Annotated in this window: 57 protein-coding genes (2 of these 57 cut by a window edge); 12 read left to right on the forward strand and 45 right to left on the reverse strand. The window is 73.2% G+C overall.

Annotated elements, in window-relative coordinates; all coding sequences use genetic code 11:
- The 12 genes from IE331_RS14285 to IE331_RS14340 form a co-directional block, all read right to left on the reverse strand.
- Positions 1–130, reverse strand: the beginning of a protein-coding gene (locus IE331_RS14285; protein WP_192144138.1) for an NADH-quinone oxidoreductase subunit J. 686 nt of this gene lie to the left of the window's left edge; only the first 130 of its 816 coding nucleotides appear in the window; its start codon is at positions 128–130; its stop codon lies off the left edge, out of view.
- On the reverse strand, positions 127–693 hold the full coding sequence (nuoI, locus tag IE331_RS14290; protein ID WP_192144139.1) for an NADH-quinone oxidoreductase subunit NuoI: 567 nt from the start codon (positions 691–693) through the stop codon (positions 127–129). Before nuoI ends, IE331_RS14285 begins: the two co-directional genes overlap by 4 nt.
- Positions 693–1,991, reverse strand: coding sequence for an NADH-quinone oxidoreductase subunit NuoH (nuoH, locus tag IE331_RS14295; RefSeq protein WP_192144140.1), 1,299 nt, complete (start codon positions 1,989–1,991; stop codon positions 693–695). Before nuoH ends, nuoI begins: the two co-directional genes overlap by 1 nt.
- A complete protein-coding gene (locus tag IE331_RS14300; protein ID WP_192144141.1) occupies positions 1,988–4,426 on the reverse strand; it encodes an NADH-quinone oxidoreductase subunit G in 2,439 nt (812 codons plus the stop codon). The genes nuoH and IE331_RS14300 overlap by 4 nt, the downstream gene beginning before the upstream one ends.
- A complete protein-coding gene (gene nuoF / locus IE331_RS14305) occupies positions 4,423–5,745 on the reverse strand; it encodes an NADH-quinone oxidoreductase subunit NuoF (RefSeq protein WP_192144142.1) in 1,323 nt (440 codons plus the stop codon). The genes IE331_RS14300 and nuoF overlap by 4 nt, the downstream gene beginning before the upstream one ends.
- Positions 5,742–6,566: an NADH-quinone oxidoreductase subunit NuoE gene (gene nuoE, locus IE331_RS14310; protein WP_192144305.1), complete on the reverse strand. Its 825-nt coding sequence runs from the start codon at positions 6,564–6,566 to the stop codon at positions 5,742–5,744. The genes nuoF and nuoE overlap by 4 nt, the downstream gene beginning before the upstream one ends.
- Positions 6,567–6,646: 80 nt before the next feature.
- Entirely contained in the window at positions 6,647–8,005 is a 1,359-nt protein-coding gene (locus IE331_RS14315) for an NADH-quinone oxidoreductase subunit D (protein ID WP_192144143.1), read from the reverse strand.
- Positions 8,005–8,712 (reverse strand): NADH-quinone oxidoreductase subunit C, encoded by a 708-nt coding sequence (locus IE331_RS14320; RefSeq protein WP_192144144.1) that lies wholly within the window; start codon positions 8,710–8,712, stop codon positions 8,005–8,007. The genes IE331_RS14315 and IE331_RS14320 overlap by 1 nt, the downstream gene beginning before the upstream one ends.
- On the reverse strand, positions 8,709–9,263 hold the full coding sequence (locus IE331_RS14325) for a NuoB/complex I 20 kDa subunit family protein (protein ID WP_192144145.1): 555 nt from the start codon (positions 9,261–9,263) through the stop codon (positions 8,709–8,711). The genes IE331_RS14320 and IE331_RS14325 overlap by 4 nt, the downstream gene beginning before the upstream one ends.
- A 37-nt stretch (positions 9,264–9,300) precedes the next feature.
- Entirely contained in the window at positions 9,301–9,660 is a 360-nt protein-coding gene (locus tag IE331_RS14330) for an NADH-quinone oxidoreductase subunit A (protein ID WP_192144146.1), read from the reverse strand.
- A 42-nt stretch (positions 9,661–9,702) separates the two neighbouring features.
- Positions 9,703–11,094, reverse strand: coding sequence for a geranylgeranyl reductase family protein (locus tag IE331_RS14335; RefSeq protein ID WP_192144147.1), 1,392 nt, complete (start codon positions 11,092–11,094; stop codon positions 9,703–9,705).
- Between the two features lie 146 nt (positions 11,095–11,240).
- On the reverse strand, positions 11,241–11,930 hold the full coding sequence (locus IE331_RS14340) for a demethylmenaquinone methyltransferase (RefSeq protein WP_192144148.1): 690 nt from the start codon (positions 11,928–11,930) through the stop codon (positions 11,241–11,243).
- Between the two features lie 94 nt (positions 11,931–12,024).
- On the opposite strand from IE331_RS14340, the gene IE331_RS14345 reads away from it, so the two are divergent.
- Positions 12,025–13,143 carry a L,D-transpeptidase family protein gene (locus IE331_RS14345; protein ID WP_201931807.1) on the forward strand — a complete coding sequence of 373 codons (1,119 nt, stop codon included), beginning with the start codon at positions 12,025–12,027 and terminating at the stop codon, positions 13,141–13,143.
- Between the two features lie 600 nt (positions 13,144–13,743).
- On the opposite strand, the gene IE331_RS14350 is transcribed toward IE331_RS14345, so the two are convergent.
- The gene (locus tag IE331_RS14350) at positions 13,744–15,012 is read right to left on the reverse strand and encodes an HNH endonuclease signature motif containing protein (protein WP_192144149.1); all 1,269 of its coding nucleotides are present in this window, start codon (positions 15,010–15,012) and stop codon (positions 13,744–13,746) included.
- Between the two features lie 127 nt (positions 15,013–15,139).
- On the opposite strand from IE331_RS14350, the gene IE331_RS14355 reads away from it, so the two are divergent.
- The gene (locus tag IE331_RS14355) at positions 15,140–16,384 is read left to right on the forward strand and encodes an isochorismate synthase (RefSeq protein ID WP_201931808.1); all 1,245 of its coding nucleotides are present in this window, start codon (positions 15,140–15,142) and stop codon (positions 16,382–16,384) included.
- A 107-nt stretch (positions 16,385–16,491) separates the two neighbouring features.
- Here IE331_RS14355 and IE331_RS14360 read toward each other — a convergent pair whose 3' ends face one another.
- Positions 16,492–17,133, reverse strand: a complete 642-nt coding sequence (locus IE331_RS14360) for an MBL fold metallo-hydrolase (RefSeq protein WP_192144150.1) — start codon at positions 17,131–17,133, stop codon at positions 16,492–16,494.
- A gap of 70 nt (positions 17,134–17,203) precedes the next feature.
- Here IE331_RS14360 and IE331_RS14365 point away from each other — a divergent pair, with 70 nt between their 5' ends.
- Both IE331_RS14365 and IE331_RS14370 read left to right on the forward strand, forming a co-directional pair.
- Complete coding sequence (locus IE331_RS14365; protein WP_192144151.1) at positions 17,204–17,737, forward strand: GNAT family N-acetyltransferase; 534 nt, start codon at positions 17,204–17,206, stop codon at positions 17,735–17,737.
- A gap of 33 nt (positions 17,738–17,770) precedes the next feature.
- A complete protein-coding gene (locus tag IE331_RS14370; RefSeq protein ID WP_192144152.1) occupies positions 17,771–18,970 on the forward strand; it encodes a cytochrome P450 in 1,200 nt (399 codons plus the stop codon).
- Positions 18,971–19,033: 63 nt separating this feature from the next.
- Here IE331_RS14370 and menD read toward each other — a convergent pair whose 3' ends face one another.
- Genes menD through IE331_RS14385 form a run of 3 tightly spaced genes read right to left on the reverse strand, consistent with a single transcriptional unit; the run spans position 19,034 to position 22,775 of the window.
- Positions 19,034–20,806, reverse strand: coding sequence for a 2-succinyl-5-enolpyruvyl-6-hydroxy-3-cyclohexene-1-carboxylic-acid synthase (menD, locus tag IE331_RS14375; RefSeq protein ID WP_192144153.1), 1,773 nt, complete (start codon positions 20,804–20,806; stop codon positions 19,034–19,036).
- Entirely contained in the window at positions 20,803–21,774 is a 972-nt protein-coding gene (locus IE331_RS14380; protein ID WP_192144154.1) for an o-succinylbenzoate synthase, read from the reverse strand. The genes menD and IE331_RS14380 overlap by 4 nt, the downstream gene beginning before the upstream one ends.
- Positions 21,771–22,775, reverse strand: a complete 1,005-nt coding sequence (locus IE331_RS14385; protein ID WP_201931809.1) for an AMP-binding protein — start codon at positions 22,773–22,775, stop codon at positions 21,771–21,773. Before IE331_RS14385 ends, IE331_RS14380 begins: the two co-directional genes overlap by 4 nt.
- Positions 22,776–22,812: 37 nt before the next feature.
- Here IE331_RS14385 and IE331_RS14390 point away from each other — a divergent pair, with 37 nt between their 5' ends.
- The 3 genes from IE331_RS14390 (at position 22,813) to IE331_RS16820 (ending at position 24,462) form a co-directional block, all read left to right on the forward strand.
- A complete protein-coding gene (locus tag IE331_RS14390; protein WP_192144155.1) occupies positions 22,813–23,310 on the forward strand; it encodes a GNAT family N-acetyltransferase in 498 nt (165 codons plus the stop codon).
- Positions 23,311–23,320: 10 nt separating this feature from the next.
- Positions 23,321–24,205 (forward strand): 1,4-dihydroxy-2-naphthoate polyprenyltransferase, encoded by an 885-nt coding sequence (locus IE331_RS14395; RefSeq protein ID WP_192144156.1) that lies wholly within the window; start codon positions 23,321–23,323, stop codon positions 24,203–24,205.
- 134 nt (positions 24,206–24,339) lie between these two features.
- Positions 24,340–24,462, forward strand: coding sequence for a hypothetical protein (locus tag IE331_RS16820; protein ID WP_263863384.1), 123 nt, complete (start codon positions 24,340–24,342; stop codon positions 24,460–24,462).
- An 80-nt stretch (positions 24,463–24,542) separates the two neighbouring features.
- On the opposite strand, the gene IE331_RS14400 is transcribed toward IE331_RS16820, so the two are convergent.
- Both IE331_RS14400 and IE331_RS14405 read right to left on the reverse strand, forming a co-directional pair.
- The gene (locus IE331_RS14400; RefSeq protein ID WP_201931829.1) at positions 24,543–25,634 is read right to left on the reverse strand and encodes an L-cysteine desulfhydrase Cds1; all 1,092 of its coding nucleotides are present in this window, start codon (positions 25,632–25,634) and stop codon (positions 24,543–24,545) included.
- Positions 25,635–25,648: 14 nt separating this feature from the next.
- The gene (locus tag IE331_RS14405; RefSeq protein WP_192144157.1) at positions 25,649–25,918 is read right to left on the reverse strand and encodes a DUF4229 domain-containing protein; all 270 of its coding nucleotides are present in this window, start codon (positions 25,916–25,918) and stop codon (positions 25,649–25,651) included.
- 43 nt (positions 25,919–25,961) lie between these two features.
- Between IE331_RS14405 and IE331_RS14410 the strand changes: the two genes are divergently transcribed.
- Complete coding sequence (locus IE331_RS14410; protein ID WP_192144323.1) at positions 25,962–26,180, forward strand: hypothetical protein; 219 nt, start codon at positions 25,962–25,964, stop codon at positions 26,178–26,180.
- Positions 26,181–26,189: 9 nt separating this feature from the next.
- On the opposite strand, the gene ccsB is transcribed toward IE331_RS14410, so the two are convergent.
- The 6 genes from ccsB to hemL are packed head-to-tail and all read right to left on the reverse strand — an operon-like array spanning position 26,190 to position 32,345.
- Positions 26,190–27,296: a c-type cytochrome biogenesis protein CcsB gene (ccsB, locus tag IE331_RS14415; protein ID WP_192144158.1), complete on the reverse strand. Its 1,107-nt coding sequence runs from the start codon at positions 27,294–27,296 to the stop codon at positions 26,190–26,192.
- The gene (locus tag IE331_RS14420; protein WP_192144159.1) at positions 27,293–28,975 is read right to left on the reverse strand and encodes a cytochrome c biogenesis protein ResB; all 1,683 of its coding nucleotides are present in this window, start codon (positions 28,973–28,975) and stop codon (positions 27,293–27,295) included. The genes ccsB and IE331_RS14420 overlap by 4 nt, the downstream gene beginning before the upstream one ends.
- On the reverse strand, positions 28,975–29,739 hold the full coding sequence (locus tag IE331_RS14425) for a cytochrome c biogenesis CcdA family protein (RefSeq protein WP_192144160.1): 765 nt from the start codon (positions 29,737–29,739) through the stop codon (positions 28,975–28,977). Before IE331_RS14425 ends, IE331_RS14420 begins: the two co-directional genes overlap by 1 nt.
- Positions 29,732–30,319, reverse strand: coding sequence for a TlpA disulfide reductase family protein (locus IE331_RS16625; protein WP_318646833.1), 588 nt, complete (start codon positions 30,317–30,319; stop codon positions 29,732–29,734). The genes IE331_RS14425 and IE331_RS16625 overlap by 8 nt, the downstream gene beginning before the upstream one ends.
- Positions 30,316–31,005 carry a histidine phosphatase family protein gene (locus IE331_RS14430; RefSeq protein WP_192144161.1) on the reverse strand — a complete coding sequence of 230 codons (690 nt, stop codon included), beginning with the start codon at positions 31,003–31,005 and terminating at the stop codon, positions 30,316–30,318. Before IE331_RS14430 ends, IE331_RS16625 begins: the two co-directional genes overlap by 4 nt.
- Positions 31,002–32,345 (reverse strand): glutamate-1-semialdehyde 2,1-aminomutase, encoded by a 1,344-nt coding sequence (hemL, locus tag IE331_RS14435; RefSeq protein WP_192144162.1) that lies wholly within the window; start codon positions 32,343–32,345, stop codon positions 31,002–31,004. Before hemL ends, IE331_RS14430 begins: the two co-directional genes overlap by 4 nt.
- 258 nt (positions 32,346–32,603) lie before the next feature.
- Here hemL and IE331_RS14440 point away from each other — a divergent pair, with 258 nt between their 5' ends.
- Entirely contained in the window at positions 32,604–33,836 is a 1,233-nt protein-coding gene (locus IE331_RS14440) for a lytic transglycosylase domain-containing protein (RefSeq protein ID WP_192144163.1), read from the forward strand.
- 47 nt (positions 33,837–33,883) lie between these two features.
- Here the strand turns inward: IE331_RS14440 and hemB are convergent, their stop codons facing one another.
- From hemB to IE331_RS14475, 7 genes are all read right to left on the reverse strand, one after another.
- The gene (hemB, locus tag IE331_RS14445; RefSeq protein WP_192144164.1) at positions 33,884–34,861 is read right to left on the reverse strand and encodes a porphobilinogen synthase; all 978 of its coding nucleotides are present in this window, start codon (positions 34,859–34,861) and stop codon (positions 33,884–33,886) included.
- Between the two features lie 14 nt (positions 34,862–34,875).
- Positions 34,876–36,510, reverse strand: a complete 1,635-nt coding sequence (locus IE331_RS14450; RefSeq protein ID WP_404821752.1) for a bifunctional uroporphyrinogen-III C-methyltransferase/uroporphyrinogen-III synthase — start codon at positions 36,508–36,510, stop codon at positions 34,876–34,878.
- A 71-nt stretch (positions 36,511–36,581) separates the two neighbouring features.
- Entirely contained in the window at positions 36,582–37,526 is a 945-nt protein-coding gene (hemC, locus tag IE331_RS14455) for a hydroxymethylbilane synthase (protein ID WP_192144166.1), read from the reverse strand.
- The gene (locus IE331_RS14460) at positions 37,523–38,830 is read right to left on the reverse strand and encodes a glutamyl-tRNA reductase (protein ID WP_192144167.1); all 1,308 of its coding nucleotides are present in this window, start codon (positions 38,828–38,830) and stop codon (positions 37,523–37,525) included. Before IE331_RS14460 ends, hemC begins: the two co-directional genes overlap by 4 nt.
- Entirely contained in the window at positions 38,827–39,522 is a 696-nt protein-coding gene (locus tag IE331_RS14465; protein WP_192144310.1) for a redox-sensing transcriptional repressor Rex, read from the reverse strand. The genes IE331_RS14460 and IE331_RS14465 overlap by 4 nt, the downstream gene beginning before the upstream one ends.
- Positions 39,523–39,741: 219 nt before the next feature.
- A complete protein-coding gene (locus tag IE331_RS14470) occupies positions 39,742–40,020 on the reverse strand; it encodes a glutaredoxin family protein (RefSeq protein WP_192144168.1) in 279 nt (92 codons plus the stop codon).
- The gene (locus tag IE331_RS14475) at positions 40,017–41,612 is read right to left on the reverse strand and encodes a class I adenylate-forming enzyme family protein (RefSeq protein WP_192144169.1); all 1,596 of its coding nucleotides are present in this window, start codon (positions 41,610–41,612) and stop codon (positions 40,017–40,019) included. The genes IE331_RS14470 and IE331_RS14475 overlap by 4 nt, the downstream gene beginning before the upstream one ends.
- Positions 41,613–41,646: 34 nt before the next feature.
- Here IE331_RS14475 and IE331_RS14480 point away from each other — a divergent pair, with 34 nt between their 5' ends.
- From IE331_RS14480 to IE331_RS14490, 3 genes are all read left to right on the forward strand, one after another.
- Complete coding sequence (locus IE331_RS14480) at positions 41,647–42,579, forward strand: HAD family hydrolase (protein ID WP_192144170.1); 933 nt, start codon at positions 41,647–41,649, stop codon at positions 42,577–42,579.
- 157 nt (positions 42,580–42,736) lie between these two features.
- On the forward strand, positions 42,737–43,525 hold the full coding sequence (locus IE331_RS14485) for a sigma-70 family RNA polymerase sigma factor (RefSeq protein WP_192144171.1): 789 nt from the start codon (positions 42,737–42,739) through the stop codon (positions 43,523–43,525).
- Positions 43,526–43,649: 124 nt separating this feature from the next.
- On the forward strand, positions 43,650–44,816 hold the full coding sequence (locus IE331_RS14490) for a DUF5667 domain-containing protein (protein WP_192144172.1): 1,167 nt from the start codon (positions 43,650–43,652) through the stop codon (positions 44,814–44,816).
- A gap of 18 nt (positions 44,817–44,834) precedes the next feature.
- Here the strand turns inward: IE331_RS14490 and IE331_RS14495 are convergent, their stop codons facing one another.
- From IE331_RS14495 to IE331_RS14555, 13 genes are all read right to left on the reverse strand, one after another.
- A complete protein-coding gene (locus IE331_RS14495; protein WP_192144173.1) occupies positions 44,835–46,010 on the reverse strand; it encodes a 1-acyl-sn-glycerol-3-phosphate acyltransferase in 1,176 nt (391 codons plus the stop codon).
- Positions 46,003–47,082 carry an NAD-dependent epimerase/dehydratase family protein gene (locus IE331_RS14500; protein ID WP_192144174.1) on the reverse strand — a complete coding sequence of 360 codons (1,080 nt, stop codon included), beginning with the start codon at positions 47,080–47,082 and terminating at the stop codon, positions 46,003–46,005. The genes IE331_RS14495 and IE331_RS14500 overlap by 8 nt, the downstream gene beginning before the upstream one ends.
- A gap of 45 nt (positions 47,083–47,127) precedes the next feature.
- The gene (locus IE331_RS14505) at positions 47,128–47,229 is read right to left on the reverse strand and encodes a 30S ribosomal protein bS22 (RefSeq protein WP_008356322.1); all 102 of its coding nucleotides are present in this window, start codon (positions 47,227–47,229) and stop codon (positions 47,128–47,130) included.
- A gap of 254 nt (positions 47,230–47,483) precedes the next feature.
- Positions 47,484–47,684, reverse strand: coding sequence for a helix-turn-helix domain-containing protein (locus IE331_RS14510; protein ID WP_192144175.1), 201 nt, complete (start codon positions 47,682–47,684; stop codon positions 47,484–47,486).
- Positions 47,685–47,898: 214 nt separating this feature from the next.
- Positions 47,899–49,098, reverse strand: coding sequence for an acetoin utilization protein AcuC (locus IE331_RS14515; RefSeq protein WP_192144176.1), 1,200 nt, complete (start codon positions 49,096–49,098; stop codon positions 47,899–47,901).
- Between the two features lie 81 nt (positions 49,099–49,179).
- Positions 49,180–50,088 (reverse strand): haloalkane dehalogenase, encoded by a 909-nt coding sequence (locus tag IE331_RS14520; protein WP_192144177.1) that lies wholly within the window; start codon positions 50,086–50,088, stop codon positions 49,180–49,182.
- A gap of 50 nt (positions 50,089–50,138) precedes the next feature.
- Positions 50,139–50,954 (reverse strand): pyrroline-5-carboxylate reductase, encoded by an 816-nt coding sequence (gene proC / locus IE331_RS14525; RefSeq protein ID WP_192144178.1) that lies wholly within the window; start codon positions 50,952–50,954, stop codon positions 50,139–50,141.
- 34 nt (positions 50,955–50,988) lie between these two features.
- Entirely contained in the window at positions 50,989–51,924 is a 936-nt protein-coding gene (locus tag IE331_RS14530) for a proline dehydrogenase family protein (RefSeq protein WP_201931810.1), read from the reverse strand.
- A gap of 77 nt (positions 51,925–52,001) precedes the next feature.
- Positions 52,002–52,739: an ABC transporter permease gene (locus IE331_RS14535; RefSeq protein WP_192144179.1), complete on the reverse strand. Its 738-nt coding sequence runs from the start codon at positions 52,737–52,739 to the stop codon at positions 52,002–52,004.
- Positions 52,736–53,485, reverse strand: a complete 750-nt coding sequence (locus tag IE331_RS14540; RefSeq protein ID WP_201931811.1) for an ABC transporter ATP-binding protein — start codon at positions 53,483–53,485, stop codon at positions 52,736–52,738. The genes IE331_RS14535 and IE331_RS14540 overlap by 4 nt, the downstream gene beginning before the upstream one ends.
- A gap of 133 nt (positions 53,486–53,618) precedes the next feature.
- Entirely contained in the window at positions 53,619–54,254 is a 636-nt protein-coding gene (locus IE331_RS14545) for a TetR/AcrR family transcriptional regulator (protein ID WP_192144181.1), read from the reverse strand.
- Complete coding sequence (locus IE331_RS14550; protein WP_192144182.1) at positions 54,251–55,045, reverse strand: sugar phosphate isomerase/epimerase family protein; 795 nt, start codon at positions 55,043–55,045, stop codon at positions 54,251–54,253. The genes IE331_RS14545 and IE331_RS14550 overlap by 4 nt, the downstream gene beginning before the upstream one ends.
- Positions 55,042–55,843, reverse strand: partial view of a Ppx/GppA phosphatase family protein gene (locus IE331_RS14555; protein ID WP_192144183.1) — the 3' portion only. 188 nt of this gene lie beyond the right edge of the window; the window shows 802 of its 990 coding nt (coding positions 189–990); its start codon lies off the right edge, out of view — the gene reads right to left on this strand; the stop codon is at positions 55,042–55,044. Before IE331_RS14555 ends, IE331_RS14550 begins: the two co-directional genes overlap by 4 nt.

Raw genomic sequence — 55,843 nt, forward strand, 5'->3', positions numbered from 1 at the left:
CGGCGTACAGCACCGCGAGGGAGATCATCACCACCGCGAGCAGCAGGGCGGCGTGGACGGCCTTGCGGACGAACAGGATGCCGAGCGCGGCGGCCACCATCAGGGGCGCGAGGACCCAGAACGCGATCACTTGCCCTCCCCCTCGCTGCCGGCCGGCCGCAGGTTGCCGCGGTAGTAGTCGCCCTCGTCCTCGCCGAGCAGCATCGGGTGCGGCGGCTGCTCCATGCCGGGCAGCAGGGGCGCGAGCAGGTCGCTCTTCTCGTAGATCAGGTCGGCGCGGTTGTCGTCGGCCAGCTCGTACTCGTTGGTCATCGTGAGCGCCCGGGTCGGGCAGGCCTCGATGCACAGGCCGCACAGGATGCAGCGCAGGTAGTTGATCTGGTAGACGCGGCCGTAGCGCTCACCCGGGGAGAACCGTCCCGACTCCTCGCCCTCGCCGTCCACGTTGGAGGCGCCCTCGACGTAGATCGCGTCCGCTGGGCAGGCCCACGCGCACAGCTCGCAGCCGATGCACTTCTCCAGCCCGTCCGGCCACCGGTTCAGCTGGTGCCGGCCGTGGAACCGGGGGGCGGTGGGCTGCTTGTCGAAGGGGTACTGCTCGGTGACGACCTTGCGGAACATCGTCCGGAAGGTCACCCCGAACCCCGCGACAGGGTCCCAGAGCTGTTCCTTGAGGCTCTTGGAGTCGGCCATCAGTTCTCCTCACGGAAGGTGAGCGGGGCGGCGGGTCCGCGGACGGCCCCGTCGACGGGCATCGGGGGCACCGGGTACGTCGGGGGCTCGGCCTCCGGCTGGTCCTCCTCGGCCTCCTTCTTCTCCGGCACCAGGAACAGCACCAGCAGGATCACGGCCAGGACGCCGATGCCGACCAGCAGCTGGCTGCGCTCGACGTTGCCGTTGACGCTGACCGCCCGGATCGTGGCCACCGAGACGATCCACACCAGCGAGCCGGGGATCAGCCACTTCCAGCCCAACGCCATGAACTGGTCGTAGCGCAGTCGCGGCAGCGACCCGCGCAGCCAGATGAACACGAAGATGAAGCCGAGCATCTTGCCGAAGAACCAGAGCAGCGGCCAGTAGCCCTCGTTGGAGCCCTCCCAGATCTGGGAGATCGGCCACGGGGCGCGCCAGCCGCCGAGGAACAGCGTGGTCGCCAGCGCCGAGACGGTCGCCATGTTGATGTACTCGGCGAGGAAGAAGAGCGCGAACTTCAGCGAGGAGTACTCGGTGTGGAAGCCGCCGACCAGCTCGCCTTCAGCCTCCGGGAGGTCGAACGGCGCCCGGTTGACCTCGCCGACCATCGCGACCATGTAGATCACGAAGGACGGCAGCAGCACGAAGCCGAACCAGACGTCCTCCTGCGCGGCGACGATCTCCGAGGTCGACATCGATCCGGCGTAGAGGAACACCGCGACCAGGGCCAGGCCCATCGCGACCTCGTAGGAGATCATCTGGGCACTGGAGCGGAGCCCGCCCAGCAGCGAGTACGTCGACCCCGACGACCAGCCGCCGAGGACGATCCCGTAGATGCCGATCGAGGCGATCGCCATCACGAACAGCACGGCGACCGGCATGTCGGTCAGCTGCAGCGGGGTGGTCAGGTCGGAGAACGGCACCGACACCTCGGGCCCGAACGGGATCACCGCGAACGTGATGAAGGCGGGGATCACCGCCATCACCGGCGCGAGCAGGAAGACCACCTTGTCGGCGGCCTTGGGGATCAGGTCCTCCTTCAGCGCCAGCTTGACGCCGTCGGCGAGCGACTGCAGCAGGCCGAAGGGGCCGTTCACGTTGGGGCCGATGCGGTTCTGCATGCGAGCCACGACGCGGCGCTCCCACCAGATGTTGAACAGCGTGAGCAGCACCAGGACCACGAAGATCAGGACGGCCTTCACGGCGATCAGCCACCACGGGTCCCGGCCGAAGGCCTCCAGGCCCTCGACGCCGACGGCCCACGTGGTGAGCCCACCGGCGGCAGTGGTCGCGATCATGCTCGTACCCCCTTGACGGTGACGGCGGAGCCGGGCGAGGCGAGATCCGCGAGCACTCCGTTGCCGTGGCTGTTGGCCGGCACCCAGACCGTGTCGTCGGGCAGGTCGGCCGGCTCGACCGGCAGGGTGACCGAGCCCCGGTCGCCGGTGAGCACCACCTCGGTGGCCCCGCCCAGCACCTCGTGGACCGACCACGGCACCCGGGCGATCGCCGGGCGGGCGGTGGCCCGGAGGGCCTCCTCGCCGTCCTGCATCGTCCCGAGGTCCAGCATCTGCTTCCAGGTGGCCAGCCAGAACTTGTTCTTCGCCAGGCGGCGCTCCTTGACCTTGGCGGGCTCCGCGGCCGGGGCCCGGTCGCCGTCCCAGGCACCGAACTGGTCCATCTGGCGGCGCGCCTCGGCGACCGTGCGGAAGCCGAGCGAGACCCCCGACTCCTCGGCGATGCCGGCCAGCACCCGCAGGTCCGGCAGCGAGGCCGGGTTGCTCAGCACCGCCTCGAAGGGCCGCGGGCGACCCTCCCAGGTGAGGTAGGTGCCGGCCTTGTCGCTGGCGGGGGCGACCGGGAGCACCACGTCGGCGGCCCTGGTCACCTCGGTCTCGCGCTGCTCGAGGCTGACCACGAAGCCCGCCGCCTCGATCGCGGCACGGGCCGCGTCCGGGTCGGCCAGGTCGGTGGTCGACACGCCCCCGACCAGGAGGCCGCCGAGCTCGCCGGCGGAGAGGGCCTCGAGGATCGCCGTACCGTCCCGGCCCGGTGCCTCGGGCAGGTGGTCGACGCCCCACGCGGCGGCGGCGTCGACCCGGGCGGCCGGGTCCGCGACCGGACGGCCACCGGGCAGCAGGTTGGGCAGGCAGCCGACCTCGACCGCGCCCCGGTCACCGGCACGGCGCGGCACCCAGGCCAGCCGGGCGCCGGTGGTGCGGGAGAGTCGGGCGGCGGCGGCCAGGGCCCCCGGCGCCGTGGCGAGCCGCTCGCCGACCAGGATCACGCCGGTGCTGTCGAGCCCGTGCTCGGAGTGCTCGGTCAGGCCGTCCAGGGCCGCGGCCTCGGTGCCGGGGGTGGTCGCGAGCAGGAGGCCGTCCATCTTGGCCAGCCCACGGGAGGCGTACGGCGCCAGCGCGAGCACCCGGGTCCCGGTGCGCGACGCCTTGCGCAGCCGCAGGAAGACCGCGCCGGCCTCGTCCTCGGGCTCCAGCCCGGCGAGCACGACGAGCGAGGCGGACTCCAGGTCGGTGTAGGTCACCGACTGCGGGTGGCCCAGGCCGCGACCGACGACCTCGGCGGCCAGGAAGTCGGCCTCCTCGGCCGAGTGCGGCCGGGCCCGGAAGTCGATGTCGTTGGTGCCGAGCACCATCCGCGCGAAGCTGCTGTAGGCGTAGGCGTCCTCGGCCGTGAGCCGGCCGCCGGTGAGCACGCCGACGCCACCGGCCGTGCGGGCCGCGGCCAGGCCGCGGGCGGCGACGGCGAAGGCCTCGGGCCAGGACGCGGCACGCAGCTCGCCGGTGCCGGCGTCGCGCACCAGCGGGTGCGGGATCCGGTCGCCCGCGCGGGCGTAGGTGAAGGCGAACCGGTCCTTGTCGGTGATCCACTCCTCGTTGACCTCGGGGTCGTTGCCGGAGAGGCGGCGCATGACCTTGCCGCGCCGGTGGTCGACCCGGATCGCCGAGCCGCAGGCGTCGTGCTCGGCCACGGACGGGGTCGAGACCAGGTCGAAGGGACGGGACCGGAACCGGTAGTCGGCACTGGTCAGCGCGCCGACCGGGCAGATCTGGATGGTGTTGCCGGAGAAGTAGCTCTCGAACGGCTCCTTCTCGTAGATGCCGACCTGCTGCAGGGCACCCCGCTCGACCAGGGCGATGAACGGGTCACCGGCGATCTGCTCGGAGAAGCGGGTGCAGCGGGCGCAGAGCACGCACCGCTCGCGGTCCAGCAGCACCTGCGCGGAGATGTTGATCGGCTTTGGGAAGGTGCGCTTGACGCCCCCCGTCGCCGAGAACCGGGACTCGGCGCGGCCGTTGGACATCGCCTGGTTCTGCAGCGGGCACTCGCCGCCCTTGTCGCAGACCGGGCAGTCCAGCGGGTGGTTGATCAGCAGGAACTCCATCACGCCCTGCTGGGCCTTGTCGGCCACCGGCGAGGTGGCCTGGGTGTTGACGACCATGCCCTCGGCGACCTGCAGCGTGCAGGAGGCCTGCGGCTTGGGGATCGGGCGTCCGTTGCCGGCGTCGGGGACCTCGACCAGGCACTGCCGGCAGGCGCCCACGGGGGCCAGCAGCGGGTGGTCGCAGAACCGCGGGATCTGCACCCCGACCTGCTCGGCGGCCCGGATCACCAGGGTGTCCTTGGGCACGCTGACGGAGACACCGTCGATGGTCAGCGTGACAGCGTCGCTCTTCTCGACCTCTCCGGCCGAGCTGGTGGAGACCTGGGTCATGCGTGCGCTCCCTGGGCGGCGAAGACCGTCGAGGCGGCCGGGTCGAACGGGCAGCCACCGTGGCTGAGGTGGGCGAGGAACTCCTCGCGGAAGTACTCGATGGAGGAGGTGATCGGGCTGGTCGCGCCGTCACCGAGGGCGCAGAAGGAGCGCCCGAGGATGTTCTCGCACTGGTCGAGGAGCACGTCGAGGTCCTCCTCGGTGCCCTGCCCCGCCTCGAGCCGGGCAAGCGTCTGCACCAGCCACCAGGTGCCCTCGCGGCACGGCGTGCACTTCCCGCAGGACTCGTGCTTGTAGAACTCGGTCCAGCGCAGCACCGCTCGCACCACGCAGGTGGTGTCGTCGAAGATCTGCAGCGCCCGGGTGCCGAGCATCGACCCGGCCTCCCCCACGGCCTCGTAGTCGAGGGGCATGTCGAGGTGCTCGGCGGTCAGCAGCGGTGTGCTCGAGCCGCCGGGGGTCCAGAACTTCAGCTCGTGGCCCTCGCGCATGCCGCCGGCCAGGTCGATCAGCTCGCGGAGCGTGATGCCCAGCGGCGCCTCGAACTGGCCGGGGCGCTTCACGTGGCCGGAGAGGGAGTAGAGCACGAAGCCCTTGGACTTCTCGGTGCCCATCGAGGAGAACCACTCGGCACCGTTGGCGACGATGGCCGGCACGGAGGCGATCGACTCGACGTTGTTGATCACCGTCGGGCTGGCGTAGAGGCCGGCCACGGCGGGGAACGGCGGCCGCAGCCGGGGCTGGCCGCGACGCCCCTCGAGCGAGTCGAGGAGCGCGGTCTCCTCGCCGCAGATGTAGGCGCCTGCGCCGGCGTGCACGACCAGGTCGAGGTCGTAGCCGGAGCCGTGGATGTCCTTGCCCAGGTGACCGGCGGCGTAGGCCTCCGCGACCGCCTGCTGCAGGCGACGTACGACGTGGAGCACCTCGCCGCGGACGTAGATGAAGGCGTGGTTGGCCCGGATCGCGTAGGAGCTGATGATCACGCCCTCCACGAGGGTGTGCGGGCTGGCCATCATCAGCGGGACGTCCTTGCAGGTGCCCGGCTCGGACTCGTCGGCGTTGACGACGAGGTACTTCGGCTTCGGGTTGTCCTGCGGGATGAAGGACCACTTCATCCCGGTCGGGAAGCCGGCGCCGCCCCGGCCGCGCAGGCCGGAGTCCTTGACCGCCTCGACGATGTCGGCCTGGGCCATGCCCAGCGCCTTGTGCAGGGCGGCGTACCCGCCGAGCGACTCGTAGGACTCCAGGGTCCAGGCCCGCTCGGCGTCCCAGTTGTCGCTGAGGACGGGGGTCAGGACAGGACTCGGCGTGGCACTCACTGGGCGTCCTCCGGCTTGCTCGGGTCATCCTCGTGCTTGGTGTCGGCCGGCGAGGCGTCGATCGTCGCCTCGGCGTCGGTGTGCTCACCCTCGTGCGAGCCCTGAGTGCCCCGTTGGGCCGACTCCCGGGCCGAGTCTGGCGCCGACGCCTGCGGCGAGCGCGCCGCGCCCACGGCGGCCGGGCCCTGCTCCGACTCCGGCGCGGTCCAGCCGTTCTCCCGGGCGATGCCCAGCCCGAGCAGGGACGGCCCGCCGGCCGCCGGGCCCTCGTCGGCGAGGCCGTCCGGGAAGCCGGCCAGCACCCGCTCGGCCTGGCGCCAGCTGCAGATCGAGGGGCCGCGCGTGGAGCGGACCTCGGCGCCGGCCCGCAGGTCGTCGACGAGACGCCGGGCCGACTCGGGGGTCTGGTTGTCCATGAACTCCCAGTTGACCGTCATCACCGGCGCGTAGTCGCAGGCGGCGTTGCACTCGACGTGCTCCAGCGTGATCGTCCGGCCGGACCCGTCGTCGGGGGTGGTCTCGTCGTTGCCGACCTCGAGGTGCTCCTTGAGCGCCTCGAAGATCTCGTCGCCGCCCATGACCGCGCACAGCGTGTTCGTGCACACGCCCACGTGGTAGTCGCCGACCGGGCGCCGCTTGTACATCGTGTAGAAGGTGGCGACGCCGGACACCTCCGCCGCGGAGATGCCGAGGATGTCGGCGCAGGCCTCGATCCCCTCGGGGGTGACCCGGCCCTCGACGCTCTGCACCAGGTGCAGCATCGGCAGCAGCCCGGACCGTGCCTCGGGGTAGCGGGCCGCGATCTCGCGCAGCTCGGCCATCGTGGTGGCGTCCAGCCCGCTGGTCGCACCGGACGGTCCGCCGGACCCGTTGCGCGCGCCCTGCCCTGAGTTCGTGACGCTCACCTGTCCACGCCTCCCATCACCGGGTCGATCGAGGCGATCGCCACGATCACGTCGGCGACCATGCCGCCCTCGCTCATCACGCTGGTCGCTTGCAGGTTCGTGAACGACGGGTCGCGGAAGTGGGCCCGGAACGGCCGGGTCCCGCCGTCGGAGACCACGTGCGCGCCGAGCTCGCCGCGTGGCGACTCCACCGGCACGTAGGCCTGGCCGGGCGGCACCCGGAAGCCCTCGGTCACCAGCTTGAAGTGGTGGATCAGCGCCTCCATCGACTCGCCCATGATGTGGCGGATGTGGTCCAGGCTGTTGCCCATGCCGTCGGAGCCGATGGCCAGCTGGCTGGGCCAGGCGATCTTCTTGTCCGCGACCATGACCGGCGCGCCCTCGAGGCCGGCCAGCCGGTCGGCGCACTGCTCGACGATCTTGAGCGACTCGTGCATCTCCGCGAGCCGGATCCGGAACCGGCCGTAGGAGTCCGCGGTGTCCCAGGTCATGACGTCGAAGTCGTAGTCCTCGTAGCCGCTGTAGGGCTGCGCCTTGCGCAGGTCCCACGCGTAGCCGGTGGCCCGCAGCGGCGGACCGGTGAGGCCGAGCGCCAGGCAGCCCGAGAGGTCGAGGTGGCCGACGCCCTCGAGACGGGCCCTGAAGATCGGGTTGGCGTTGCACAGGGCGGCGTACTCGGGGAGCCGCTTCTTCATCAGCGCCACGAAGTCGCGGATCTCGTCCAGGGCGCCCGGAGGCAGGTCCTGGGCGACGCCGCCGGGGCGGATGAACGCGTGGTTCATGCGCAGGCCGGTGATCAGCTCGAAGAGGTCGAGCACGAGCTCGCGCTCCCGGAAGCCGATCGTCATCACGGTCAGCGCGCCGATCTCCATGCCGCCGGTGGCGATGGCGACCAGGTGCGAGGACAGCCGGTTCAGCTCCATGAGGAGCACCCGCATGACCTCGGCCTTCTCGGGGATGTCGTCCTCGATGTCGAGGAGCCGCTCCACCCCGAGGGTGTAGGTCATCTCGTTGTAGAAGGGGGAGAGGTAGTCCATCCGGGTGCAGAACGTGACGCCCTGCACCCAGGTGCGGAACTCCATGTTCTTCTCGATGCCGGTGTGCAGGTAGCCGATCCCGCAGCGGGCCTCGGTGACCGTCTCGCCCTCGAGCTCCAGGATCAGGCGGAGCACGCCGTGGGTGGAGGGGTGCTGCGGGCCCATGTTGACCACGACCCGCTCGGCGCCGTCGTCGGCCGCCTCGGAGACACCCTGCACGACGGAGTCCCAGTCCTGCCCGGTGACGGTGAAGACCCGGCCGTCGCTGGTGTCGCTGCCCTGGGCGTAGAGGTCCTCGCCCTGATTCGTCTGGGTCATCAGTTGTACGACCTCCGCTGGTCCGGCGGCGGGATGCTGCCGCCCTTGTACTCCACGGGAATGCCGCCCAAGGGGTAGTCCTTGCGCTGCGGGTGGCCCGGCCAGTCGTCGGGCATCTGGATCCGGGTGAGCCCGGGGTGGCCGTCGAAGATGATCCCGAAGAAGTCCCACGCCTCGCGCTCGTGCCAGTCGTTGGTCGGGTAGACGCTCACGATCGACGGGATGTGCGGGTCCGCGTCCGGGCAGCTGACCTCGACCCGGATCCGGCGGTTCCAGGTCATCGAGGTCAGGTGGTAGACCGCGTGCAGCTCCCGGCCGGTGTCCTCGGGGTAGTGCACGCCGCTGACGCCGGAGCAGAACTCGAAGCGCAGCGTCTCGTCGTCGCGCAGCTTCTGCGCCACCTCGAGCAGGTGGTCGCGGTGCACGTGGAAGGTGATCTCGCCGCGGTGGATCACGACCCGCTCGATGAGGGCGTCCAGGGAGTCGGCGACGGTGTCGAACCAGCCGCCGTACGGCCGCTGGGCGGCACCCGGGAAGACCGTCGGCTTGACCAGCCCTCCGTAGCCCGAGGTGTCGCCGGTGCCGGCGACGCCGAACATGCCGGTGCGGACGCCGACCGCGCGCTCGCTGGTCGTGCCCTCGGGGACCGGCACGTTCTCCGGCGACTGCTCGGTGGCCCGCTGGTCGGGTCCCTTCTCCTCACTCACCTGAGCTGACCCTTCATCTCCGAGGTCGGCAGCGCGTTGAGCGCCTCGGTCTCCAGCTCGGTGATCTGCGCGGCGCGGTTGGCACCGAGCTTGGTCGTCTGGACCTGGTCGTGCAGCTTGAGGATCGCGTCGATGAGCATCTCCGGCCGCGGCGGGCAGCCGGGGAGGTACATGTCCACCGGCACCACGTGGTCCACTCCCTGCACGATCGCGTAGTTGTTGAACATGCCGCCGCTGCTGGCGCACACGCCCATGGCGAGCACCCACTTGGGCTCGGCCATCTGGTCGTAGATCTGGCGGAGCACGGGCGCCATCTTCTGGCTCACCCGGCCGGCCACGATCATCAGGTCGGCCTGGCGCGGGCTGGCCCGGAAGACCTCCATGCCGAAGCGCGCCATGTCGTACTTCGGGCCGCCCGAGGTCATCATCTCGATGGCGCAGCAGGCCAGGCCGAAGGTGGCCGGCCAGAACGACGCCTTGCGCATGTAGCCCGCGACGCCCTCGACCGTCGTGAGCAGCACGCCGCTCGGCAGCTTCTCCTCGATGCCCATCAGGCGATCCCTCCGTCGTTCGGCCGTCTCGAAACCCTCAGTCCCACTCCAGGCCTCCCCGCTTCCAGACGTAGGCGTAGGCGATGAACACCGTCGCGATGAACACCACCATCTCGATCAGGCCGAAGATCGCCATGGAGTCGAAGTACACCGCCCACGGGTACAGGAAGATGATCTCGATGTCGAAGATGATGAACATCATCGCGGTGATGTAGTACTTCACCGGGAACCGGCCGCCGCCCACGGGCTGCGGCGTCGGCTCGATGCCGCACTCGTAGGAGTCGAGCTTGGCGCGGTTGTAGCGCTTCGGTCCGGTCAGGGTGCTGACCGCCACCGAGAAGACCGCGAATCCTGCGCCGAGCAGGCCCAGCACCAGCACCGGGGTGTAGAGCTCCATCAGTTCCTCCTGCTCCGCGGGTCGATCGTGTCGTTCGGTCGGCTAGGCATCCGGAGCCACCCGGGCCAGCGCGTTGATGATCCGGTCGTGCCCGTCCCCGTCATGGGGGTCGGTCAGGTTGGCCATCAGCTTGAGTGTGAACCGCATCAGACCACGCCGAGGGAGACCGTACTTGGTGGCCTGCTTCATGAACGTCGGGTTGCCGATCATCTTCGCGAAGACCCGGCCGAGGGTGAAGTAGCCGCCGTAGGCCGCGTCGAGGGCCGCGGGGTACTCGGCGAGCACCCGCTCCCGGCCGGCCCCGGACGGCCGGCCCAGCGCCTGGACCACGATCTCGGCCGCCATCGCCCCGGCCTCGAGGGCGTAGTCGATGCCCTCGCCGTTGAACGGGTTGACCATGCCTCCGGAGTCGCCGACGAGCAGCACCCCTCGGGAGTAGTGGGGCTTGCGGTTGAAGCCCATCGGCAGAGCCGCCGAGCGGATCGGGGCGACCAGGTTCTCGTCGCGGAAGCCGAGCTCCTCGGGGGTGTTGGCCAGCCAGCGCCGCATCGAGTCCTTGTAGTCGATGTTGCGGAAGGCCGCCGAGGAGTTGAGGATGCCGAGGCCGACGTTGGCGGTGCCGTCGCCGAGCGGGAAGATCCAGCCGTAGCCGGGCAGCTGGTTGCTGGCGCCGACCGGGCCGTCCCACAGCTCCAGCCAGGACTCCATCCACGGGTCGTCGTGCATGGGCGTGCGGTAGTAGGCGCGACAGGCCACGGCCATCGGGCGGTCCTCGCGGCGCTCGATGCCCAGTGCCATCCCGAACCGGGCGCTGACCCCGTCGGCGGCGATCACGATCGGGGCCGAGAACTCCAGGTCGGCGCCGTCGCGGCGACCGCGGTCGTCCACCGGTCGAGCGGTCACGCCGACCACCCGGCCGGTGCGCTCGTCGAGCACCGGTCCCGTGACCGAGATCCGCTCCATCAGTCGCGCGCCGGCCTTCTGCGCGTGCCGGGCGAGCACCTCGTCGAGGTCCATCCGGGCCCGGGCCATGCCGTACGGCGGGTAGCTGGCGAGGTCCGGCCAGGGCAGCTCGATCTGGTGGCCGGCACCGCGGATCCGCAGCCCCTTGTTCTTCTGCCAGCCGGGCTGGTCGAGGTCGACGCCCATGGCGAGGAGCTGCTTGACGGCCCGTGGGGTCAGGCCGTCGCCGCAGATCTTGTCCCGCGGGAACGACTGCTTGTCCAGCAGCAGCACGTCGACCCCGGCGGTGGCCAGGTGGTAGGCGGTGGCCGCGCCGGCCGGGCCGGCGCCCACGACGATCACCTGCGCCTGCCGGTCGCCGGGGACGCGGTGCCCAGCGACCTGACCGGAGACCTGACCGGCGACCCCATCGGGCCACTCCGCAGCCGGGACCGGACGCTCCACCTCGGGCGTCGGCGCTGCGGCGGTCATGGGGAGATCCTTCATGAGCGGGGGCGGTCGGGCCTCATGTGAGTTTGTGAACGACTTCACATGGTGGCGTGGCCCACAGTCTAGGACTCACGCCCCCATGCTGAACAGCCGGGTGACGCGGGCGCCGGGCTCCGCGGTGCGACCGGTCAGGCGGTCGCACGGTGCAGCGCGACGATGCCGCCGCTCAGGTTCCGGAACTCGCCGTCGCGCCACCCGGCGTCCGCCAGCACCCGGGCCAGACCGTGCTGGTCGGGCCAGGCGCGGATCGACTCGGCGAGGTACACGTAGGCGTCGGGGCTCGAGGAGACGGTCCGGGCGATCGCGGGGAGCGCCTTCATGAGGTACTCCAGGTAGACGGTGCGGAACGCGGCGTTCGTGGGGTGGCTGAACTCGCAGACCACCAGCCGGCCCCCGGGCCTGGTCACCCGGCGCATCTCGCGCAGCCCCGCGGCCGGGTCGACGATGTTGCGCAGCCCGAACGAGATCGTCACCGCGTCGAAGCTGTCGTCGGCGAACGGCAGCCGGGTGCCGTCGCCGGCCGTGAACGGGAGCGCCGGGCGGGCCTGCTTGCCCACCCGGAGCATGCCCAGGGAGAAGTCGCAGGGGACGACCAGCGCGCCGCGCTCGGCGAACGGCTCGCTGGAGGTGCCGGTGCCCGCGGCCAGGTCCAGGACCCGCTCCCCGGGCGCCGGGTCGACGGCCTCGATCACGTCCCGTCGCCAGCGTCGGTCCTGTCCGAGCGAGAGGACGTCGTTGGTGACGTCGTAGCGGCGGGCGACCGCGTCGAACATCCGGCGTACGTCGTGGGGGTCCTTGTCCAGCTCCGCTCGGGTCACGACGCCACCCTAGTTGGCGCGCGAGGCAACCAAATCCCCGGGAGCGGCGTCCTCTCTGTGACACTGATCGTCCCTGGCTCGGGAGGTACACGCGATGCGCGCACTGCGCTTCATCCTGATGACGCTGCTGGTCGGCAGCCTGCTCACCGCGACGGCGTACGGCGCCGGCTCGGCGGTGCGCCGGCTCGAGGCGGGAGGCGAGCGCCCCTCCTCCGCAGCGCCCTCGCCGGCCCCGACCCCCGGTGCCGCGGACCCGTCCAGCCGCCCCACGCCAACCCCCGAGCCCTCCCCGGAGTCGCCGCGCGAGAAGCCCGAGAAGCCGGCCGAGCCCGAGCCGGTCCTCGAGCCCGGCGACCGCGGCGTGCAGGTGCGCGAGCTGCAGCACCGGCTGTTCCAGATCGCCTGGTTCGGTGAGACCACCACCGGCCGCTACGACCCGGCGACCAAGGACGCGGTGTCCGGCTTCCAAGCCAAGCGCGGGTTCCGGGCCACCGGGGTCGTCGACCGGCGCACCTGGCGGCGGCTGGCGTCCATGACCCGGCCGCCCACCCGGGACGAGAAGTTCAACGTGCTGCGCCCGGGCCCGGCGCTGTTCCAGCGCGGTGCCTCCGGCGAGGGGATCCGGGCGGTGCAGGCCCGGCTGAAGCAGATCGCGTGGTACTTCGGCGACGTCACCGGCACCTACGACGCGGCGACCGTCGAGTCCGTCCGCGGCTTCCAGGCCAAGCGCCGGATCCCGGTCACCGGCGACATCGACCAGCGCACGATGGATCGGTTGCTGGCGATGACCAGCGAGCCCAGCCGTCAGGAGATGTACAACGTCGTGCCGAAGCCGGGGGCGCTCGACCCGCGCTGCGCCACCGGCCGGGCCATGTGCGTCGACAAGTCCACGAACACGCTGCGCTGGGTGGTCGACGGGAAGGTGCTGAGCAGCTTCGAGGTCCGGTTCGGCTCCGACGAGCTGCCGACCCGGGAGGGCGCGTTCTCGGTCCAGCGCAAGTCCCGCGACCACGTCTCCTCGCTCTACGACACCTCCATGCCGTTCGCGATGTTCTTCTCCGGGGGGCAGGCGGTGCACTACTCCCCCGACTTCGCGGCGAACGGCTACAACGGCGCCTCCCACGGGTGCGTGAACGTCCGCGACTACAACGGCATCGCCGCACTCTTCGACCAGGTCTCCCTCGGCGACACGGTGATCGTCTACCGCAGCTGACCCCGGCCGCGAGCGCCCCGTCGGTCGAGCCGCGAGCGCCCTCGTCGGTCGAGCCGCGAGCGCAGCGGGCACCCCCGTCGGTCGAGCCGCGAGCGCAGCGAGCGCGTCGAGACCACCCCGCACCCGTGGTTTCGAGACGCTCGCTGGCGCTCGCTCCTCAACCACCGGAATCCCCGGAACCACAGCGTGCAGCGAGCACGCCCGTCGGTCGAGCCGCGAGCGCTGCGAGCGAGTCGAGACCACCCCGCGCACCCGTGGTTTCGAGACGCTCGCTGGCGCTCGCTCCTCAACCACCGAAACCCCGGAACCACAGCGCGCAGCGAGCACCCCCGTCGGTCGAGCCGCGAGCGCAGCGAGCGCGTCGAGACCACCCCCGCGCACGCGTGGTTTCGAGACGATCGCTGGCGCTCGCTCCGGTTCCTGAGGAGGCGCGCCAGCGCCGTCTCGAAGGGCAACCACCGACGACGCGACGCTCGCTCCGGTTCCTGAGGAGGCGCGCCAGCGCCGTCTCGAAGGGCAACCACCGATGGCGCGACCCTCGCTCCGGTTCCTGAGGAGGCGCGCCAGCGCCGTCTCGAAGGGCAACCACCGCGGGCGGGTCTATGTCCGGCGGTGGAACCGGACGTCGCCTTGGGCGAGCCGCTCGCCGCGGTACCGCTCGTCGTGCATCAGGTGGTGGTGCCACGAGCAGAGCAGGACGCCGTCGGCCAGGTCGGTCCGCCCGCCCCGCGACCACGGCCGCATGTGGTGCGCCTCGCACCAGGCGGAGGGAACCGTGCAGCCCTCGGTCCGGCAGTGCGGGTGCCGCAGCCCGAGCGCCAGCCGTTGGGCCGGGCTGAACAGCCGCTGGGACCGACCAAGGTCGAGGACCTCGGACCGTCCACCCAGGACGGCGGGCAGGATCCCGGCCGTGCAGGCCAGCCGACGCGCCTCGCCGGCGGTGATCCGGCTGCCGTCGCCGAGGGTGGCGACGCCGGTGCCGGCGATCAGGTCGGCCAGGTCCATGGTCACCACGACCCGGGTCGGTGCACCGGCCTGGTCCGGCAGGCCGGTGGGGTCGGTGCGCTCGAGGAAGGCGCAGAACGCCTCACCCAGGATCCGGTCCGCGGGCAGCCTCCGCCCGGTGGCCGGGTCCCGGTGGGCGTTGCCGGCCATCGCGCCGTGGCGGGGTGCGGTCAGGGTCCGCAGGTAGGTCTCCAGGCGAGAGGCGTGGAGCTCCGGGATCCGCGCGTGCACATCGGCGGATCCGTCCCCGCGCCGCCGGATCGACATCCGGGTCGCCGCGGCGGCCCGCTGCTCGGCGGCCAGGAGGCGGCGACGCTCCTCGTCGTCGCACGCCTCGGGACAGACCACCTCCAGCACCCGGTCGCCCAACCGTCGCAGCTCGGCGGGCCCGAAGAACGCCGCCTGCTCGACGAGGTGTGCCTCGGCCCGGCCGAGTGTCCCTGGGTCCACCTCCCCGCCCTCGGCGAGCCGGTCGAGCGCGCGGACGATGACCTCGACCTGCCCGCGGTTGACGTCACCGGCGGCCAGCGCGGCGCCGACGCGGGTCCAGTCCCGGTCGAGGGACCGGGCCAGTGCCTCCTCGCGGTGGTTGGCCCGGTGGTCGGTCCGGGTCCGGGCCGCCAGCCACGAGGCGACGTTGGGGGCCGCGTCGCGCTCGGCGACGTCACCGGCGCCGGCCAGCACCCGCATCAAGAGGGCCTCCACGCGCGCGGTGACCGCGCCAAGCTCCACCAGGGCCCCGGCCTTCTCCGCCACCGTCATGCCACCCGGCTCGCACTGCGCGACTCGGTCCAGCGCCGCACCGAGCTCCGCGACGCACCGGGTCACCGGGTGCGGCCCAACGATCGTCGAGGACTGGTCCATGACTCCATGATGGACCGCACCACCGACAACGGCGCGACGCTATTCGAAACTGTGGACGAAGCATCACCCAGCCGATCCTGTGCACAGGATCCGGGCCGCACCGGGCGCGCAGGTAGTCTCGGGCCTCGTGACCCCCAGCCCACACCACGACGAGCCGTTCGTCGTCCGCACCACCGAGCTGGAGGTCCCGGCCGGCGAGCTCCTGCACCTGCTGCCCCCGGACGCTCCGGTCACCTGGCTGCGGCGCGGCGAGGGCCTGGTCGGCTGGGGCGTGGCGGCGATGATCCGGACCTCCGGGTCCACCCGCTTCTCCGACGCCAGCAAGTGGTGGTCCGAGCTGGTCGCCCGCTGCGAGGTCCACGACACCGTGCAGGAGCCGGGCTCCGGGCCGGTCTGCTTCGGCAGCTTCGCGTTCGCTGCCGAGCCGGGCGACTCGGTGCTCCTGCTCCCCCGCTACGTCATCGGCGTCCGCGGGGACCGCGCCTGGCTGACCACGGTCTCCGCCCCGACGCCCGACCTGGCGCCGACCACGCCGCCGCCGGCCCCGCTGGTGAGCTTCGCGGACGGCGCGTTGAACGGCGAGGAGTGGATGTCGGCGGTCGCCGACGCCGTGCGCCGCATCAACGACGGCGACCTGGAGAAGGTGGTCCTGGCCCGCGACCTGATCGCCACCTCCGACGTCGACGTGGACGTGCGCTGGCCGCTGCAGCGGTTGGTCGCGAGCTACCCGATGTGCTGGACCTTCCACGTCGACGGGCTCTTCGGCGCCACCCCCGAGATGCTGCTGCGCCGCGAGCGCGGACTGGTCACCTCCCGTGTGCTGGCGGGCACCATCCGGCGCACCGGCGAGGACGAGCGGGACCTGGCGCTGGCCGCGGCCCTCGCCCGGTCCTCCAAGGACCTCGAGGAGCACGAGTACGCCGTGCGCTCGGTCGCCGAGGCCCTCGAGCCGCACTGCTCGGGGATGAACGTCCCCGAGGCGCCGTTCGTCCTGCACCTGCCCAACGTCATGCACCTGGCCACCGACGTCGCCGGTGTGGTCAACGACGCCGACCAGGTCTCCTCGCTGGAGCTGGCCGAGGCCCTGCATCCCTCCGCCGCGGTCGGCGGGACCCCGACCGCCGAGGCCGCCGCCCTCATCGCCGAGATCGAGGGGATGGACCGGGGTCGTTACGCCGGCCCGGTCGGCTGGATGGACGCCTCCGGCGACGGCGAGTGGGGGATCGCGCTGCGCTCGGCCTCCGTCGACGGCGACACCGTGCGGCTCTTCGCCGGCTGCGGGATCGTGGGCGACTCCGACCCCGAGGCCGAGCTGGCCGAGGCCCAGGCGAAGTTCGTGCCGGTGCGCGACGCCCTCGGCCCGGCCACGTGACCACGGAGCCTCGCGGCACGCGGCTCGCCCTCACCGGCTCCACCGGCGCGCTCGGCGGCCCGGTCGCCCGTGCCCTCACCGCCCTCCGCCCGCGCTGACCGCCGGACTCAGGGCAGGTCGGCGCCGTCGGGGAGCCGGAGGTACTCCTGGCCCGCGTCCGGCAGGAAGGCGTTCATGTGCTGCTCGAGGATCCCGTGCGCGGCCTCGGTGTAGATCCGGTCGTGGATGGCGAGGTTCCGCGGGGCCCGCACCGCCCGGGCGAAGTCGACCGCCTCCGAGGCCTTGAGCCACGGCGCGCTGCTGGGCACGCAGAGCACGTCGACCTCCTCCTCGGGCAGCGTGAGCGCGTCACCCGGGTGGAAGACCCGCTCCCCGCCGGCCGTGAGCAGGAAGCCGCTGTTGTCGAAGCGTGGGAGCTCGGGGTGGATGACCGCGTGCCGCTCGCCCACGGTCCGCACCGCCAGGGCGCCCACGTCGAACCGCTCGCCCGGCGAGACCACCGTCACCCGCTCGGCGAGGTCCGGGGCGTCCTCGCCGATCCTGGCCGCGACCGCCCCGATCGTGAACACCGCCGCGTCCGTGGCCCGGAGCCTGGTGTCGTCGTAGTGGTCGGGGTGCTCGTGGGTGATCAGCACGGCATCGGCTCCGTCCACCGCCTCGGGGTCGGTGAAGACACCGGGGTCCAGCACGACCACCGAGCCGTCGTACTCGATCCGGACGCAGGCGTGACCGAACTTGGTGATCCGCATGGCCTCAGCCTAGGCAGCGCGCCCGGATCCGGCGAGGGTCGAGCCCGCCCGCCTCTGGGAGCATGGGCGGGTGCCGGACCTGAGCGGAGTGACGCTGCGACCGGCCACGGTCGACGACGCCGAGGCCGGCGCCGCCCTGCAGCGCGATTGCTGGCGTGAGGCCTACGGCCCGCTGGTACCGGCCGCGACGCTCGAGCCGCTCCTGGCGGACGCGGAGCTCTGGGTCGCCGTCTGGCGCCGTCCCGTCGGGGCCGACCCACCCCGGACGGTCGCGGTCGCGGGCGGCGAGCTCGTCGGCTTCGGGGTCGCTGGCCGGGCGCGGGACGAGGACGCCCCGAGCGCCGAGGAGCTGCGGGCGCTCTACGTGCGGCGCCGGTGGTGGGGCTCCGGCCTCGGGGCGCTGCTGCTCGCCGCCGTCGTCGCCGACCGGCCCTGCTCCCTGTGGGTGCTCGAGTCGAACCTGCGGGCGCGGCGGTTCTACGCCAGCCACGGCTTCGTCGCGGACGGGTCCCGTCAGGTCTGCGAACCGCTTGCGGCACCCGAGGTGCGGATGGTCCGGGGAGGAATCTCGGATCCGAGACGGCCGCCGGCCGGAACGGGCTGACGAGGGCGCCTCCACCGCTGGCAGCATGCGGACATGGCGCACACCCCGCACTTCGACCTCTCGGACCCGGCCTTCGACGTCACCTCGGACGTCGTGCACGCGGCGCGGGATCAGCAGTGGTACGTCGAGACCAACTGGGGCTGGGCGGTGCTCCGCTACGCCGAGGCCAACGCGATCCTCAAGGACCGTCGGTTCCGGCAGGGCAACGCCCGGTGGCCCGAGCAGAACGGCATCCACTCTGGGATGTTCTCCGACTGGTGGGCCGAGGTGCTGCTCAGCATCGAGGGCGACGACCACGCCCGGATCCGGCGGCTGCTCATGCCGGCCTTCCGGAACAAGGCGATCGCCGCGATGCGGCCCCGCTTCCAGGCGCTGGCCGACGAGCTGATCGACGGGTTCGTGGAGCGTGGCGAGGTGGAGTTCGTCTCCGAGTTCGCCGAGCCGTACGCCTCGCGGATCATCTGCGTGCTGCTCGGGCTGCCCGAGGAGGACTGGCCGCAGGTGGCGCACTGGGCCGACGACCTCGGCAGGTCCTTCGGCATCAGCGTGGCCGCCGACCTGCCCCGCATCGAGGCCGCGCTCGACGGCCTGCACCGGCACCTCGACGCCGTCGTCACCGACCGGCAGGCCACCCCGCGCGACGACCTGGTCACCACGCTCCTGCAGGCCCAGGAGACCGACGGCACGCTGACCCGACACGAGCTCGGGGTGGCGCTGGTCTTCCTCGCGTTCGCCGGCATGGAGACCACCCGCAACCAGCTCGGGCTGGCCCTCCAGACACTGCTCTCCCACCCGGACCAGTGGCGGCTGCTCGGCGAGCGACCCGACCTCGGCGGGCAGGCGGTGGAGGAGATCATGCGGGTCAACCCGACCGTCACCTGGATCACCCGCGAGGCCGTCGAGGACGTCGACCTGCACGGGCTGCACATCCCCGCCGGCGGGATCGTGCAGGTGCTCTCGCACGCCGCCGGCACCGACCCCGCGGCGATGCCCGACCCGGGGTTCGACATCACCGCGGTCCGGCCGCCGCACCTCGGCTTCGGCTCGGGCGTGCACCACTGCCTCGGGCACTTCGTTGCGCGCACCGACATGGCGGTGGCGCTGCCCCTGCTGGCCCGCCGGATGCCGGACGCCCGGGCCGACGGACCCGGCGAGTGGCTGCCGGTCTCGGGCAACACCGGCCCGGTGCGCTACCCGATCCGGTTCACCCCGGGGCCGCGGTCGGGCGGCTGACCCCGCGGCGTACCCCGGGTCGGGGCCAGGTGGCGGCCCGGCCGCCCCCCGCGCCCGAGCGCCTCAGAGCGCCCGGATCCGCTCGTCCAGCTCCCGCCGGTTGTCCCGCCGGCAGCGCACCTCGACCACCTCGACGCCGCCGTTCGGCTGGTCCAGCGCCTGCCGCAGCTCCGGCAGCGACTCGACCCGCCAGTGCGGCGTCCGGGTGGCGGCGCAGAGGGCGGCCAGGTCGACGCCGTGCGGCGTGCCGAAGAGCGCGTCGTAGCCCTCGGCGAACCGCGGGTCGCCCTGCTCCAGCATCGCGAAGATCGATCCCCCGTCGTCGTTGACCACGACGATCGTCAGGTCCGGCTCGGGCTGGTCGGGGCCGAGCACCAGGCCCCCGGCGTCGTGCAGGAACGTCACGTCGCCCATGAGCGCGAAGCTCCGGCTCCCGTGCGGGCGCCCGAGCGCCGCGCCGATCGCGCTCGAGACGGTGCCGTCGATGCCGGCCAGGCCGCGGTTGGCCACCACTCGGCGCCGGTCGCCGACCCGGTACGGCGCGACCATCAGGTCGAGGTCGCGGATCGGGCTCGACGCCCCGACGTACAACAGCCCACCGGGGGGTACGGCGGCGCTGACGGCACCGGCGACCTCGTACGGCGTGATGCCGGGCTCGGCGGCCAGCAGCGCGTCGAGGCTCCGAGCGAGCCGGGCGTCGGCCTCGCGCCAGGCGGCGGCCCAGCCGGGGTCGTCGGCGGACTCGACCCGCACCGACCCGGCCTCGACGTCCACCGGGAACGGACGCTGCGACCACCGGCCCCGCGGCCGGACCGAGACCACCTCGACGTCCTCGCGCTCGAGCAGGCGGGTCACCGGCCGGGACAGGGTGGGGTGACCCATCACGACCACCCGCTCGATCCGCTCACCCAGGCCCTCCGCGCCGCCGGGCGCCCGACCGGCCGCGCCGCCGGCCACCCCGCCGGCCGCCCCGCCCAGCAGGAGCCGGTAGCACCGCAGCGCGTGGCTGCCGGTGCGGGCGCCGCTGGTCGGCTCGGCCAGCAGCGGCCAGTCCGCGGCCTCGGCGAGCACCCGGGCCGGTGGGCCGGCGTCGTCGCCGGCGACGACCACGGTGCGGGGTCCCCTCGGCAGCGTCACCTCGGGCCCGACCGGCGCCTCGGTCACGTCGCGGGCCCGATCGTGAGCCCTCGGGGTCGGCTCGGCCGTGCGAATCGGCCCGGCCATCACAGGCGGCCCGTCCGGGACCAGGGGCGGCACCAGCTGGACGTTGAGGTGCAGCGGGCCGTCGGCGACACCGAGCGCCTCGGCCGCGAGCGCCACCGGTCCCGCCACGTCCTGGTCCGGGTAGCCCGACCGGTCGCCCTGCGGGTCGCCCGGCTGGTCGCCCTGCCAGTCGCCCTGCCTCCCGGGCGGTCCGACCGCGAGGTCGAGGAACCTCGCGGCGTCGCCGAAGATGCCGACTTGGTCCGTGGTCTGCGACGCGCCGGTGCCGCGCAGCGAGGCCGGGCGGTCCGCGGTGACCAGCACCAGCGGGAGCCCGGAGTGGGCGGCCTCGAGCACCGCCGGGTGCAGGTTGGCGACCGCGGTCCCGGAGGTGCACACCACCGCGGCGCGGGCCCCGACCCGGGTCATCCCCAGCGCCAGGAACCCGCCGGTGCGCTCGTCGACGCGGGTGTGCAGCCGCAGCCGGCCGGCACGGGCGGCCTCCCAGGCCGCGAACGCCAGCGGCGCGTTGCGGGAGCCCGGCGCCAGCACCAGCTCGGTGACGCCGCCCACGACCAGCGCGTCGACCAGGCCGCGGGCCAGCCGGGTGGAGGGGTTCTCGGAGACGGTCATCGGGGTCGATCCTGCCCGAGCGCGGCGCGGTACTCGGTCACCTCGGCGAGTCGTGCCTGCCAGTGGGCGATCCGCTCGGCGGGAGCGGCCACCCGGTCCAGGGCGGCCTCGGACAGCACCGGCCGGCGCACCGGCAGCACCCCGCCGACCGGCAGCAGCGGCTCGGCGGCCGGGTCGTCGGTGAGCAGCTGGACGGTGGCCAGCCCGCACGCGTACGGCAGCTCCGGCAGCGCCGCCGCCAGGGCCAGCCCGGCGGCGATCCCCACCGAGCTCTCGAGGGCGCTCGAGACGACCACGGGCAGCCCGATGTCCTCGGCGATCCGCAGGCAGGCCCGGACCCCGCCGAGCGGCTGCACCTTGAGCACGGCGACGTCGGCGGCCTCCAGCTCGCGCACCCGGTAGGGGTCCGCCGCCCGCCGGATCGACTCGTCCGCGGCGACCGGCACCTCGACCCGGCGGCGTACGGCGGCCAGGTCCTCGACGCTCGCGCACGGCTGCTCGACGTACTCCAGCCCCTCGGCGGCCCGGTCCAGCGCCTGGACCGCCGACACCGCCTCGTCCGGGGACCAGCCGCCGTTGGCGTCGACCCGGATCCGCCCGTCCGGGCCCAGCGCGTCGCGGACCGCCTCGACCCGGGCGAGGTCGTCGTCGAGGCGCTGGCCGGGCTCGGCCACCTTGACCTTCGCGGTCCGGCACCCACCCGCCCGGACGATCTCCCCGGCTCGGTCCGGCCCGACGGCGGGGACGGTCACGTTGACCGGGATCTCGCTGCGCACCGCGTCCGGCCAGCCCCCGGCGGCGGCCTCCTCGGCGCAGCGCAGCCACGGCTCGACCTCGGCGACGGGGTACTCGATGAACGGGCTCCACTCGCCCCAGCCGGCCGCACCGGGGATCAGCATCCCCTCCCGCTCGGTGATGCCGCGGAACCGGGTCCGCAGCGGGACCGACCACACCACGGGGGCGCTCATGCCAGGGCCCGCAGCGCGACGCGGTCGACCTTGCCGTTGGCCAGCAGGGGCAGCTCGGGCAGCTCGACCACCTCGCGCGGCGCCCACGAGCGCGGGTGCTCGGCGGCGACCCAGTCGCGGGCAGCGTCCCGGTCGAGCCGGCCGACGACGAACGCCACCACCCGCTGCCCCCAGACCTCGTCGGGGACCCCCAGCACCTCGACCGCGTCGACGCACAGGTGCTCGCGGAGCCGCCGCGCCACCGCCGGGGTCGGCACGTTGATCCCGCCGCTGATCACCACGTCGTCCAGCCGGCCCAGCACCACCAGCCGACCGTCCACGACCCGGCCGAGGTCGCTGGTGCGGAACCAGCCGCCGTCGAGGACCTCCGACGTCGCCGCGGGGTCGTCGTCGTACCCGTCGAAGAGCACCGGGCCGGCGATCCGGACCCGGCCGTCGTCCTCGGTCTCGACCCGCACCTGCGCGAGCGGGACCCCGTCGTACACGCAGCCGCCACTGGTCTCGCTCGAGCCGTAGGTGGCCACGACGGTGATCCCCGCGTCGACCGCCCGCTGCCGGAGCGAGGGGTCGATCGGGCCGCCGCCGAGCAGCACCGCGTCCAGCCCGGCCAGCGCGGCGGTCTCGGCCGGGTCGGTCAGCGCCCGGTGCAGCTGGGTCGGGACCAGGGAGGCGTAGCGACACCGCTCGGCGGCCCCGGCCCACGGGCCCTCCGCCACGGCCGGGCGGACACCGGCCAGCAGCGAGCGGACCACGACCTGCAACCCTGCGACGTACGACGGGGGCAGCGTCAGCAGCCAGCGACCCGGCCCCCCGAGCCGCTCGTGGGTGGCGGTGGCCGAGGCCACCAGCGCGCGCCGGGAGAGCCGCACCCGCTTCGGTGCGCCGGTCGACCCGGAGGTCTCCACGACGAGCGGCTCCGGCTCGGCCGCGGCCCCGAGCCATGCCTGCACCTCGTCGATCACCTCCGCGGCGCTGCCGCGGACCGGACGCAGTGGGCTCACGGGGCGAACGCTAGTCCCCCCTGCCAGAATCGGCCGCGTGGACCCGACCTGGCAGACCCTGCACCACCGAGACCTGACCGGCCGGCAGATGCACGACCTGCTGCGGCTGCGGCACCGGGTGTTCGTGCGTGAGCAGGACTGCCCGGACTACGACGACATCGACGGGCTGGACGTCGCCGACGACGCCCACCACGTGCTCGCCTACGACGGCGACGTGCTGCTGGCCACCGCCCGGGTGCTGCCTCCGCGCGACGCCGCGGGGCACTCCCGCCCGCGCGAGTACGGGTCCGGCGGCGGAGCGGCCCGGGTCGGGCGGGTCGTGGTGGCGCCCGAAGGACGGGGACGCGGCCTGGCCCACGAACTGGTGCGACGCTGCGTCGAGGTCGCCGAGCGCACCTGGCCGGGGTCCCCGATCACGCTGGGCGCCCAGGCGCACCTCACCGACCTGTACGCGGCGTACGGCTTCGTGCCGGTCGGCGAGCCGTACGTCGAGGACGGGATCCCGCACGTCGACATGACCCGGCCGCCTGCTTGAATCGTCCCTCGTGACCGCCCCCACGCCGACGACCTCCGACTGGTGGGCCGGTGCCCGGCCGCGGACCCTGCCGGCCGCCGTCGCCCCCGTGCTCGCCGGCACCGGCGTCGCGGCGTACGTCGACGCGGCGGTGTGGTGGAAGGCGGCGCTGGCCCTGGTCGTCTCGGTGGCGCTGCAGGTCGGCGTCAACTACGCCAACGACTACTCCGACGGGGTGCGCGGCACCGACGCCGACCGGGTCGGGCCGATGCGGCTGGTCGGCTCCGGCCGCGCGAGGCCCGGGGCGGTCCGGCGCGCCGCGTTCCTCGCATTCGGCGTCGCCGGCGTCGCCGGGCTGGTGCTGGCGGTCACCACGAGCTGGTGGCTGGTGGCGATCGGCGCCGTCTGCATCCTGGCGGCCTGGTACTACACCGGCGGCTCCCGGCCCTACGGCTACCTCGGGCTCGGCGAGGTGATGGTGTTCGTCTTCTTCGGGCTGGTCGCCGTCGTGGGGACGACGTACGTGCAGGTCGAGCGGCTGCCCGAGCCGGCGTGGTACGCCGGGGTCGGGATCGGGGCGCTGGCCTGCGCGATCCTGGTCGTCAACAACCTGCGGGACATCCCCACCGACCGGGTGGCCGGCAAGCGGACGCTCGCGGTCGTGCTCGGCGAGGAGCGGACCCGGTACCTCTACCTGCTGCTGGTGCTGGCCGCCGCCGTGGCCGCCGTCGCGCTGGCGGTGGTCACCACGCTCGGCGCCCTGGCCGGCCTGGCCTTCCTGGTGGCGTGCCTCCCGGCGCTGCGCACCGTCCTCGGCGGCGCCACCGGCCCCGATCTGGTCCCGGTCCTCGGCCGCACCGGTCTCGCCGAGCTGGTCTGGGCCCTCGGCGTCGCCCTCCCCCTGCTGCTCGCCTGAGCCCCCGTCTCCGCCCCGCCCCTTCCCCCCCGCCATCCTGGATAGTCCACGAAGTTCGAGTCGCTCCCGAGCCGATTCCGCGGTCCGATCCTCGTGGACTATCGGGGTGGGGGCGGCGGCGTAGGGTGGACGGCATGGGATTCGTGATCTTCCTACTCGTCGTCGTCGCCGCCGTCGTGGCCTACCGGATGCGGGTGCAGATCGCCGCGAAGCTGCTCGGCCAGCCCGAGTCGCGGGTCCGGCGACGTCTCAAGTAGCCGCCCCCTCCTGCTCGACGCCGGACAGTCCCGGACGTTCGTGCCCTGGGAACGGCCTCTGAGGGCAGATTCGTTCGGGACTATCCCGACAGCGGCTCGGACCAGTGGCCGGTGGAGACGAAGGTGTCCAGGGCCGAGAGGTACGGCGTGATGTCGATGCCCTGCCCGGCCAGCCAGGCGTCGTCGTAGTAGGTGTCCGCGTAGCGCTCGCCGCCGTCGCAGAGCAGCGTGACCACCGAGCCCGTCTCCCCGCGCGAGCGCATCCCGGCGATCTGGTGCAGGGCGCCCCACAGCGCCGTACCCGTCGACCCGCCGGCGGAGAGCCCGGTCAGCGAGGAGCACCAGCGGGCGGCGGCGATCGAGGCGGCGTCGGGGACCGCGATCATGCAGTCCACCACCGAGGGCAGGAACGACGGCTCGACCCGCGGCCGGCCGATCCCCTCGATCCGCGACCCGGACCCGGTCGCGGCCGGGTCGTCCTCGCTCCAGCCGCGGAAGAACGCGGAGTTCTCCGGGTCGACCACGCACAGCTGGGTGTCGCAGCGCCGGTAGCGGACGTAGCGCCCGATCGTGGCCGACGTGCCGCCGGTGCCGGCGCCGACCACCACCCAGGCCGGCACCGGGTGCCGCTCGTGGGCGAGCTGGCTGAAGATCGACTCGGCGATGTTGTTGTTGCCCCGCCAGTCCGTCGCCCGCTCGGCGTAGGTGAACTGGTCGAGGTAGTGGCCTCCGGTCTCGGCCGCCAGTCGCCGGGACTCCTCGTAGATGGTCGACGGGTCCGCGACCAGGTGGCAGCGGCCGCCCTGGAACTCGATCAGCGCGATCTTCTCCGGCGACGTCGAGCGCGGCATGACGGCGACGAACTCCAGCCCGAGCAGGCGGGCGAAGTACGCCTCCGAGACCGCCGTCGACCCGGAGGATGCCTCGATGATCGTGGCGCCCTCGCCGATCCAGCCGTTGCAGAGCGCGTAGAGGAACAGCGAGCGGGCCAGCCGGTGCTTCAGCGAGCCGGTCGGGTGCACCGACTCGTCCTTGAGGTAGAGGTCGATCCCCCACTCCGGCGGCAGGGGGAAGACGTGCAGGTGGGTGTCCGCGGACCGGTTCGCGTCGGCCTCGACCTTGCGGATCGCCTCGTTCAGCCAGGCACGGGCCGCCGCGTCCCGGCGGGCCACGACCTCGCAGCCGCTCACGCCGACCCGTCGTCGTCCTCGCGCGCGGTCATCTCCTCGAACCGCGCGGTGGCCCGCTCGGCACGGGCCTGGACCCGGCGGGCGAACGCCTCCCGGTGCCGGTCGAGCACGAAGAACGACGCCACGCCGGAGACCACGAACGCGATCACCGCCGCCCAGAGCACGGGTACGCCGTCTGCGGCGAGGCCCCAGACTCCGGCCACCAGCACGAAGGCCGCGGCGAAGAGCACCAACCGCAGACCGGTGTAGACGACGAACTCCCTCACCCCTCCACCCTATGACCCTTTACCCGCCAACTACCCTTGAGGGGTGGGCAAGTTACTGCTGCTGCTGCTGGCCATCGCGGTGGTGATCTACGTCGTCACGAGGCTGATCGAGACCCGGGGTCACCCCTTCCGCCGTTCCGCGCCCCGGCCGGGCCCGGGTCGACCCGGTCCGCCGCGGCCGCTGGGCCCCGACGACGACCCCGACTTCCTCCGCGACCTGAACCGGCGTCGCCGGCAGAAGAAGAAGGACGGCGAGGAGTAGCCCGCCGGGTCAGCCGGTCGACAGAGCCTCGGGCAGGTCCACGGACAGGTCCCCGCGCGTGACGACCGGGCCCGATGCTCCACCGGGACCGGGTGGCTCCTGCCGCTCCACCACCGCCGCCGGGGCGGCGTAGGAGTGCTGCGAGGAGCCGCCGAAGAAGTAGTTGATGCCGATGAAGTTGAACCACAGCGTCGCCACTCCGACCAGGGCCACGATCGCGGCGTTGCGGCCCTTCCAGCCCGCCGTCGCCCGGGCGTGCAGGTAGGCCGCGTAGACCACCCAGGTGATGAACGCCCACACCTCCTTGGGGTCCCAGCCCCAGTAGCGCGACCAGGCGTAGTGCGCCCAGATCGGTCCGGAGATCAGCACCGCGAACGTCCAGATCGGGAAGGCGAACGCGTGCAGCCGGTAGGAGAGCCGGTCCAGCGCCGGCAGGTCGGGGATCCGCGCCATCATCCCGGTCGCCGGGGCGTCCGCCCGGGTGCCGGATCCGCCGGCCGTCGAGGCGCCGACCGCGGACCCGCCGCCGGCGGCCGCACCCACCGGCACCGCGGTCGACCGTCGCTGCCGCTCGAGCACCCGGCTCTTGAGCAGGTACACCGCCGAGACCAGGCCGGCCAGGCTGAAGATGCCGGTGGCGATCACCGCGGCGACCACGTGGATCACCAGCCACGGCGAGCTGAGCGCCTCGGTCAGCGGCGCGACCGGCTCGTAGAGCCAGATCACCGCCGCCATGAGGATCACGAAGACGAATCCCACCACCCAGGGGGCCATCCAGGCGAGCCGGTAGCGCCGGTGCAGCGCGAGGTAGCCCAAGGTCACCACGAAGGTCCCGCTGAGCGTGAACTCGTACATGTTGCCCCAGGGCACCCGGTTCGGGTCCGCGGCCAGCCCCCGGCCGACCAGCCCGACCGCGTGCACGACCGCGGCGATCGCGGTCAGCAGCAGCCCGAACCGGCCGAACACCTCGGTCTGGTCGCCCTCGGGGGTCTGGTCGGCGGGCAGCCTGCGCAGCATCGCCCACTGCGCCGAGTGCGCCAGCAGCGCGAGGAAGTAGACGATGCCGGCGACCGTGACCGCCTGGTTGCTCAGGGACTCCCAGCTTGCGTTCGTCACACCTTCTCCTCCGGCTCGTCTGGCTCCTGCGACCCGTCGGGCCCATTAGGCCCGTCGGGCCCGTCCGACCCGTCCGGCCCGTCCGGCCTGGCGAGTCCATCAGGCCCGTCGGGCTCCTCACCCTGCAGTGCGGCCACCACCCCGGCCAGCTCCTCGCCGACGTCGCCGCCGCTGGAGCGGTCGAGCACGGCCACCTCGACCACCGTGCCGTCCTCGGACCGGCGGGCCCGGACCCAGATCCGTCGCGGGCGGATGAACAGCGACCCGAGCAGGCCCACCAGGGCAAGGATGACACCCGCCAGGGCGACCTCCTTGCCCGGTGTCTTGCTGATCTGGACCCGCACCCACGGCTCGATGCCCTCGAAGGTCACCGAGCCGGCACCGTCGGGCAGCTCGACGGTCTCGCCGAGGAAGAGGTCGACGCGGAACATCGAGCCGTCCTCCTCGGTCAGCTGCTCGGTGCCGTCCTTGTCCAGCACGTAGACCGACTGCGGCACCCCACCGTCCATGCCGAGGTCGCCGGCGTAGGCCAGCATCGACAGCCGGGGGTTCCGGTCGTCGCCGAAGACCGAGGCCGGGTCACCGTCGACGAGCGCGAACGTCGGGTAGAGCAGCCCCTCGAGCCCGATCTGGCGGGGCCGGGCGTCGGGGGCCTTGACGACCCCGAACGAGCGGAAGGTGGCCTGGTCCTCGGGCAGGAAGATCACCGGCCCGGTGTAGGCGACGTCGCCGTTGCCGTCCCGGACCGTGATCTCGGGGGCGTAGCCGTGGCCGATGAGGAAGACGTCCGTGCCGCCGATGCTGAGCGGGTGGTTCACCCGCAGGTCGTAGCGCTTCGTCTCCGCCCCCGGCTCCTCGCGGTAGTCGAGGTCGGCGACGAACTTCTGCGCCATCCCCGCCCGGGGCCCCTCCATCAGCCAGTTGATGTCGAAGTCGTTGACGTCGAAGGAGAACGGCTCCATGTCCTCGGCCTCCATGAGGCTGCCCGGCACGAAGTCGTCGTACTGGGTGAGGTTGTTGGAGAACCCGTTGCCGGTCACCACGATCACCCCGCCCTGGTAGCCGAACAGCGCACCGATCCCGAAGCCGACCAGCACCACCAGGACCGAGACGTGGAAGAGCAGGTTGCCGGCCTCGCGCAGGTAGCCGCGCTCGGAGCTGAGGGCGTCGCCGGCCCCCGCCACCCGGAACCGCCGGCCCCGCAGCACAGCCCGGGCCCGCTCCAGCACCGCGTCCGGATCCTCGTCGGTGGTGTACGTCGTGCTGTCGGGCAGCCTGGTCAGGTTCCGCGGGGCGGCCGGCGGCGCCGCTCGCATCCCCCGCCAGTAGACCTTCGTGCGCGGGAGGATGCAGCCGACCAGCGAGACCATGAGCATCAGGTAGATCGCGGAGAACCACACCGAGTCGAAGACCGAGAACAGTCCGAGCGCCTCGTAGACCGGCGTGAGCGTCGGGTGCTGCTCCTGCCAGCGCGAGACCGCGAACGCGTCGACGTTCTCCTGGGGGATCACCGAGCCGGGGATCGCGGCCAGGGCGAGCAGGAAGAGCAGCACCAGCGCGGTGCGCATCGAGGTCAGCTGGCGCCAGGACCAGCGCAGCAGCTCCACCGCGGTCATCTCCCGGGCCGGGCCGGGGGCGGTGGGCGGGGGCGGCGTCGTGGTCGCGGTCGGGCCGGACATCAGACGCTCGTCTCGAAGCCGACGATGAGGTTGACCTGGATCCAGGTCACCACGACGTCCCACCAGCCGGTCACCAGCAGGACGCCCAGCACGACCAGCATCAGGCCACCGATCCGGGTCACCCAGGCCTGGTGCCGGCGCACCGCGGAGAACGCGCCCAGAGCCCGGCGGTAGGCCAGTCCGGCGACGATGAACGGCAGCCCCAGCCCGGCGGCGTACACGCCGGAGAGCAGGGCGCCACGGGCCGCGGTCGCCTCGTTGACCGAGAGGGTGAGGATCGCGCCGAGGGTCGGACCGACGCACGGGATCCACCCGAGGCCGAAGAGGAAGCCGAGCAGGGGCGCGGCCGCCAGCCCCACCGCCGGCACCCGGTGCACCCGCCACTCCCGCTGGAGGAACGGGAAGAGGCCGGCGAAGGCGAGGCCGAGCACGATCACCAGGGCACCCATGACGACCGTGATCTCGCGTCGGTAGGTGACCAGCGACGACCCGAAGGCCCCGGAGAGCGCGCCGAGGGAGACGAAGACCACGGTGAAGCCGAGCACGAACAGCACCGAGCCGAGCACCATGCGACCGCGCCGGGCGCCGCCCAGGTCGCCCTCGGCCAGGTCGGCCCCCGAGAGCCCGGTCGCGAACGAGAGGTAGCCCGGCAGCAGCGGGATCACGCACGGCGAGAAGAACGAGACCAGCCCGGCCAGCAGCGCCACCGGCACCGCGAGGGCGAGCGAGCCGGAGGAGGCCGCCTCCCGGAAGAAGTCACCCATCCTCGGCCGCCACGTCGTCGATGAGGGCGGTGAGGGTGCCGGCGCTGGGCAGGACGCCCAGGACACTGGCGGCGACCCGGCCCTGGCGGTCGAGGACCACCGTGCTCGGGATCGAGTTCGGCGTCAGCGTGCCCCGGAACTCCAGCAGCGACTCGCCCTTGGGGTCGTACAACGACGGGTATGGCACCTCGAAGGTCCGCACGTAGCCGCGGGCGTTCTCCCGGGACGGGTCGCGGGCGTCGATGCCGAGGAACGCCACCTGCTCGGGGTCGACCTCCTCCGCGACCTCGACCAGGTCCGGCGCCTCCTTGCGGCAGTCCGTGCACCAGGCGCCCCAGACGTTGATCACCACGACCCGGCCGCGCAGGTCGGTCAGCGACACGGGGTCGCCGTCCAGGTCCTCCCCGGCCAGCTCGACCGGGTCCTGACGCTCGCCCGGCGCCAGCTCGCTGATCTGCCCGTTGCCCGAGACGTAGCCCTTCTCCCCGGTGCCCTCCAGGGAGGAGCAGGCACCGAGCAGGAGCAGGCAGGCCAGGGCCAGCGCGGCGGCCGGACGACCCTGGGTGGGCGAGATGCTCAGGGTCGCCTCTCCTCGGGTGCGTCCCCCGCCGAGAACGGCGCCGACTTGTCCCGGGTCGGGATCAGGTGCCCGGCCGGCTCGGAGTAGGACAGCCGCACCAGCCGGTCGTCCTCGAAGTGCAGCGAGGTCAGCGAGCACAGCGTGCACTGGCGCTTGCGGGGGTCGTGCAGGAATGAGCGCTTCTCCACGTGCAGCCGGGTGATCCAGATCGGCAGCTGGTGGGAGACGATCACGGCCTCGTGGCCGCGGGCGGCGTCGCGGGCGTCGTACACCGCGGCCATCATCCGGGCCACGAGCTCCTTGTAGGGCTCCCCCCAGGACGGCCGGAACGGGTTCCACAGGTGGACCCAGGTGGACGGTCGGCGGAAGGCACCCGCCTCGGCGCCGAACCTGCGGCCCTCGAACACGTTGCCCGACTCGATCACGCGGGGGTCGGTGGTGAGCTCGAGGTCGCGGGCCGCCGCCAGCGGGGCGGCCGTCTCCTGGGCGCGCTCCAGGGGCGAGACCCTCAGGTGGGTGATGTCGCGGTCCCCGATGGCCTCGGCGACGGTGCGGGCCATCTCGTGGCCGCGCTCGGAGAGCAGGTAGCCGGGTCGGCGCCCGTAGAGCACGCCCTCGGGGTTGTGCACCTCACCGTGCCGGAGCAGGTGGACCGTGGTGGTGCCGGTCCCGTTCGTGGCGGTCATGGTCGGCCTCCCTGGCTGGCGGCGGCCCGTGCCGCGGCGGGCAGGGCGTCGAGGACGGTCTGGACGGCGCGGTCGTCGTGGGCGGCGGAGAGGAACCAGCCCTCGTACGCCGAGGGCGGCAGGTGCACGCCTGCGTCCAGCATGGCGTGGAAGAAGGCGGCGTACGCCGCGACGTCCTGGCCGCTGGCGCCGGCGAAGTCCCGGACCGGTCCCTCGGTGAAGAACACCGAGAACATCGTGCCGGTCGACTGCACGGCGTGCGGCACCCCGGCCGCGGTGAGCGCGTCGGCGGCGGCCTCCTTGATGGTCTCGCCGGCCGCCGTCAGGTGCGCGTAGACCTCGTCGGTGGCGAGCCGCAGCGTCGCCAGCCCCGCGGTGGTCGCGACCGGGTTCCCCGAGAGCGTGCCGGCCTGGTAGACCGACCCCTCCGGGGAGAGGTGGGCCATCACGTCGGCCCGGCCGCCGAAGGCCGCAGCCGGGAAGCCGCCGCCCATGACCTTCCCGAACGTCATCAGGTCGGGCGCCCAGCCCTCCACGGCTCCGTCCAGCCCCCACTGCCCCTGCCGCGAGGCGCGGAACCCGGTCATGACCTCGTCGCTGACGAAGAGCGCGCCGTGCCGCGCGCAGGTCTCGGCGAGGAAGCGGTTGAAGCCCGGGTCGGGCGGGACGACGCCCATGTTGCCGGCCGCGGCCTCGGTCACCAGGCAGGCGATCCGGTCGCCGTGCTCGGCGAAGGCGGCCGCGACGGCCGCGGTGTCGTTGTAGGGCAGCACCAGGGTCAGGTCGGTCGAGGAGGAGGGCACCCCCGGGGTGCTCGGCCCGGCGTTGGGGTTGCCGAACGTCGCCAGCCCGGACCCGGCCGCGGCGAGCAGCGAGTCGACGTGGCCGTGGTAGCAGCCGGCGAACTTCACGACGACGTCGCGACCGGTGAAGCCGCGCGCCAGCCGGATGGCCGACATCGTGGCCTCGGTGCCCGAGGAGGTGAACCGCACCCGCTCGACCGGGGTGCGGGCGACGATCTCCGAGGCCAGCTCGACCTCGGGCACGGTGGGGGTGCCGTACGACGTGCCGCGCGAGACCGCCTCGGTGACCGCCCGCTGCACCTCGGGGTGCGCATGGCCGAGCAGCATCGGCCCCCAGGAGCAGATCAGGTCAACGTAGTCGTTGCCGTCGACGTCGGTGAGCCAGGCGCCGCGGGCGGAGCGGATGAACCGGGGCGTCCCGCCGACCGCGTCGAAGGCCCGCACGGGCGAGTTCACCCCGCCCGGGGTCACCGTGCGGGCCCTCGCGAAGAGCTCGGAGGACCGGGCGGTGCGAGCGGTGGAGGCGGCCGAAGTCACCCGCTCATTGTCCCCGAGGGGCCAAGGCTCCGGGAGGCGGGGTGACCGCCCCCGACCAGCCGAGCTCCGGGGGCATTCCACCGCATACCGGACCAGACCGGACGTTTCACCGGGGTGAGGTGCGGGCACACTGCCCCGGCGAGACGGTGATCACATCGCGGACGCGCGACGTAACTCACCGTGACACACTTCGTTAACCCGGGTGCCTGGGCTTGAGGGAGCCGCAGGTCACGTCGAGGAGTGGGGAGAGAGCACCAGATGAGTCAGCGATTCGGTCCGGTCAAGAAGGCGGTCACCCTGGTGCCGCTCGCCCTGCTGTCCACCGCCTGGACGGCCAGCCTGGCCGGGGTGGGCGGAGCCACGCTCGCCAGCGCCTCCGACGGGTCGACGACGCTGCCGGACGGCACCACCGTCCCCACCGAGGCCATCGAGGACCCGGCGAGCTACACCCGGCCCGGCAGCATCGGGCTCGGCGTGCCCAAGGGCTCCGCGGAGCAGATCGTCTCCTCCGCATCCACCAACGGCATCCCCTCGGCCGCGCTCGCGGCCTACCAGCGCGCCGAGACCGTCATCAACGCCGCCGACCCGGCCTGCAACCTGAGCTGGCAGCTGGTCGCGGCCATCGGCCGGGTCGAGTCCGACCACGGCCGCTACGGCGGGAACTCGCTCGGCACCGACGGGGTCTCCCGTCCCGGCATCTACGGCATCCCCCTCAACGGCAAGAACAACACCCAGGCGATCCGCGACACCGACGCCGGGCAGTATGACTCCGACGCCAAGTGGGACCGCGCGGTCGGCCCGATGCAGTTCATCCCCTCGACCTGGTCGGTCGTGGGCGTGGACGCCGACGGCGACTCCCAGCGCAACCCGCAGGACATCGACGACGCCGCCCTCGGCACCGCGGTCTACCTGTGCTCGGGCGACGACGACCTGGCCACCGACGCCGGCCGTCGGGAGGCGGTCTTCCGCTACAACCACTCCGACCGGTACGTCGACCTGGTGCTGAGCATCATGGACGCCTACATGTCCGGCGACTTCACCCAGGTGCCGAACAGCACCACCTCCGCGGTGACCTTCACCCCGGACTACGACTTCCGTCGGCCCGTGCTCCAGCCCGCGAGCAAGCCCGGCCAGGGCACCGCGACGCGTGGCCCCCAGACCTCGTCGGGCGGCAGCGGCTCAGGACAGCCGGCCGAGTCCACGCAGGAGCAGCCGACCGAGACCACGCCGCCGCCCGCCGTCGCCGACAACGACGACCCGGTCGAGAAGGTCAAGGAGCCGGTCAAGGAGACGGTCAAGAACCCGACCAAGCCGGTCGTGGACCTGGTGACGCTGGCCGAGGCGAAGGTGCTCTGCCGCGACGAGCTGGCCTCGAAGACGGTCCTGGTCACCGACCTGCTGGTCAACCAGTGCGCCAACCGGCTCGAGGGCACCAAGCAGAGCGAGGCCCAGAGCGCGGTCTCGGGCATCGTCGCCTCGCTGCTGGGCTGATCGTCGCCCGAGCCTGACTCCTGCCGAGCGGCTGCTCCGGTGTGGGGTCAGGCGCGGAGCAGCCGGGCGGCCTCGGCGGCCCAGTAGGTCAGCACGACGTCCGCGCCGGCCCGGCGGATCGAGGTGAGGGTCTCCAGGATCGCCGCCTCACGGTCGATCCATCCCCGGGCGGCGGCCGCCTCGACCATGGCGTACTCGCCGGAGATGTTGTAGGCCGCGACCGGCACGTCGACCGCGTCGCGCACCCGGCGGACGACGTCGAGGTAGGCCAGGGCCGGCTTCACCATGACGATGTCGGCGCCCTGGGCGACGTCGAGCAACGCCTCGCGGACGCCCTCCCGGGCGTTGCCGGCGTCCTGCTGGTAGCCGCGCCGGTTGCCTGTGAGCGAGGAGTCCACCGCCTCCCGGAACGGGCCGTAGAACGCCGAGGCGTACTTCGCGGAGTAGGCCAGGATGCCGACGTCGGTGCCGCCCTGCGCGTCGAGCGCCTCGCGGATCACGGCGACCTGACCGTCCATCATCCCGCTCGGGCCGACCAGGTCGACCCCGGCCGCGGCGTGGGCCCGGGCCATGTCGGCGTAGATCGCCAGCGTCGCGTCGTTGTCGACCGCTCCGTCGGCGTCGAGCACCCCGCAGTGGCCGTGGTCGGTGAACTCGTCGAGGCACAGGTCGCTCATCACCGTGGTCGCGTCGCCGACCTCGCCCTTCGCCGCGGCGATGGCGCGGTTCAGGACGCCGGCCTCGTCGAGGGCACCGGACCCGGTGGCGTCCTTGGTCGCGGGGATCCCGAACAGCATCACGCCGCCCAGGCCGAGCTCGGCGGCCTCGGTGCAGGCGGCGCGCAGGGAGTCCATCGTGTGCTGGACGACGCCCGGCATGGAGCCGATCGGCCGCGGCCGGTCGGCGTCCTCGCGCACGAACAGCGGCAGCACCAGCTGCCGGGGGGCCAGCGACGTCTCCGCGACCAGCCCCCGCAGCGCCGGGGTCCGTCGCAGCCGACGTGGCCGCACCGTGGGGATCTCCATGCCGGTGCCCGAGCTCAGCTCGAGGTGGCCTTGCGCCGGGTGGACGCCTTGCGCTCCGAGGGCCTGGTGACCGGCTGACCGGCCTCGACCAGGGAGGACCGGCGGGCCGAGCCGAAGTCGGCCAGGGCCTCGACCAGCTCCTCGACCGACGGGTTCGGTGCCATGACGTCGACCCGCAGGCCGTGCTCCTCGGCGGTCTTGGCCGTGGCCGGCCCGATGACCGCGATGACGGTGGAGGTGTGCGGCTTGCCGGCGATCCCGACCAGGTTCCGCACCGTCGAGGACGAGGTGAACAGCACCGCGTCGAACTTGCCGGACTTGATCGCGTCGCGGGTCGGGGCCGGCGGCGGCGTCGCCCGCACCGTGCGGTAGGCGGTGACGTCGTCGCACTCCCAGCCGAGGTCGATCAGCCCGGCCACCAGGTTCTCGGTGGCGATGTCGGCCCGCGGCAGGAACACCCGGTTGATCGGGTCGAGCACGTCGTCGTACGGCGGCCAGTCGGCCAGCAGCCCGGCCGCGGACTGCTCGCCGGAGGGCACCAGGTCGGCCCGCAGTCCCCACGCGGCGATGGCGGCGGCGGTCTTCTCCCCGACCGCCGCGATCTTGAGGCCGGAGAAGGCGCGCGCGTCGAGGCCGTACTCCTCGAACTTCTCGCGGACCGCCTTGACCGCGTTGACCGAGGTGAACGCGATCCACTCGTAGCGGCCCTCGACCAGGCCACGCACGGCCTTGTCCATCTGCTGCGGGTTGCGCGGCGGCTCGACCGAGATCGTCGGCACCTCCTCGGGCACCGCGCCGTACCCGCGCAGCCGGCTGGTCAGCGACCCGGCCTGCTCCTTGGTGCGCGGCACCAGCACCCGCCACCCGAACAGCGGCTTGGTCTCGAACCAGGACAGCGCCTCGCGCAGGTCCACGACGTCGCCGACGACGGTGATCGCGGGGGGCGCCATCCGGGCGGCCCGCGCGTCGGCGCCGATCGAGTCGAGCGTGGAGCGCACCGTGACCTGCTCGGTGGTGGTGCCGGTCGAGGTCATCGCCACCGGGGTGGTGCCGGGCCGCCCGGCCTCGACGAGGGCCCGCGCGATCTCGGAGATCGACCCGACCGCGGAGAGCAGCACGAGGGTCCGGTCGTCGGCGAAGCGGCTCCAGTCGACCCGCTCGCCGCAGGTCACCACGGCGACGTCCCGGTTGGTCTTGGTGGTGAGCGGGATGCCGGCGTAGGCGGGCACCGCGGTCACCGAGGAGATGCCGGGCACGATCTCGAACCCGATGCCGGCCTTGGCGCAGGCCTGGGCCTCCTCGGGCCCGGAGGCGTAGAGGAACGGGTCGCCGCCCATGAGCCGCACCACCCGCATGCCGCGCTTGGCGTGCTTGACCACGACCTTCGCGCGCGAGGCATGGGTGAGCGGCTGGCCGTCCTGGCCGAACCCGCCGTCGACGAGCTCGGGGCCCTCGGCCTCGGTCGTCTCGTTGCCGTCCTCGTCGACGACGGTCCGCGGCTCGGGGAGCCCCAGGACCGTCCGCACCAGGCCGGCGTGCTCGGGCAGCTCGGTGACGACGACGTCGGCCTCCCGGAGCAGGTCGACCGCGCGCACGGTGAGCAGCGCCGGGTCCCCCGGTCCGCTGCCGACGAACGCGACCCATCCCATGGTCCGGGCGGGTGTCGCCGAGGCCGTCCCGGAGGAGGTGGTGCCGGAAGTGGTCTTGGTCTTTCGTCCAGTCATGCCTGCTGCCTTCTAGCTGGTGGGTTCATCAGTTCGTCGGCGCCCTCGTCGAGCATCCCGGCCGCCAACCGGGTGCCGACCTTGGCGGCCTCTGTCAGTGGTCCGGTCGCGGACCGTCGGATCTCGACCGAGCCGTCGGCGGCGAGGACCACTGCCCGGATCCACACCTCGAGCCCGTCCTCGCCCTCGGCCACCTCGGCCAGGGCCCCGACCGGGGCCGAGCAGCCCGCCTCGAGCGTGCCGAGCACCGCCCGCTCGGCGTCGACCGCCGCCCGGGCGGCCGGGTCCTGCAGGTGCTCGCCGAGCCGGGCGTGCAGCTCGGTGTCCACCGCCCGGCACTCCACGGCCAGGGCGCCCTGGCCCGGCGCGGGCAGCATCTGCAGGGGATCGATGACCTCGGTGACGAGGTCGAGGCGGCCGATCCGGGCCAGTCCGGCTCGGGCCAGCACGACGGCGTCCACGTCACCGGCGGCGACCCGGCCGAGCCGGGTGTCGATGTTCCCGCGGATGCCGGTGACCTCAAGGCCCAGACCCAGCGCGCCGAGCTGGGCGACCCGCCGCGGCGATCCGGTCGCCACGACGCTGCCGGGCGGCAGCTCGCCGAGGGTGAGCCCGTCCCGGGCCACGAGCGCGTCGCGGGGGTCCTCGCGCGGGGGCACCGCCGCCAGGGCGATCCCCTCGGCCGGGGCGGTGGGGAGGTCCTTGAGCGAGTGCACGGCCAGGTCCACCCGGCCGTCGAGCACCGCGTCCCGCAGGGCGCTGACGAACACGCCCGTGCCGCCGAGGGTGGCCAGCGGCGCCGAGCTCCGGTCGCCCTGGGTGCTGATCTCGACCAGCTCCACGTCGAGACCGAGCCGGGCCGAGACCAGGTCGGCCACGGTCCCGGCCTGGGTGCGGGCGAGGAGCGAGGCGCGGGTGCCGATCCGCAGGGGTGTGCTCATGCCATCCCCTCCGGCCGGGTCACGGCGTCGACGGCGTCCGGGTCGAGCGCGAACAGCTCGGCCAGCGCCGCGGCGTAGGAGACCGCACCGGCCTCGTTCGCCAGCTCCTTGACCCGGATCGTGGGCTGGTGCAGCAGCTTGTCGGCCACCCTGCGGACGGTCTGCTCCAGCTCGGCCCGGGCCGCCGGGTCGAGGTCGGGCAGCCGCGTCACCAGGCGCTCGATCTCGGCGTCGACCACCCCGGTGGCCATGCTGCGCAGGGCGACGACCGTGGGGGTGACGCTGGCCTGCCGGCGGGCGGAGACGAAGGCCGCGATCTCCTGGCCGACGATGAGTCGTACGCCGACCACCTCGCGGCCGGCGTCGGTGTCGCGCAGCTCGTCGGCGAGCCGGCGCAGGTCGATCACGCTGATCCCCGGCAGGTCGCCCACCGAGGGGTCCACGTCGTGCGGCAGCGCCAGGTCGAGGATCGCGAGCGGGCGGTCCACCCCGGCCCGCGCGGCGGCCACCTGGTCGGCGGTGACGACCACGCCGGTGGCGCCGGTGCACGAGATCACCAGGTCGGCCCGCTCCAGCTGCTCGGGGAGGGCGCTCAGCGGCAGCGAGCGGGCGTCGTACTCCCCGGCCAGGCGCTCGGCGCGGCCCTGCGTCCGGTTGAGCACGACCAGCTCGCCGGCACCCAGGCGCGAGGCGGTCGCGACGGCCAGGGAGGCCATCGCCCCCGCGCCGACCACGAGCACCCGCTTGCCGGCGACCGGACCGACGACCTCGACCGCCCGGTCCAGCGCGGCGGTGACCAGTGAGGGTGCGGCTCGGTCGATGTCGGTCTCGGCGTGCGAGCGCTTGCCGACCCGCAGCGCCTGCTGGAAGAGGCTGTTCAGCGCCGGCCCGACCGAGGCCAGCTCCTGGCCCAGCCGCAGGGCCTCGCGGGTCTGTCCCAGGATCTGGCCCTCGCCGACGACCATCGAGTCGAGGCCGGCGGCCACGTGGAAGAGGTGCGAGACCGCACCGTCGTCGTAGTGCACGTAGAGGTAGGGCAGCAGCTCGCTCGTCGCGTCCCCCGGCCCCGCGTCGGCTCGTCCGCACAGCAGGCGGGAGAGGGCCTCCACGCTCCCGTGGAAGCGGTCCACGTCGGCGTAGATCTCGAGCCGGTTGCAGGTGGAGAGCACGGTGGCCTCGGTGACGTGCTCGCAGCCGACGACCTCGCCGATGAGCTTGACCACGCCCTCGCCGTCGAGGGCGATCCGCTCCAGGACCGGCACCGGGGCGGTGTTGTGGGAGATCCCCACGACCAGCACGCTCATGCGCTCGCCCCTTCCGTCGGGAGCTGCCCGGTCTTGCGCTGCTCGTGGTAGGCGAGGATCTGCAGCTCGATGGACAGGTCGACCTTGCGGACGTCCACCCCGTCGGGCACCGAGAGCACGGTCGGCGCGAAGTTCAGGATGCTGGTGATCCCGGCCGCGACCATCCGGTCCGCCACGTCCTGGGCGGCCACCGCCGGGGTGGCGATGACACCGATGGCGACCGACTGGGTGCCGACGATGTCCTCGAGCTCGTCGAAGGGCCGCACCTCCAGCCCGGCCACCAGCTCCTCGTGCCGGGTCGTGGCGGCGTCGAGCAGGGCGACCACCCGGAAGCCGCGGCTGCGGAAGCCGGAGTAGTTGGCCAGGGCGTGGCCGAGGTTGCCGATGCCCACGATCACGACCGGCCAGTCGTGGGTCAGGCCGATCTCGCGGGCGATCTGGTAGCGCAGGTAGTCGACGTCGTAGCCCACGCCCCGGGTGCCGTAGGAGCCGAGGTAGGAGAGGTCCTTGCGGAGCTTGGCGCTGTTGACCCCGGCCGCACCGGCGAGCTCCTCGCTCGAGCAGGTCGCGGTGCCGCCGTCGACGAGCGCGGTCAGCGCCCGGAGGTAGACGGGAAGCCGGGCCACGGTGGCCTCGGGGATCTCGCGCCCCGGGCGGGCCGGGACGTCGGCGTGCCCGACCGGCGATCGCAGACCGTCGGCGCGCACGACCCCGGTGGGGGTCTCGCCGGCGGGTGTCCGCGAAGTCACTGTCTCGTCTCCGAAATCCGTGCGGCATGCGCCTGTCCCGGCGGGGTTGGCGGGTGCAGGGCCGCACGGCCAGTTCACTGTAGGAGTTTGTGAACGGGAGAACAAACTGAGCGTGCCCGGTGGCTAGCACATGTGACCCGGACCACCCGATGCGGGGTCGGGTCAGGCGCCGCCGGAGGCTCCCGGACCACCCAGGGCGGCCCGGAGCCGGGTCGGGTCGACCCGCCAGAAGTCGTGCTGGCGCCCGTCGACGAAGGTCACCGGGACCTCCTCGCCGTAGCGCCTGGCCAGCGCGGCGTCACCGTCGACGTCGACCTCGGTGTAGGCCTCCCCCAGCTCGGCGCAGACCTGCTCGACCACGAGCCTGGCCTCGTCGCACAGGTGGCACCCGGGCCGGCTGTAGAGCGTGACCCGCGGAGCCCCTCGCCCGACGGGGGTCACTCCAGCAACCCCAGCTCGCGACGCCGCTCGACCGCGCGCAGCCGCCCCTTCTGGACCTTGCCGGTCACCGTGTAGGGCAGCTCGTCGACCAGGTGCAGCACCGTCGGCCGCTTGAACCGCGCCAGCCGGTCGGCACAGTGCGCGAGTACGGCGTCGCGCAGGGCCGCCTCCCCCTCGGGATGCGGCTCGACGGGGACCACGTAGGCCACCACCGCTTCGCCGGTGGCGTCGTCGGCGACCCCGATCACGGCCGTGGCCGAGACGCCCGGGACCTCGCCGATGACCTCCTCGACCTCGACGGGGTAGACGTTGAAGCCGGACACGATCACGAGCTCCTTGCGCCGGTCGAGGAGGTACAGGTCGCCCACCGCGTCGAGGAAGCCCACGTCGCCGGTGGACCACCAGCCCTCCGGGTCCGGGCCGGCGGCGCCGTCGGGCCAGTACCCGGAGAAGAGGTTGCTGCCCCGGACCCGGATCTCGCCGGGGTCGGCCCCCTCCGTCGGGTGCCCGTCCTCGTCCACGAGCCGCACCTCGATGCCGGGGAGCACCGCCCCGACCGATCGGGCGTCCGGCTCGCCGCTGCACAGGGTGGAGGTGACCACCGGGGCGGCCTCGGTCAGGCCGTAGCCCTGGTGCACCGGGATCCCGGTCCGCCCGGTGAAGGACTCCGCGACCTCTGGAGGGAGCGGGGCCGACCCGGACAGGACGATCCGCACCGGCCCCAGGCGCTCGGCCAGGTCCTCCACGGGCAGCCAGTGCGCGAAGACCGGCGGCGCGACCGGGAGGACGCTGATCGCCTCGTCCTCGATCAGGTCGAGCGTGCCCTGCGGCTCGAACGTCTCGGCGAGCACCAGCCGGGCCTGCTGGCGCAGGGTGCCGCCCAGGACCGCGTTCAACCCGTAGACGTGGAACAGCGGGAGCACGCCGAGCACCACGTCGTCGGCCGCGAGCATGGGCGGCCGGACGGCGGCCACCTGCTCGATGTTGGCCAGGAGCGCCCGGTGGGTGAGCATCGCGGCGCGCGGCCGGCCCGACGTACCACTGGTGTAGAGCAGGGCCGCCAGCGACTCCGGGTCCTGCAGCGGCGGCGGCGGCCGGTCCGAGCCGGAGACCAGCTCGTGCCAGGACAGCTCGCCGGGCTCGGCCCCACCCTCGACCACGACCACTCTCGGCGGGTCCCCGACCGGGGCGTGATCGACGTCGGACCCGTCCCGGCCCTGCGCGAGCAGCTCCAGCGCGTCGCGGACGGCGCCCGCGCCGGCCCGGTCGGTGACCACCATGCGGGCCCCGGAGTCGGCCATCATTCGGGCGAGCTCGCCCGGCGTGGAGCGCGGGTTGACCGGCACCGTCACCAGCTGCGCGCGCAGCCCCCCGAGGTAGCTGCTCACGAACTCCAGGCGGTTGCCGAGCACGATCATCACCCGGTAGCCGGCGACCATCCCCGCAGCGCCGAAGCCACCCGCGACCCGGTCCACCTCGGCGTCCAGCGCCGACCAGGTCAGCCGGCGCCCGCCCTCGGCCTCGACCAGCGCGAGCCCCGTGGGCTGGTCCGTGGCAGCCGCGGTCAGCAGGTCCGCGACGGAGTTCCCCATGGGCGGCATACTCCCACACCGCTAGGCTGGCCAGGTGGCCCCCGAGACGTCAGCGAAGCCGGCGACGGCGGCGCAGCCCAGGAGGGCGGGCCAGCCCCGCAGCGCCCGGCCGGTGGACCTGCGCCGGCGGTCGACACTGGCCGGGGAGGCGGCCGCCGCGGCGGCCGAGGTCGAGACCGCGCTCGACATCCCGGCCGACCCGACGTCCGCGGCATTCTTCGACGTCGACAACACGATCATGCAGGGCGCCAGCATCTTCCACCTCGCCCGCGGCCTGCACCGGCGGAAGTTCTTCACCACCCGCGACATCCTCGGCGCGGCGTACAAGCAGGCCTACTTCCGGCTCGTCGGGGTCGAGGACCCCGAGCACGTGGCCGAGGCCCGGACCTCGGCGCTGGGCTTCATCGCCGGGCACACCGTCGCCGAACTGGAGGACCTCGGCGAGGAGATCTTCGACGAGGCCATGGCGCACCGGATCTGGCCCGGCACCCGGGCGCTCGCCCAGCTCCACCTCGACCAGGGGCAGCGGGTCTGGCTGGTGACGGCCGCCCCGATCGAGATCGCCCAGATCATCGCCCGCCGCCTCGGGCTCACCGGCGCGATGGGCACGGTGGCCGAGCACGTCGACGGGGTCTACACCGGGCTGCTCGTCGGCGACATGCTGCACGGGCCCGCCAAGGGCGAGGCGGTCAGCGCGCTGGCCGCCCGCGAGTCGCTGGACCTGAGCCGGTGCTCGGCCTACTCCGACTCCTACAACGACCTCCCGATGCTGGCCATGGTCGGCGATCCCTGCGCGATCAACCCCGACGCCCGGCTGCGCGCCCATGCCCGCGCCCAGGGGTGGCGGGTGCGCGACTACCGGACCGGCCGGAAGGCCGCCCGGGTCGGGCTGCTGACCGGCGCCGTGGCCGGGGCGGCCACCGGCTCGATCGCCGCCGCCGCGGCGGTCCGGCGTCGCCTGCGCTGAGCCTCGGAGCGGCACAGTGAGGCCGGTCACGTCCGAGCCGCGGCCCGGACCTCACGCGCCCCACGAGCACCGAAACTACGCATTGCCATTCCCACAGTGGGTCGATGTGCCTACCCTTGGGTAGCCCCATGGGAGGGCTCGGGAGGGTTGCGCTGGGATGGTCTGGCATCGGCACGAGATCGCGCGTGGGCTCGACGCCCTGCGCGATGCCGTCGTCGAGGTGCTCCTCTCCGAGCCGGCCGCCGCCGCGGCGGGCACGACCGGCGCCGGTCTCGCCCTGGGCGAGGCCGCTCCCCGTGGCCGCACCCGGACCGCCCCCGAGGTCCCGGCCCAGTCCCCCGGTCCCGAGCACGACGACGCGGACCTGGCCGTCTCCTCCGAGGACGACGAGGCCGACCGGGAGCGCCTGATCGCCCTGGTCGAGCTGGCCCGGGGCGGGGACAAGGAGGCATTCGGCCTCCTCTTCGACCACTACCACCCGTCGGTCTACCGCTTCCTGTTCTACCGGACCCGGTCCCAGACCCTGGCCGAGGATCTCGCCTCCGAGACCTTCTTCCGCGCCCTGCGGTCGATGAACAACTTCCGGTGGCAGGGCAAGGACTTCGGCGCCTGGCTGATGACGATCGCCCGGAACCTCACCACGGACCACTTCAAGGCCGGGCGCACCCGGCTGGAGCAGACCACCGAGGACATGGGCCTGCACGACGACGCCACCGAGGGGCCCGAGAACACCGTGCTCTCAGCGCTCACGAACGAGGTCCTGCTGACCTCGCTCCAGGAGCTGCCCAAGGAGCAGCAGGAGTGCCTGATCATGCGGTTCCTGCAGGGCATGAGCATCGCCGAGACGGCACAGGTCCTCGGACGTTCCGACGGCGCCGTCAAGCAGCTCCAGCTGCGCGGCGTGCGCAACCTCGCCAAGCTGCTCCCCGAGGGGTTGCGGGAGTGATGAGTCCTCAGCGCGAGCCCGTAACCTCCGGCGTCCTCCGGTCGTTTGTCCGGGTGTTGGAGCCGCACCACACCGGGGACCTGGGCCGGGGCGGCACGATCACGGACCTGACAGGAACGACGCGATGACCCCCGTGCTGCCGGCTCGGCGCAGGGCCGAGGAGTTCGCCGCCCGCATCGACGGGGGCACACCCGGCCCGGTGGACGCCGAGCGCCCCGACCGGCACGCCGACCTCGTCGCACTGGTGCAGGCGATGCGGGCCGCACCCGCGCCCACACCTCGGCCCGACTTCGTCGCCGACCTGCGCTCGCGCCTGCTCGTCGAGGCCGACCTCGTGCTTGACCAGGTGGACACCCGACTGAGCCTGCCGAGCACGAGCCGGACCCGGCGGGACCGGCGCTTCGCCGTGGCCGCCGGCGCCATCGCCCTCGTGGGTGCCGGGTCCTCGATCGCCGTCGCCTCCCAGTCCGCCCTCCCCGGCGATGCCCTCTACCCGATCAAGCGGGCCCTCGAGACCGCCCAGACCACGCTCCAGCCGGACGGCGAGGCCCGCGCGGCGCGCATGCTGGACCTCGCCTCCGACCGGCTGGCCGAGGTCGCCGAGGTCGCCGCCAGCGGCTCGGCCGAGGGCTACGCCGCGCTGCCCGACGCGCTGGACGACTTCTCGGCCCAGGCCGGCGAGGCCGCGGACGAGGTGCTCGCCGACTACGCCGAGACCGGCGACCAGGACCCGGTCGTCGAGCTGCGCGACTTCACCGCCGAGAGCATGGACACCCTCGCCCGGCTCGACGCCCAGGTGCCGGCCAGCGCCCGGGCGGCCCTGAACAACGCCGCGCTCGTCCTGGTCACCATCGACGAGCGGGCCCGGGCCGCCTGCCCCACCTGCGGTGGTGGCATCGACGAGGTCCCGGCCGCGTTCATGACGGCCGTCGGCCCGGACGGTCAGGACGTCGTCGTGGCGCCCGACCCGGTCCTCGCCCCCCAGGGTGGCGGAGACGGCGGTCGGGGCGACGGCTCGGAGGTGCAGCCGGACGAGGTCCTCGAGGACCAGCAGCCGAGCGTCGGCGGCGACGACGGCGGTGGCGGCGGCGGGGCGGACGCTCCCGAGGTGCGGGACGCGCCGATCGTGCGCGACCTGACCGACCTGCTGACCGGGTCCGGGGACAAGGACCAGGACTCGGGCGAGAAGAAGGGCAAGAAGGGCAAGGGGAAGGTCGACGACGTCCTCGACCCCGTCGTCGACCCGCTGCTGGACCCGCTCACCGGCGACGACGGGCTGCTCGGCGACTGAGCCCTGCGCAGCAGCGGCTCAGCCGAAGACCGAGTTGCGCCGCATCAGCAGCTGGTAGAGCGTCTGCTGGATCGTCTCCCGCACCTGGTCGGTCACGTTGAACACCAGCATCGGGTCCTCGGCCGCGTGCTCGTCGTACTCGTCGGTGCGGATCGGCTCGCCGAACTCGAGCAGCCACTTGGACGGCAGCGGCACCATGCCCAGCGGACCGAGCAGCGGGAAGAACGGCGTGATCGGGATGTAGGGCACCCCGAGGAGCCGGGCGAGCGAGGGGATGTTCCCCACCAGCGGGTAGATCTCCTCGGCGCCCACGACCGACAGGGGCACGATCGGCACGCCGGTGCGCAGGGCCGCGCCGACGAACCCTCCGCGACCGAAGCGCTGCAGCTTGTACCGGTCGGCGTACGGCTTGCCGATGCCCTTGAAGCCCTCGGGCCAGACGCCCACGAGCTCGCCGCCGGAGAGCATCCGCTCCGCGTCGTCCCCGCAGGCGAGCGTGGCGCCGGCCTTCCGGGCCAGGCCGCTCACGACCGGGAGCTTGAAGACCAGGTCCGCGCCGAGCGGCCTCAGCGACCGGCCCGTGTGGTCGTGGATGGCGACCATGGTCATCAAGCCGTCGAGCGGCACGGTGCCGGAGTGGTTCGAGACCACGAGCGCGCCACCCTCGGTGGGGATGTTCTCGAGGCCGCGCACCTCCACCCGGAACCACTTCTCGGCGATCGGCCGCAACGCGGCGACGAAGAACCGCTCGGTCAGCTCGGCGTCGAAGCCGTACTCGTCGACGACGTACTCGCCGGTGAGCCGGCGGCGCAGGAACGCGAGGAACTGGGCCAGTCTCGGCTCCCAGGCGTCACCGAAGACCTCGACGGCGGCGCGCTGGAAGGCGCTCAGCCAGTCGCCGACGGGGATCCCGGCTCCGGGCCCGCGCTCGACGGCACTGGTCGTGCTGGTGCCCCCCGTCGGCCCAGCCGGAGTGGGCGTGGGGCCGTCGGGCCCGGCGGCGGGCCCAGTGACCGGACCGGCGACGGGCCCGGCATCGGGCCGGGTCGACTCGTCGGGATCGCTCGGCGCGGCCGGCTTGGCGCGCCGGGCCTGGGGGACCAGGTCGCGCGCGGCCGAGGACGGGCGCTTCCTGCCCGAGCCGCGCCCGGGTCGCCCGCGGGTGCCGATCGGGATCACGTCGGCGTCACCCATGGGTCTCACCTACCGGGGTGCGGGACGGTGTGCCAGAGGGGGTCCGGGACAGGGACCGCGACAGGCCGGCCAGGACCGTGTCCGGGGACGTCGCGCGGCCGGGGGCCAGCAGCCCGGGCGGCACCGAGGTGCCGAGATCCGCGAGCGCCTCGGCCGTGGAGTGGGTCGGGGTGAAGCCCAGCTCGCTGCGCATCCGGGTGGTGTCCACCCCCCGACCGTAGGTCAGGAACGCCAGCAGCTCGGGCGAGAGGTCGGCCAGTCCGGCCCGGCGGAGCGGGCCGCCCAGGCTGCCGAGCACCGGCCCCGGCATCGGCACCGAGGCCCGGCCGAGCCGGCGCAGCGCCTGCGAGAGCACGATCACGCCGTCGCCGGCGACGTTGTAGGTGCCGGGGACCCGGGCGTGGACGGCGTGCCGCAGCACACCGTGCAGGTCGCGCTCGTGCAGGAGCTGCATCCGGGGGTCGAAGCCGAGCACCCGCGGGATGACCGGCATCCGGAAGTACTCCGTGATCGGGCTGTGCACGGCGGGGCCGACGACGTTCGCGGCCCGGATGACGGTGACGTCGACGTCGGGCCGGCGCCGGGCGAACCCGCGCACGTAGGCCTCCACCTCGAAGGCGTCCTTGGCGTAGCCGGACCTGGGGAGCCGCTTGGGGTCCATGGTCTCGGTGAACATCGCCGGGTCGCGGCTGCTGGCGCCGTAGACCGTGGTCGTCGACTTCACCACCAGCTGCCGGAGGCCGGGTGCCTTCTGGCAGGCGGCGAGCAGCTGCATGGTGCCGATGACGTTGAGCTCCTTCATCGACGTGCGACCACCCGCGTTGTTCGGGGTCGCGATCACGCTCATGTGGACGACGGTGTCGACGTCCTCCTTGGCGATGACCTTGGCGATGACCGGGCTGGTGATGTCGGCCCGGATGAACGAGACCGCCCCCATGTCGCCGTGGGGAGGCACCACGTCGACGCCGATCACCCGACTGACGTCGGGGTCGCCGGCGAGCGCGCGCGCGAAACGCCTCCCGAGGTCTCGCGAGACCCCGGTGACGAGGACGACTCTGCCCGTTCCGATCACGGGACCCTCCAGGTCACGGAAGCCGGCTCCCCCTGCTCCGTGTGACTACTTCCCGAGCTTGCGACGCTGGACGCGCGTCTTCTTCAGCAGCTTGCGGTGCTTCTTCTTGGCCATGCGCTTGCGGCGCTTCTTGATGACAGATCCCACGGTTCACCCTTCCAGAGCGTGTGGTCCCGCGGAAGCTCGGAGTCCGCAGGACCGGCACAGCCTATCCGGACAGGGGTGGGCAGCCGAAACCCGCGGTCGAACGACCAGCATGCGACCCTCGGCCGACCGGATGCTGACCGATGCCGACCGGCTTCCGGGCGGCGTACGAGCGCGGCGCGAGCGCGGCGCGGAGGCACGGACGGGCCGGGCGGGCCGGAACGGGCCGGAACGGGACCGGGTGGGGAGCGGGCCGGTCAGCCGGCGTCGAAGAAGCTGCGCTGGAGGTAGTCGTTGACGTCTTTCTCGGTCACCCGGAAGGAGCGCCCCACCCGCACTGCCGGCAGCTCGCCGTTGTGCACCAGGCGGTAGACCGTCATCTTCGAGACCCGCATCGTCGATGCGACCTCGGCGATGGTCAGGAACTTCACCTCGGAGATGTCGCCGGAGCTTGCCATGCCACACCACAACTTTCTGGCGGCACGCCCTGACTCCCCGTCAATGACCCACGTGCCTCGCTCTGCCGAGGATAGAGCCTTGTGTGACTCGTGGGGAAGAGTGGACAGAAAAATGTCTGTGTTGCTCCGGCGTGTCGCTTGATTGTGTACTTTCTAGGGTTTGAACCGTGTCTACCACGCTCACGTGGCCGGGTCAGCCCCAGTTCTCGCGGGCTCACGGCCAGGGGTCGAGCCCGTGCAGCGGGAACACCTCGGTCCGGGTGGCGTGGATCGCCCGGTCCAGTGCGATGTCGGGGTTCATCCCCTCGGCCCAGTCCCGGTACGCCGGCCGGCGTCCGTCGGTCATCCGGTGCGGCGGGACCCGCCCCAGCCGGCGGACGTGCTCCCGCCACGACGCGGGGGTCTCCAGGCCCGGCTCGAGGGGCCGGCCGCCGACGATCGCCAGCAGGTGCGTCCAGGCGCGGGGCACGACCTGGACCAGCGAGTAGCCGCCCCCGCCGGTGACCACCCACCGGCCCTCGCACAGCTCGTGCGCCAGGTCGTGCAGGGCCAGGTAGGCGGCACGCTGGCCGTCCACGGTCAGCATCAGGTGGGCCAGCGGGTCGTCCTGGTGGGAGTCGCACCCGTGCTGGGTGACCAGCACCTGCGGCCGCCACTCGCGCAGCAGGGGCGGCACGACGGCGTGGAAGGCCCGCAGCCAGCCGGCGTCGGCGGTCCCGGGCGGCAGCGCGAGGTTCACCGCGGTGCCCGCGGCCTGCCTCCCGCCGAGGTCCCGGGGGAAGCCGGTGCCCGGGAACAGCACCTGTCCGGTCTCATGCAGGGAGACCGTGAGCACCCGGGGGTCGTCCCAGAAGATCCGCTCGACACCGTCGCCGTGGTGCACGTCGACGTCGACGTACGCCACCCGCTCCACCCCCTGGTCGAGCAGCCACCGGATGCCGACCGCGATGTCGTTGTAGATGCAGAACCCGCTCACCCGCGACGGCATCGCGTGGTGCAGACCACCGGTGATGTTGGCACTGTGGACGCTGGCACCGGTCCAGACCTGTCGGCACGCCTCGAGCGTCGCCCCGGTCACGTGCGCCGCGGCCCGGTCCATCCGCGCGAAGACCGGGTTGTCCTCGGAGCCGAGGCCGAAGCGCGGGTCGGCGCCCCTCGGGTCGGCCCCCATGCGGGTCACCGCCTCGATGAGGGCGGGGTCGTGGACGCTGGCGATCTGGTCCTCGGTGGCCAGCGGCGCGGGCACCGTCCGCAACCCGCCGTCCGCGTCACTCGCAGCGGTGACGCCCAGGTCCTCGGCGAGCCGCATCGTGAGGTCGACCCGGACCGGCGACATCGGGTGCTCGGGGCCGAAGTCGTAGTCGGTCAGCGAGGCGTCGTGGATCACCGTCGACGGCCCGCACCCTGCTGACATGTCCAGAACGCTAGTACGACCCGGATAGTCCACGAAGTTCGAGTCGCTCGATCGGGCGGATCGCGACTCGAACTTCGTGGACTATCGAGCAAGGACGAAGGCGGCGATGACCCGGCCGAGCTCCTCGCCGGCGTCCTCCTGGAGGAAGTGGCCGGCGCGCTCGAGGGTGGGGTGCTCGAGGTCGCGGGTGCCGGGGACCAGCTTGCGGAGCACCGGTGCCATGGCCCCGGTGATCGGGTCGCTGTCGCTGAAGGCGGTGAGGAAGGGCTTCTCCCACGCGGTGAGCACCTCCCAGGCGGCCCGGTTCGCCTCGGTGGCCGGGTCGTCGGTGCCGGTCGGCACCAGCGTCGGCATCACCCGGGGCCCGGCCTTGGCGGCCTCGTCCGGGAACGGCGCGTCGTACGCCGACCTGGCGGCGTCGTCGAGCCCGCGGACGCAGCCCGCCTCCACCAGCCGGGCGACGTCCAGCGACTCGGCGGTGACCACGGCCTCGCGGAAGGACCACCAGATCGGGGGCATGTCGAAGTCGCCGGTGGGCAGCCCGGTGTTCGCGGCCACGACGCGAGAGAACCGGTCCGGGTTCTCCGCGACCAGGCGGAGCCCGATCAGCCCGCCCCAGTCCTGGCCGACGAGGGTGACCTCGTCGAGGCCGAGGTGGTCGAGCACCAGCTCCCGGGTCCACTCGACGTGCCGGGCGAAGCTGTGGTCCTCGGTCGCCAGCGGCTTGTCGGAGCGGCCGAAGCCGACCAGGTCGACGGCGATCGCCCGCACCCCGGCCTCGGCCAGCACGGGCAGCACCTTCCGGTAGAGGTAGGACCAGGTCGGCTCACCGTGCAGCAGCAGCGCCACCGGCCCGTCCGCGGGACCGGCCTCCACCCAGGCCATCCGCAGGGTCCCGCCGTCCGGGTCGGCCACGTCGGCGTAGCGCGGCTCCCAAGGGAAGTCCTCGAGGTCGGTGAACCGGTCGTCGGGCGTGCGATAGGTCTGCATCGGCCCAGTATGGCCGGGCCGCGGTACGGGGCCCGGCGGCGCCGCCTGCTTCAGGAGCCCTCCGCGAACTCCCGCGACCGGTCCCGCGCCGCCTCCATGGCGGCCAGGAACGCCGCCCGGACCTTGTGCACCTCGAGCTCCCGCAACGCGGCCGCGGTGGTGCCGCCCGGCGAGGTGACCTGCTCGCGCAGCACGGTGGGGTGGGTGCCGGTCTCGCGCAGCATCACGCCGGAGCCGACCACGGTCTGCACGACCAGGTCGGTGGCCGTGGCCCGGGGCAGGCCGAGGTGCACGCCGGCCTCGATCATCGACTCGACGACGAAGAAGATGTAGGCCGGACCGGAGCCGCTGATCGCGGTGACCGCGTCCTGCTGACGCTCGGGGATCCGCAGCACCTTCCCGACCGAGGCCATCAGCGCCTCGGCCTCGGCCAGGTGCCACTCGTCGCAGTGCGAGCCCGGGGAGATCGCCGCCATGCCCTCGTCGACGAGGGCCGGGGTGTTCGGCATGACCCGGACCACCGCCACCCCCTCCGGCACGCGGGACTCGATGTAGGCGGTCGTCACCCCGGCCGCCAGCGACACGAGGAGCTGGCCGGGGCGCAGGTGCGGGGCGACCTCGTCGAGCAGGTCGCCCATGTCCTGGGGCTTGACCACCACCGCCAGGGTGTCGGACTTCTGGGCGGCCTCGACGTTCGAGACGACCGCGACGCCGTACCGGTCCTCGAGCTCGCGGGCACGCTCGCCGCGCTTCTCGCCGACGAGCAGGTTGTCGACCCGGCGGCCGGCCCGCACCAGGCCCGAGAGCAGCGTCTCGCCCATGACACCGGCGCCGAGGATCGCGGTCTGCGAGGTGCGTTCGGTCATCGAGCCCTATCTCCTTGATCGGCTGCCGCGGGGGCTACTTCTTCGACACCAGGGACTTCACGAAGAATGACAGGTTCTGCGGACGCTCGGCCAGACGTCTCATGAGGTAGCCGTACCACTCCTGACCGTAGGGGATGTAGACCCGGACGCTCTCGCCGGCGGCCGCGAGCCGGCGCTGCTCGTCGGGCCGGATGCCGTAGAGCATCTGGAACTCGTAGGTCCCCTTCTCGCGCTGCTTGTCGGCGGCGATCGAGGAGGCGATGGCGACCATCCGCGGGTCATGGGTGGCGATCATCGGGTAGCCGCTGCCGCCGAGCAGGACCTTGAGGCAGCGGACGTAGGACTTGTCGACGTCGAGCCGGTCCTGGTAGGCGACCGACTCCGGCTGGTCGTAGGCGCCCTTGCAGAGCCGGACCCGGGAGCCCTCGTGGGCGAGGCGCCGGCAGTCGTCCTCGGTCCGGTAGAGGTACGCCTGCAGCACCGCGCCGGTCTCGGGGAAGTCCTTGCGCAGCTCGGCCAGGATCGCCAGCGTCGAGTCGGTGGTGGTGTGGTCCTCCATGTCGAGGGTGACCGTGGTCCCGGCGTTGCGAGCCGCACGGCACACGGTCCGGGCGTTCTCCAGGGCGATCTTGTGCCCGCCGTCGGGCAGCGCCTGCCCCACCGCGCTCAGCTTCAGCGACACCTCGGCTCCCCTGGCCAGGCCGCGGGCGGCCAGCTGCTCGAGCAGCCCGACGTACTCGGCCACGGTCGCGTCGGCCTGCGCCACGTCCAGCGTGTCCTCGCCCAGGAAGTCGAGGGTGACCGTGAGGCCCTCCTCGACCAGCTCGGCGGTGGCCTCCACGGCGGCCTCGGTCGACTCGCCGGGCACGTAGCCGGCGACGATGCCGGAGGACACCGGCATGGTGCTGACCAGCTTCTTCACCCGATCGCTGCGGGCGAGGAGCAGCAGCGGTTGGCGCAGCAACGACATGGTTCTCCCTGAGGTGCGTTTCCGTTCACCCGTGGTCGGTGCCGACGGGCTCCGACCACAGGTTACGCACCCCTCCCCTAGGCGGTACGCCGACGCAGGGTCGCCGCGCCGAGGACCAGCGAGCCGACCGCGAACGCGCACACCACGAGCAGGTCGTTCCACACCTCGCCGGTGTCCGAGGTCGCGGTCAGCAGCCGCATCGCGTCGACCGCGTAGGACAGCGGCAGCACGTCGCTGATCGCCCCCAGCACGTCGGGCAGGCCGGACCGCGGGACGAACAGGCCGCACAGCAGGATCTGCGGGATCACCAGCGCCGGCATGAACTGCACGGCCTGGAACTCGGTCTGCGCGAACGCGCTCACCAGCAGCCCGAGCGCCGTCCCGAGCACGGCGTCAGCGACGGCGACCACCGTCAGGAGCACCACCGGCCCCTGGATCTCCAGGCCGAGCAGCAGCACGCTCGCCGAGACCGCCAGCACCGACTGCACGGCCGCGACCAGCCCGAAGGCGAGGGCGTAGCCGAGGAGGAAGTCGCCCTTGCCCAGCGGCATCGACAGCAGCCGCTCGAGGGTGCCGCTCCCCCGCTCGCGGAGCGTGGTCACGCTGGTCACGAGGAACATGATGATGAACGGGAACATCGCCAGCAGGGCCGGTCCGACCCGGTCGAAGGTGTCCCCCGGCAGCGCCTCGAACATCCACCAGAGCAGGCTCATCAGCAGCACCGGCAGCACCAGGAGCATCGCCATCGTGCGGTGGTCGCGGCGCAGCTGGGTGAGCACCCGGCCGGCGACGGCGAGGGTGACCCGGGGGCTCATGCCGCGCTCCCGGCGTGCGCCTCGACCAGGTGGAGGAAGGCCTGCTCGATGTCGTCGGACCCGGCCTGCTGCTTGATCCCGGCCGGGGTGCCGTCGGCGATGATCCGACCCTCCCGCATCAGCAGCAGCCGGTCGCAGCGCTCCGCCTCGTCCATGACGTGGCTGGAGACCACCACGGTGCTGCCGGCGTCGGCCAGCCGGTGGAAGAGCTGCCAGAGGTCCCGGCGCAGCACCGGGTCGAGGCCGACGGTCGGCTCGTCGAGCACCAGCACCTCCGGTTGCCGCAGCAGCGCCACGGCCAGGCTGACCCGGGAGCGCTGCCCGCCACTGAGCCGGGAGACGATCCGGTCGGCCGCCTCGCCGAGGTCGACCGCCGCGATGCTGCGCTCGACGGCATCGGGATCGGCGTCGAGCACCCGCGCGAAGAAGCGCAGGTTCTCGCGCACGGTCAGGTCGTCGTACACGCTCGCGGCCTGGGTGACGTACCCCAGCCGGCGGCGCAGCGGGGCCGACCCGGCCGGCTGGCCGAGCACCTCGACCCGGCCGGCCGCCACCTTCTGCACCCCGACCAGGGCCCGCATCAGCGTGGTCTTGCCGGACCCGGAGGGCCCCAGCAGACCGGTCACCTGTCCGACCGGGATCGAGAACGAGAGGCACGGCAGCACCGGCTTCCCCCCGCGCACCACCCGGAGGTCCTCGACGACCACGGCGTCCGCCGTGGTCCGACTCTCAACGTTATTCATCATGTGTTGAATTATGCTCCTCGCGGGCATGCCGACGCAACCCCCGAGTTCGGGAGGGGGAGTGAGGCAGCGCGCGCAGCGCGCGCAGCGCTCGGGGTCGGGGTCGGGGCAGGGTCAGCGCAGGGTCACGGCAGAGTCACGGCAGGGGGGCGTCCAGGTAGTGCTGGATGATCGGCGCGTACGTCGCCACGAGCTGCTCGGCCGGCATCGAGGCCAGCGGCTCGACCACCAGCAGGTACCGCATCGCCACCATCCCGAACAGCTGGCTGGCGACCAGGGCCATCCGGCGGTCGGGTTGGTCGAGGCCCAGGCCGGAGCCGACCGGGCCGAGGACCATGCGCATCAGCCCGTCCCGGAGCAGCCGCTGCCCGTGCGGGTCCCCGACCCCGCGGAACAGCGTCAGCAGCGGCAGCCGGCTCTCCTCGTCGTCCCAGACCGAGAGCAGCACCCGCACCAGGCGCTCGCCGGCGCCGTCGACGCCGCCCTCGATGACCGGGGCCACGGCCGTCCGGGGGTCCACCCGCACCTCCATGGCGGCCACGAACAGGTCCGCCTTGGTGCCGAAGTAGTGGTGCACCAGTGCGGCGTCGACACCGGCGTCGCCGGCCACCGCCCGGACCGTGGTCCCCGCGAACCCGCGCTCGGCGAACAGCCCGCGGGCGGCCGCCAGGATCGTCGCCCGGGTGTCGGGCGAGCCCGGCCGCCGGCCCGGCCCGGACCGCCGCCCGGCCGGAGCGCCGCGCCCCTCGTGACCGGCCCGCGTCTCGGTCACCCCGGCGCCCCCACGGCCAGGTGCTGCCGGGTGAAGGCGAGCGACTCGGCGAGGTCGTCGAGCCGCTGCTCCGACGTGCCGGCCCGGCGGGTGTTGATCTCCACCACGACGTGCCCGGAGAAGTCCACGGACGCCAGGTGCCGGAGCAGCTCGGCCGCCGGCTGGGTGCCGCGACCCGGCACCAGGTGCTCGTCCTTGGCAGACCCGCTCCCGTCGGTCAGGTGCAGGTGCCGCAGCCGCGGCCCGAGCCGTCGGGCCATGGCGACCGGGTCGGACTGCGCGACCGCGGAGTGCGACAGGTCGATCGTGGCGTTGGCGTACTCCTCCTCGGAGGGGTCCCAGCCCGGCAGGTAGACCTCCATGCCGCGGCGCGCCGTGGCCCGCCACGGGTACATGTTCTCGACCGCGAACGCGATGCCGGTTGAGCTCTCCAGCCCCTCGATGCCCTGCACGAACTCGCGCGCGTAGTCGCGCTGCCAGCGGAACGGCGGGTGCACGACGACGACGTCCGCGCCGACCTCCTGCGCCATCTCGGCCGAGCGCTCCAGCTTGCCCCAGGGGTCGGTGCCCCACACCCGCTGGGTGATGAGCAGGCACGGGGCGTGCACCGCGCAGATGGGTACGCCGTGGTGCTCGGCGAGCTGCTTCAGGGCCGAGGTCTGCTGGCTGAGCGAGTCGATGCCCACCATGACCTCGATCGCGTCGTACCCCAGCCGGGCGGCGTAGGTGAAGGCGTGCGCCGTCGACTCGGGGTAGACCGAGGCGGTGGAGAGTCCGATCAGGGGGCTCATGCGTCCGGCTCGGCCCCGTCCGTTCCGTCCCCGGTGAGGTCGCGGATGTGCGGCTTGATGAAGCCGAGCCGGTCGAAGCGCTCGAGGATGACGCCCTCACGCAGCGCCCAGGGGCAGATCTCGAGGGCCGACAGGTCGAAGATGTCCATGACCGCCTCGGCCACCAGGGCACCGGGCACGATCTGGTGGCTGCGGCTGGACGAGACGCCCGGCAGGTCGGCCAGCTCCTCGCGCGACATGGCGCTCAGCTGGGGGAGCCGCTCCCGCAGTCCCTCGGCCGGCAGGGTGCGCGGCACCAGCGGACCGTCACCGGACGGGGGTGCGCCGCAGATCCGGGCCAGGGAGCGGAACGTCTTCGAGGTCGCCGCCGCCCGGTCCGGGGCGCCCGGACGCAGCAGGTGGCCGGCGTCGCGGGCGATGTCGGCGCGGATCTGACGGCGGATGCCGCGCAGCTCCTCGTCGCCGGGCGGACCCCCTCGGAAGTGCTCCCGGGCCAGCCGCGCGGCGCCCAGCGGCAACGACCAGGCGACGTCCGGCGCCTCGTCCTTGCCGGCCGCGATCTCGAGCGACCCGCCGCCGATGTCGAAGACCGCCAGCCGGCCGGCCGACCAGCCGAACCAGCGGCGCACCGCCAGGAACGTGAGCCGGGCCTCGTCCTCACCGGAGAGCACCTCCAGCGCGACCCCGGTGCGGTCGCGCACGTGCTCGAGCACGGCGTCGGAGTTCACCGCGTCGCGGACCGCCGAGGTGGCGAAGGCGAGCATCTCCTCACACCCCTTGTCCTCGGCCACCACGAGG

The sequence above is a fragment of the Nocardioides donggukensis genome (genome assembly GCF_014842875.1).
In the GTDB taxonomy this organism is placed as follows: Bacteria; Actinomycetota; Actinomycetes; order Propionibacteriales; family Nocardioidaceae; genus Nocardioides; species Nocardioides donggukensis.

Coding starts and splice junctions, on each gene's coding strand:
- IE331_RS14510 (WP_192144175.1), bottom strand. CDS start 47,684: ATGGCAAGCTCCGGCGACATCTCCGAGGTGAAGTTCCTGACCATCGCC.
- IE331_RS14520 (WP_192144177.1), bottom strand. CDS start 50,088: ATGCAGACCTATCGCACGCCCGACGACCGGTTCACCGACCTCGAGGAC.
- IE331_RS14430 (WP_192144161.1), bottom strand. CDS start 31,005: ATGACCGCCACGAACGGGACCGGCACCACCACGGTCCACCTGCTCCGG.
- IE331_RS14420 (WP_192144159.1), bottom strand. CDS start 28,975: ATGTCCGGCCCGACCGCGACCACGACGCCGCCCCCGCCCACCGCCCCC.
- IE331_RS14530 (WP_201931810.1), bottom strand. CDS start 51,924: ATGTCGTTGCTGCGCCAACCGCTGCTGCTCCTCGCCCGCAGCGATCGG.
- IE331_RS14475 (WP_192144169.1), bottom strand. CDS start 41,612: ATGGGGAACTCCGTCGCGGACCTGCTGACCGCGGCTGCCACGGACCAG.
- IE331_RS14345 (WP_201931807.1), top strand. CDS start 12,025: ATGCGCGCACTGCGCTTCATCCTGATGACGCTGCTGGTCGGCAGCCTG.
- IE331_RS14550 (WP_192144182.1), bottom strand. CDS start 55,045: ATGAGCCCCCTGATCGGACTCTCCACCGCCTCGGTCTACCCCGAGTCG.
- nuoI (WP_192144139.1), bottom strand. CDS start 693: ATGGCCGACTCCAAGAGCCTCAAGGAACAGCTCTGGGACCCTGTCGCG.
- IE331_RS14330 (WP_192144146.1), bottom strand. CDS start 9,660: ATGGAGCTCTACACCCCGGTGCTGGTGCTGGGCCTGCTCGGCGCAGGA.
- IE331_RS14450 (WP_404821752.1), bottom strand. CDS start 36,510: ATGGGATGGGTCGCGTTCGTCGGCAGCGGACCGGGGGACCCGGCGCTG.
- IE331_RS14325 (WP_192144145.1), bottom strand. CDS start 9,263: ATGGGCATCGAGGAGAAGCTGCCGAGCGGCGTGCTGCTCACGACGGTC.
- IE331_RS16820 (WP_263863384.1), top strand. CDS start 24,340: ATGGGATTCGTGATCTTCCTACTCGTCGTCGTCGCCGCCGTCGTGGCC.
- IE331_RS14360 (WP_192144150.1), bottom strand. CDS start 17,133: ATGCGGATCACCAAGTTCGGTCACGCCTGCGTCCGGATCGAGTACGAC.
- IE331_RS14535 (WP_192144179.1), bottom strand. CDS start 52,739: ATGAGCCCCCGGGTCACCCTCGCCGTCGCCGGCCGGGTGCTCACCCAG.
- IE331_RS14425 (WP_192144160.1), bottom strand. CDS start 29,739: ATGGGTGACTTCTTCCGGGAGGCGGCCTCCTCCGGCTCGCTCGCCCTC.
- IE331_RS14335 (WP_192144147.1), bottom strand. CDS start 11,094: ATGACCGCCGCAGCGCCGACGCCCGAGGTGGAGCGTCCGGTCCCGGCT.
- IE331_RS14460 (WP_192144167.1), bottom strand. CDS start 38,830: ATGAGCGTGCTGGTCGTGGGGATCTCCCACAACACCGCCCCGGTGCCG.
- IE331_RS14490 (WP_192144172.1), top strand. CDS start 43,650: ATGACCCCCGTGCTGCCGGCTCGGCGCAGGGCCGAGGAGTTCGCCGCC.
- IE331_RS14380 (WP_192144154.1), bottom strand. CDS start 21,774: ATGAGCGCCCCCGTGGTGTGGTCGGTCCCGCTGCGGACCCGGTTCCGC.
- menD (WP_192144153.1), bottom strand. CDS start 20,806: ATGACCGTCTCCGAGAACCCCTCCACCCGGCTGGCCCGCGGCCTGGTC.
- IE331_RS14315 (WP_192144143.1), bottom strand. CDS start 8,005: ATGACCCAGACGAATCAGGGCGAGGACCTCTACGCCCAGGGCAGCGAC.
- IE331_RS14350 (WP_192144149.1), bottom strand. CDS start 15,012: ATGGACCAGTCCTCGACGATCGTTGGGCCGCACCCGGTGACCCGGTGC.
- nuoH (WP_192144140.1), bottom strand. CDS start 1,991: ATGATCGCGACCACTGCCGCCGGTGGGCTCACCACGTGGGCCGTCGGC.
- hemC (WP_192144166.1), bottom strand. CDS start 37,526: ATGAGCACACCCCTGCGGATCGGCACCCGCGCCTCGCTCCTCGCCCGC.
- IE331_RS14515 (WP_192144176.1), bottom strand. CDS start 49,098: ATGTCAGCAGGGTGCGGGCCGTCGACGGTGATCCACGACGCCTCGCTG.
- IE331_RS14495 (WP_192144173.1), bottom strand. CDS start 46,010: ATGGGTGACGCCGACGTGATCCCGATCGGCACCCGCGGGCGACCCGGG.
- IE331_RS14485 (WP_192144171.1), top strand. CDS start 42,737: ATGGTCTGGCATCGGCACGAGATCGCGCGTGGGCTCGACGCCCTGCGC.
- IE331_RS14370 (WP_192144152.1), top strand. CDS start 17,771: ATGGCGCACACCCCGCACTTCGACCTCTCGGACCCGGCCTTCGACGTC.
- IE331_RS14440 (WP_192144163.1), top strand. CDS start 32,604: ATGAGTCAGCGATTCGGTCCGGTCAAGAAGGCGGTCACCCTGGTGCCG.
- IE331_RS14540 (WP_201931811.1), bottom strand. CDS start 53,485: ATGATGAATAACGTTGAGAGTCGGACCACGGCGGACGCCGTGGTCGTC.
- nuoE (WP_192144305.1), bottom strand. CDS start 6,566: ATGGCCGAGCTGCGCGAGATCGCGGCCCGCTACCCCGAGGCACGGTCC.
- hemB (WP_192144164.1), bottom strand. CDS start 34,861: ATGGAGATCCCCACGGTGCGGCCACGTCGGCTGCGACGGACCCCGGCG.
- IE331_RS14300 (WP_192144141.1), bottom strand. CDS start 4,426: ATGACCCAGGTCTCCACCAGCTCGGCCGGAGAGGTCGAGAAGAGCGAC.
- proC (WP_192144178.1), bottom strand. CDS start 50,954: ATGACCGAACGCACCTCGCAGACCGCGATCCTCGGCGCCGGTGTCATG.